45 protein-coding genes, 1 tRNA gene and 1 pseudogene (2 of these 47 only partly in view) are annotated in these 56064 nt (G+C 71.1%); 25 read left to right on the top strand and 22 right to left on the bottom strand.

Features of this window, described 5'->3' with window-relative positions; all coding sequences use genetic code 11:
• Positions 1-463, bottom strand: partial view of a response regulator transcription factor gene (locus NYO99_RS07730; RefSeq protein WP_268167360.1) — the 5' portion only. It extends 197 nt beyond the left edge of the window; the window shows 463 of its 660 coding nt (coding positions 1-463); its start codon is at positions 461-463; its stop codon lies beyond the left edge, outside the window.
• Positions 464-565: 102 nt separating this feature from the next.
• Here NYO99_RS07730 and NYO99_RS07735 point away from each other — a divergent pair, with 102 nt between their 5' ends.
• Together NYO99_RS07735 and NYO99_RS07740 are read left to right on the top strand one after the other, a co-directional pair.
• Positions 566-1273 (top strand): phosphatase PAP2 family protein, encoded by a 708-nt coding sequence (locus NYO99_RS07735; protein ID WP_268166582.1) that lies wholly within the window; start codon positions 566-568, stop codon positions 1271-1273.
• A gap of 44 nt (positions 1274-1317) precedes the next feature.
• Entirely contained in the window at positions 1318-2997 is a 1680-nt protein-coding gene (locus NYO99_RS07740) for a phosphoethanolamine transferase (protein ID WP_268166583.1), read from the top strand.
• 361 nt (positions 2998-3358) lie between these two features.
• On the opposite strand, the pseudogene NYO99_RS07745 reads toward NYO99_RS07740, so the two are convergent.
• Together NYO99_RS07745 and NYO99_RS07750 are read right to left on the bottom strand one after the other, a co-directional pair.
• Positions 3359-3764, bottom strand: a pseudogene (locus NYO99_RS07745) (type I restriction-modification system subunit M N-terminal domain-containing protein); the annotation flags it as partial.
• A gap of 17 nt (positions 3765-3781) precedes the next feature.
• Positions 3782-4555: an NYN domain-containing protein gene (locus tag NYO99_RS07750; protein ID WP_268166584.1), complete on the bottom strand. Its 774-nt coding sequence runs from the start codon at positions 4553-4555 to the stop codon at positions 3782-3784.
• Positions 4556-4772: 217 nt separating this feature from the next.
• Between NYO99_RS07750 and NYO99_RS07755 the strand changes: the two genes are divergently transcribed.
• Entirely contained in the window at positions 4773-5033 is a 261-nt protein-coding gene (locus NYO99_RS07755; RefSeq protein WP_268166585.1) for a helix-turn-helix transcriptional regulator, read from the top strand.
• A 295-nt stretch (positions 5034-5328) separates the two neighbouring features.
• On the opposite strand, the gene NYO99_RS07760 is transcribed toward NYO99_RS07755, so the two are convergent.
• Positions 5329-5404, bottom strand: a tRNA-Arg gene (locus NYO99_RS07760).
• A 139-nt stretch (positions 5405-5543) separates the two neighbouring features.
• Between NYO99_RS07760 and NYO99_RS07765 the strand changes: the two genes are divergently transcribed.
• The 4 genes from NYO99_RS07765 (at position 5544) to NYO99_RS07780 (ending at position 12107) form a co-directional block, all read left to right on the top strand.
• Positions 5544-6083: a c-type cytochrome gene (locus NYO99_RS07765; protein ID WP_268166586.1), complete on the top strand. Its 540-nt coding sequence runs from the start codon at positions 5544-5546 to the stop codon at positions 6081-6083.
• A gap of 167 nt (positions 6084-6250) precedes the next feature.
• Positions 6251-7399: an efflux RND transporter periplasmic adaptor subunit gene (locus NYO99_RS07770; RefSeq protein ID WP_268166587.1), complete on the top strand. Its 1149-nt coding sequence runs from the start codon at positions 6251-6253 to the stop codon at positions 7397-7399.
• Between the two features lie 18 nt (positions 7400-7417).
• On the top strand, positions 7418-10705 hold the full coding sequence (locus tag NYO99_RS07775) for an efflux RND transporter permease subunit (protein WP_268166588.1): 3288 nt from the start codon (positions 7418-7420) through the stop codon (positions 10703-10705).
• Position 10706: 1 nt separating this feature from the next.
• Positions 10707-12107: an efflux transporter outer membrane subunit gene (locus NYO99_RS07780; protein ID WP_268166589.1), complete on the top strand. Its 1401-nt coding sequence runs from the start codon at positions 10707-10709 to the stop codon at positions 12105-12107.
• Between the two features lie 44 nt (positions 12108-12151).
• Here NYO99_RS07780 and NYO99_RS07785 read toward each other — a convergent pair whose 3' ends face one another.
• Both NYO99_RS07785 and NYO99_RS07790 read right to left on the bottom strand, forming a co-directional pair.
• Entirely contained in the window at positions 12152-12694 is a 543-nt protein-coding gene (locus NYO99_RS07785; RefSeq protein ID WP_268166590.1) for a lipocalin family protein, read from the bottom strand.
• A 62-nt stretch (positions 12695-12756) separates the two neighbouring features.
• On the bottom strand, positions 12757-13917 hold the full coding sequence (locus tag NYO99_RS07790; protein WP_268167361.1) for a GGDEF domain-containing protein: 1161 nt from the start codon (positions 13915-13917) through the stop codon (positions 12757-12759).
• A 138-nt stretch (positions 13918-14055) separates the two neighbouring features.
• Here NYO99_RS07790 and NYO99_RS07795 point away from each other — a divergent pair, with 138 nt between their 5' ends.
• Genes NYO99_RS07795 through NYO99_RS07805 form a run of 3 tightly spaced genes read left to right on the top strand, consistent with a single transcriptional unit; the run spans position 14056 to position 17006 of the window.
• Entirely contained in the window at positions 14056-15102 is a 1047-nt protein-coding gene (locus NYO99_RS07795) for a sensor histidine kinase (protein ID WP_268166591.1), read from the top strand.
• Positions 15090-15782, top strand: coding sequence for a LytR/AlgR family response regulator transcription factor (locus NYO99_RS07800; RefSeq protein ID WP_268166592.1), 693 nt, complete (start codon positions 15090-15092; stop codon positions 15780-15782). Before NYO99_RS07795 ends, NYO99_RS07800 begins: the two co-directional genes overlap by 13 nt.
• Positions 15783-15842: 60 nt before the next feature.
• Positions 15843-17006: an acyltransferase family protein gene (locus NYO99_RS07805; protein ID WP_268166593.1), complete on the top strand. Its 1164-nt coding sequence runs from the start codon at positions 15843-15845 to the stop codon at positions 17004-17006.
• On the opposite strand, the gene NYO99_RS07810 is transcribed toward NYO99_RS07805, so the two are convergent.
• Complete coding sequence (locus NYO99_RS07810; protein WP_268166594.1) at positions 16984-18228, bottom strand: cyanophycinase; 1245 nt, start codon at positions 18226-18228, stop codon at positions 16984-16986. The genes NYO99_RS07805 and NYO99_RS07810 overlap by 23 nt on opposite strands.
• Positions 18229-18253: 25 nt before the next feature.
• Positions 18254-19054 carry a class II glutamine amidotransferase gene (locus NYO99_RS07815; RefSeq protein WP_268166595.1) on the bottom strand — a complete coding sequence of 267 codons (801 nt, stop codon included), beginning with the start codon at positions 19052-19054 and terminating at the stop codon, positions 18254-18256.
• Between the two features lie 292 nt (positions 19055-19346).
• Between NYO99_RS07815 and NYO99_RS07820 the strand changes: the two genes are divergently transcribed.
• The gene (locus NYO99_RS07820) at positions 19347-20015 is read left to right on the top strand and encodes a helix-turn-helix transcriptional regulator (RefSeq protein WP_268166596.1); all 669 of its coding nucleotides are present in this window, start codon (positions 19347-19349) and stop codon (positions 20013-20015) included.
• Between the two features lie 59 nt (positions 20016-20074).
• Positions 20075-20707 (top strand): Crp/Fnr family transcriptional regulator, encoded by a 633-nt coding sequence (locus NYO99_RS07825; RefSeq protein WP_268166597.1) that lies wholly within the window; start codon positions 20075-20077, stop codon positions 20705-20707.
• Positions 20708-20722: 15 nt separating this feature from the next.
• On the opposite strand, the gene NYO99_RS07830 is transcribed toward NYO99_RS07825, so the two are convergent.
• Positions 20723-21676, bottom strand: a complete 954-nt coding sequence (locus NYO99_RS07830) for a M48 family metallopeptidase (protein ID WP_268166598.1) — start codon at positions 21674-21676, stop codon at positions 20723-20725.
• 58 nt (positions 21677-21734) lie between these two features.
• Between NYO99_RS07830 and NYO99_RS07835 the strand changes: the two genes are divergently transcribed.
• Positions 21735-22211, top strand: coding sequence for a flavin reductase family protein (locus NYO99_RS07835; RefSeq protein WP_268166599.1), 477 nt, complete (start codon positions 21735-21737; stop codon positions 22209-22211).
• 5 nt (positions 22212-22216) lie between these two features.
• Here the strand turns inward: NYO99_RS07835 and NYO99_RS07840 are convergent, their stop codons facing one another.
• The 3 genes from NYO99_RS07840 to NYO99_RS07850 are packed head-to-tail and all read right to left on the bottom strand — an operon-like array spanning position 22217 to position 24941.
• The gene (locus tag NYO99_RS07840; protein ID WP_268166600.1) at positions 22217-23668 is read right to left on the bottom strand and encodes a hypothetical protein; all 1452 of its coding nucleotides are present in this window, start codon (positions 23666-23668) and stop codon (positions 22217-22219) included.
• Positions 23668-24549, bottom strand: coding sequence for an ABC transporter ATP-binding protein (locus NYO99_RS07845; protein ID WP_268166601.1), 882 nt, complete (start codon positions 24547-24549; stop codon positions 23668-23670). Before NYO99_RS07845 ends, NYO99_RS07840 begins: the two co-directional genes overlap by 1 nt.
• Complete coding sequence (locus NYO99_RS07850) at positions 24546-24941, bottom strand: GntR family transcriptional regulator (RefSeq protein ID WP_268166602.1); 396 nt, start codon at positions 24939-24941, stop codon at positions 24546-24548. The genes NYO99_RS07845 and NYO99_RS07850 overlap by 4 nt, the downstream gene beginning before the upstream one ends.
• A gap of 115 nt (positions 24942-25056) precedes the next feature.
• On the opposite strand from NYO99_RS07850, the gene NYO99_RS07855 reads away from it, so the two are divergent.
• The gene (locus tag NYO99_RS07855) at positions 25057-25470 is read left to right on the top strand and encodes a copper chaperone PCu(A)C (protein ID WP_268166603.1); all 414 of its coding nucleotides are present in this window, start codon (positions 25057-25059) and stop codon (positions 25468-25470) included.
• A 75-nt stretch (positions 25471-25545) separates the two neighbouring features.
• A complete protein-coding gene (locus NYO99_RS07860; RefSeq protein WP_268166604.1) occupies positions 25546-25887 on the top strand; it encodes a hypothetical protein in 342 nt (113 codons plus the stop codon).
• Positions 25888-25894: 7 nt separating this feature from the next.
• Here NYO99_RS07860 and NYO99_RS07865 read toward each other — a convergent pair whose 3' ends face one another.
• From NYO99_RS07865 to NYO99_RS07895, 7 genes are all read right to left on the bottom strand, one after another.
• Positions 25895-26791, bottom strand: a complete 897-nt coding sequence (locus NYO99_RS07865; protein WP_268166605.1) for an alpha/beta fold hydrolase — start codon at positions 26789-26791, stop codon at positions 25895-25897.
• Between the two features lie 13 nt (positions 26792-26804).
• Positions 26805-27404: an ATP-dependent Clp protease proteolytic subunit gene (locus tag NYO99_RS07870; protein WP_268166606.1), complete on the bottom strand. Its 600-nt coding sequence runs from the start codon at positions 27402-27404 to the stop codon at positions 26805-26807.
• Positions 27405-27464: 60 nt separating this feature from the next.
• Positions 27465-28286 carry an esterase/lipase family protein gene (locus NYO99_RS07875; protein ID WP_422395481.1) on the bottom strand — a complete coding sequence of 274 codons (822 nt, stop codon included), beginning with the start codon at positions 28284-28286 and terminating at the stop codon, positions 27465-27467.
• Between the two features lie 34 nt (positions 28287-28320).
• Complete coding sequence (locus NYO99_RS07880; RefSeq protein WP_268166607.1) at positions 28321-29949, bottom strand: wax ester/triacylglycerol synthase family O-acyltransferase; 1629 nt, start codon at positions 29947-29949, stop codon at positions 28321-28323.
• 109 nt (positions 29950-30058) lie between these two features.
• Positions 30059-30388 (bottom strand): PspC domain-containing protein, encoded by a 330-nt coding sequence (locus NYO99_RS07885; RefSeq protein WP_268166608.1) that lies wholly within the window; start codon positions 30386-30388, stop codon positions 30059-30061.
• A gap of 102 nt (positions 30389-30490) precedes the next feature.
• The gene (locus NYO99_RS07890) at positions 30491-32290 is read right to left on the bottom strand and encodes an ABC transporter substrate-binding protein (protein WP_268166609.1); all 1800 of its coding nucleotides are present in this window, start codon (positions 32288-32290) and stop codon (positions 30491-30493) included.
• 2 nt (positions 32291-32292) lie between these two features.
• Positions 32293-34107, bottom strand: a complete 1815-nt coding sequence (locus NYO99_RS07895; protein WP_268166610.1) for an ABC transporter substrate-binding protein — start codon at positions 34105-34107, stop codon at positions 32293-32295.
• A gap of 261 nt (positions 34108-34368) precedes the next feature.
• Between NYO99_RS07895 and NYO99_RS07900 the strand changes: the two genes are divergently transcribed.
• From NYO99_RS07900 to gshA, 8 genes are all read left to right on the top strand, one after another.
• Positions 34369-35307, top strand: a complete 939-nt coding sequence (locus tag NYO99_RS07900) for an ABC transporter permease (RefSeq protein ID WP_268166611.1) — start codon at positions 34369-34371, stop codon at positions 35305-35307.
• Positions 35308-35485: 178 nt separating this feature from the next.
• Positions 35486-36496 carry an ABC transporter permease gene (locus NYO99_RS07905; RefSeq protein WP_268166612.1) on the top strand — a complete coding sequence of 337 codons (1011 nt, stop codon included), beginning with the start codon at positions 35486-35488 and terminating at the stop codon, positions 36494-36496.
• Between the two features lie 4 nt (positions 36497-36500).
• On the top strand, positions 36501-38177 hold the full coding sequence (locus NYO99_RS07910) for an ABC transporter ATP-binding protein (protein ID WP_268166613.1): 1677 nt from the start codon (positions 36501-36503) through the stop codon (positions 38175-38177).
• Positions 38178-38307: 130 nt separating this feature from the next.
• Positions 38308-40374, top strand: coding sequence for a GGDEF domain-containing protein (locus tag NYO99_RS07915; protein ID WP_268166614.1), 2067 nt, complete (start codon positions 38308-38310; stop codon positions 40372-40374).
• Positions 40371-42386, top strand: coding sequence for a GGDEF domain-containing protein (locus NYO99_RS07920; RefSeq protein WP_268166615.1), 2016 nt, complete (start codon positions 40371-40373; stop codon positions 42384-42386). Before NYO99_RS07915 ends, NYO99_RS07920 begins: the two co-directional genes overlap by 4 nt.
• Positions 42383-43366, top strand: a complete 984-nt coding sequence (locus tag NYO99_RS07925; protein ID WP_268166617.1) for a tripartite tricarboxylate transporter substrate-binding protein — start codon at positions 42383-42385, stop codon at positions 43364-43366. The genes NYO99_RS07920 and NYO99_RS07925 overlap by 4 nt, the downstream gene beginning before the upstream one ends.
• Positions 43356-45032, top strand: a complete 1677-nt coding sequence (locus NYO99_RS07930; protein WP_268166618.1) for a SulP family inorganic anion transporter — start codon at positions 43356-43358, stop codon at positions 45030-45032. Before NYO99_RS07925 ends, NYO99_RS07930 begins: the two co-directional genes overlap by 11 nt.
• Before the next feature lie 44 nt (positions 45033-45076).
• Positions 45077-46570, top strand: coding sequence for a glutamate--cysteine ligase (gshA, locus tag NYO99_RS07935; protein WP_268166620.1), 1494 nt, complete (start codon positions 45077-45079; stop codon positions 46568-46570).
• Positions 46571-46584: 14 nt separating this feature from the next.
• Here gshA and NYO99_RS07940 read toward each other — a convergent pair whose 3' ends face one another.
• On the bottom strand, positions 46585-48756 hold the full coding sequence (locus NYO99_RS07940; protein WP_268166621.1) for a putative bifunctional diguanylate cyclase/phosphodiesterase: 2172 nt from the start codon (positions 48754-48756) through the stop codon (positions 46585-46587).
• Between the two features lie 221 nt (positions 48757-48977).
• On the opposite strand from NYO99_RS07940, the gene NYO99_RS07945 reads away from it, so the two are divergent.
• A complete protein-coding gene (locus NYO99_RS07945) occupies positions 48978-49634 on the top strand; it encodes a YecA/YgfB family protein (protein WP_268166622.1) in 657 nt (218 codons plus the stop codon).
• 30 nt (positions 49635-49664) lie between these two features.
• On the opposite strand, the gene NYO99_RS07950 is transcribed toward NYO99_RS07945, so the two are convergent.
• Both NYO99_RS07950 and NYO99_RS07955 read right to left on the bottom strand, forming a co-directional pair.
• Positions 49665-52064 carry a prolyl oligopeptidase family serine peptidase gene (locus NYO99_RS07950; RefSeq protein WP_268166623.1) on the bottom strand — a complete coding sequence of 800 codons (2400 nt, stop codon included), beginning with the start codon at positions 52062-52064 and terminating at the stop codon, positions 49665-49667.
• 63 nt (positions 52065-52127) lie between these two features.
• Positions 52128-53414, bottom strand: coding sequence for an Hsp70 family protein (locus NYO99_RS07955; RefSeq protein WP_268166625.1), 1287 nt, complete (start codon positions 53412-53414; stop codon positions 52128-52130).
• Positions 53415-53509: 95 nt separating this feature from the next.
• Between NYO99_RS07955 and prsT the strand changes: the two genes are divergently transcribed.
• Positions 53510-56064 carry the 5' portion of an XrtA/PEP-CTERM system TPR-repeat protein PrsT gene (gene prsT / locus NYO99_RS07960; protein ID WP_268166626.1) on the top strand. It continues 223 nt past the right edge of the window, so the window shows 2555 of its 2778 coding nt (coding positions 1-2555); it begins with the start codon at positions 53510-53512; its stop codon lies off the right edge, out of view.

Consider the following 56064-nt stretch of genomic DNA (forward strand, 5'->3'; position numbering starts at 1 on the left):
CCCATTCGCGCGCGGTGAGCTCCACGTCCACGCCGTCGCGCCGCGCCAGCCGGGCGGCGAGGTCGATCTCCACCGGGCCCAGCGCCAGCGTGGCGCTGGCCGCACCGGCGCGCCGCCGCGCGATGACGCGCAGCCGGGCCAGCAACTCCTCGGGCTCGAAGGGCTTGACGAGGTAGTCGTCCGCGCCGCTGTCCAGCCCTTCGATGCGGTCGCTCAGCAGGTCCCGCGCGGTCAGCACCACGACCGGCGTGGTGTTGCCCTGGCGGCGCAGTGCCCGCACCCAGGCGATGCCCGAGCCATCGGGCAGCTGCCAGTCCACCAGCAGCGCGTCGTAGGGGTCGGCCGCCAGCGCGCGGGCCGCGCCCAGCGTGCTCGCCCAGTCCACCGCGTGGCCCTCCGCCGCGAGGAAGTCTCGCAAGCCCTCGCCCAGCACGTCATCGTCTTCCAGCAGCAGCAGGCGCATCGTGGTCGGGTCGGGCATCAACAGGTCAGGGCTGCGAACGCTAGCACGCGGGGCGTGACGGCTTCAGCCTGTCTTCAGGTGGCGTGGGCTCAATGCGGGGCCATGTCGTTGTCAGCCCCGCCCCTGTGTCCGCTGTCGCTGCCGGCCGGCGCGCAAACGGCCCTGCCCGCCGGGCGTGTTGAACGGTGGGCCACGCTGCTGTCGCTGGGCCTGCTGCTGGCCTGGGACGCGTCGGGGCTGGACCTCGCCGCCGTGCGCGCCTGGGGCGGCGCGGGCGGCTTCGCGCTGCGCGAGCACTGGTTCACCAGCGGCGTGCTGCACCAGGGCGGCCGGGCGCTGGCCTGGCTGATGGCGGGCGTGCTGCTGCTCAACGTGGTGCGGCCGCTGCTGCCTGCGCAAACCCGCCGCGAGCGCGTCTGGTGGCTGGGCATGACGCTGCTGTGCGTGCTGCTGATTCCGCTGCTCAAGCGCGCCAGCACCACCAGCTGTCCGTGGGACCTGGCCGAGTTCGGCGGCCTGGCCCAGTACGTGTCGCACTGGCAGCCCGGCGTGCTGGACGGCGGCGCCGGCCACTGCTTTCCATCGGGCCACGCCAGTGCGGCCTTTGCGTTCTTCAGCGGCTACTTCGCGCTGCGGCGCGCCTACCCGCGCGCGGCCATCGCGTGGGTGTGGGCGGTGCTGCTGGTAGGCGCCGTGTTCGGCTGGGGGCAGATGGTGCGCGGCGCGCATTACCCCAGCCACACGCTGTGGACGGCCTGGATCTGCTGGGCCGTCACGCTGGCCGGCAGCCGGCTGCTGAAGCAATCCTGACCCCGGGCGGGCCCCGCCCGCCGCCCTTGACCCCCAAGCTCCCCGTGACCCTCCCCCTCAAGCGCTTGCTGGCCTGGTGCCGGCCCGATGTCTCTCGCCCGCTCACCCAGGCCTGGCTGGCCGCGCTGTGGATGGGCCTGCTGGCCAACTGGCCGCTGTGGCGCCAGCTGCAGGCGCTGCCCGAGGTGGCGGGGCTGCGCGGCCTGGGCTTCGGGCTGGCGATGGCGGGCATCGTCACGGCCGCCACCGGCGCGCTGCTGAGCCTGCTGGCCTGGCCGCGCGTGGGGCGGCCGCTGCTGGCGCTGCTGCTGCTGGCTGCGGCGGCGCTGGCGCACTTCATCGGCAGCTACGGCATCGTGTTCGACCCCAGCATGGTGGTGAACATGGCGCAGACCGATGCCCACGAAACCCGCGACTTGCTCAGCGGGCGCCTGCTGCTGAGCCTGGCGCTGCTGGGCGCGTTGCCGGCCTGGTGGCTGCTGCGCCGGCCCGCGGCCCCGGTGCAGCGGCTGGGCGCCCGGCTGGGTGGCAATGCCGCCGGCTTCGTGCTGGGGCTGCTGGCCGCGGCGCTGTTGGCCGTGGCCGTGTTCGCCGACCTGTCGTCCACCATGCGCAACCACAAGCGGCTGCGCTACATGATCACGCCGCTCAACGCCGTGTACTCGCTGGGCGCGGCCGCCTCGCGCGGCGGCGTGGTCCCGGCCGGGCCGCCGGCCGTCATCGGCGCCGACGCCCGGTTGCTGCCGCGGCCGCCGGGCAGCCGGCCGCCGCTGCTGCTCATCGTCGTCGGCGAAACGGCGCGCAGCATGAACTTCAGCCTCAACGGCTATGCGCGGCCCACCAACCCCGAGCTGGCCGCGCTGCCGGTGCTGAGCCTGCGCGACGTCACGTCCTGCGGCACGGCCACGGCAGCTTCGCTGCCCTGCATGTTCTCGCCGCTGGGCCGCGAGGCCTTCCTCGCGCTCAAGCAGCCGCAGGAGAACCTGCTGGACGTGCTGCAGCGTGCCGGCCTGGCCGTGCTGTGGCTGGACAACCAGAGCGGCTGCAAGGGCCTGTGTGACCGCGTGCCCCACAGCCCCACCACCGAGCTGCCCCGCGGCGCCGCGCCCTTGCCCGCCGGCCTGTGCGATGGCGACGAATGCCTGGACGACGCGTTGCTGCACGGCCTGGACGCGCGCCTCGCCGCGCTGGACGCCGAGCGCGCCAGCCGCGGCGTGGTGCTGGTGATGCACCAGATGGGCAGCCACGGCCCGGCCTACTTCAAGCGCTCGGCGCCTGACCAGAAGCTCTTCCAGCCCGAGTGCCGCAGCAACGCGCTGCAGCAGTGCCCGCGCGAGCAGGTCGTCAACGCCTACGACAACAGCCTGGTCGCCACCGACCGGCTGCTGGCGCGCAGCATCGCCTGGCTGCAGGCGCAGCAGCAGCGCTTCGACACCGGGTTGCTGTACGCGTCGGACCACGGCGAATCGCTGGGCGAGGGCGGGCTCTACCTGCACGGCATGCCCTATGCCTTCGCCCCGCGCGAGCAAACCCACGTGCCCATGATCCTGTGGATGCCCGCAGGCGGCGCGCTCGCGGCCTCGCTCAAGCCCGGCTGCCTGCCCGCGCTGCGTGACCGGCCGGTCTCGCACGACCACTTCTTCCACACCGCGTTGGGCTGGGTGGGCGTGCAGGCCAACGTCTACCGGCCCGACTGGGACCTGCTGGCCGGCTGCCGGCGCTGAGCGGCCCCCGGTGAGAATGCGCCCCGCTGTGGCCCGGGGCCGCAGGGGAGCCACACAGCGGGAGCGTCATGAACCACCGAGCCCTGTCGGCCTGCATCTGGCGGGTGGCCGACCTGCTGCGCGGCGACGACAGGCGGCGCGGCTGCAGCCGGGTCAGACGTGTGGGGGCGGGGCGTCATTCGCCGCAGCGCTTTGAACTCACGATCCAGGGCGCATTGCGTCCATTGAAGCTTCCAACGCAACGCACACAACGCAGTAAGCCAGTCCTCGAAGGTTTGGCGTTGGAATCAAGAACACGGCATCGCAGCCGGACCGCTCAGCCACGCGGGTCACTCGAGTTCGGCCAACGCCTTCACACAGCTAACTGCGCGCGGGCGTAGCGCTTGGCGAGGACGCCTGAGAGCTTGGGGTTCTCGGCCTCGATCAGGCCCAGGGCTTCGTCGATGAGCTTGTCGATCTCGGGCCGCTTGACCCGGCCACGTAGCGTTTACCAGCGGGCGTCTTCGGGTACCCAGAACACGTTGACGGCGGTGTAGCAGTCGCAGTCGTCGGCCTTGGCGGCCAGGTCTTCGGGGCTGGCTTCGCCGTAGAAGTATTCGTAGGCCGGGTCAGCCAGCCGTGCCACCACCGCGGCGCGCGGCGAAGGTGTCGGAGATGTACTTCAGGAAGATCAGGCCCAGCACCAGCTGCTCGTATTCGGCCGCGGCCATGTTGGCGCGCAGCTTGTCGGCCGTGCGCCAGAGTGTTTTCTTGATGTCGTCGAGGATGGATTCAGGAGGCTAATCTAGGGAGTTCCTTGCGGTGCGGCTGCAGGTGCGGTGGGCGCGTCCTTGGGCGCGGCAAGGGCAACCGTCCAGTGGCCGCCATCCTCTTGCCTGAGATGGAGCAGATCGTAGGTCTTCAGCATGTTGAGCAGGCCGGAGTGCCCATGGGTCTGCGGGGAGAAGGCGGGGTCGGTGCGCCGCAGGTAGGAGCCTAGCGCGCTGACGGTGACATGGCCGTCCGGCGTGTCTGCTGCTAGCAGCCGCACGGCATTGATGACCGTCTTGGGCCGCTGCTTGGGTTTGGCCGGGGCGGGCGCCTTGGCTGCGGCGGTTTCGCTTGGCACGGCAGGCTCGGGCGGCGTCCATTGGAAGAACTGGTCGCTGGCGTTGCGCAGCGCATCCGGCGTCTTGGCCTCGCCGACGATGTGCACCGTGGCGCCGCGCTCGCGCAGCTTGCGGCAGAGGTAGGCGAAGTCTGAGTCGCTGGTGACCAGGCAGAAGGTGTCGGCGCGTTGGTCGAAGAGCGCCTCAACGGCGTCCAGCGCCAGCGCGATGTCGGCGGTGTTCTTGCCGGCGGCGTATTGGTATTGCAGGCAGGGCGTGAATGCCAGGCGCACCAGCGCTTCCTGCCACTTGTTGGCCAGCGTGGCGTGGTTGCCATAGCCCCGGCGCAGCACCACACGGCCGAACTGGGCGACCACACGCAGCGCGTACTCCAGGATCTCGGGCGTGGTGTTGTCGCAGTCCACCAGCACGGCGACGCGCGAGTCCGCGCCCGTCTCTGTTGATGCCATTGGCTTCCTCCCTGATTTTTGGGAGCGATGTTATGCGGGCAGCTGACGGGCCAAGTCAGCGCAGGCGGCAAGCATGGCCTGCGTGCGGTGCTGGCGCGATGAATTCGGTGGTCAGCATGCGGTGCGCGGGTTTCGGGGGGTGATTTGGCGTGGAACCCGCTGCTCGATGGTCAGCCGTAGATCCAAGAATGGGCGCATCACTGGCCCCGAGGTGCTCATGAACCGTCACGCCTTGTCATCCCAGCTGCCGACCGAGTTCCTTGGCGGCGATGTGCTGCTGACGGTGCGCCAGGTGATGGCGATCACGGGTTTGAGCCGCAGTTCGATCTATTCGTTCATGGCAGCGGGGGCGTTCCCGCTGAGCGCCATCGTGGGTGGGCGGTCCGTCAGGTGGAGCTTGCTTGAGGTTCGGTGCTGGATGGCTGAGCGATTCGCGCTGCGCGACAAGTCCGGCCGAGCTAGGGGCGCGATGCGCTGATGCCGCCTACCAGCCCAGCACATGCTGGGCCTTCAAGCCTGCCGCACGGGAGTGGTCGGTAGGCGGGTACGGCTGGCCCGGTAGCGCCGGGCGGGTTCTCTTCTGTCCTGCGCGCCAGCGCCTGCTGCCTGCGCCGTGGCGCGGGCATCCCTGTTGTCAATGCAGCTCATGCAGGTGGCAACAAGCGCTGGTGCGTCGCCTGGCTGCGCACCGTCGGTCAGGGGCTGTTTAGGCCACTTTTAGGACACCGATAAAGAAAAAGCACCTAGCCGCGAGGCTAAGTGCTTGTCATGTTTGGCGCGCCCGGTTGGGATCGAACCAACAACCCCTGCCTTCGGAGGGCAGTACTCTATCCATTGAGCTACGGGCGCGAAGCCGTGCATTCTAGCAGCGGGGTTCCCCGCAGCAGGAGACGGGTTGGGCGCTGCCATAATTCACCGGTTTCACGCGCCGCAGGCCGCCGCGATGGCCTGCAAGAAAAACACCGACGAGGACAGTCAAGAGGACTCCATGAGCGCCAGCCACGACCACGACCACGACGACGCCCACACCGGCCCGATCAAGACCCCCAAGCAACTGGCCTGGGCTGTGTTCTTCGCGTTCGTGGTGCCCATCATCCTCATCATCCTGCTCGCGAACTACGTGACGACGTCCAGCAAGCCGGCCGCCGGCACGGGCGCGCTGGAGGGCGAGGCGGTGGCCGCGCGCATCGCGCCGGTCGGTCATGTGGAAGTCAAGGACGCCAATGACACGGCCGCGATGAAGACCGGCGAGCAGGTCTACCAGGCCCAGTGCGCTGCCTGCCACGCCAGCGGCGCGGCCGGTGCGCCCAAGCTTGGCGACGCCGCAGCCTGGGGCCCGCGCATCAAGACGGGCGTGGACGCGCTGCTGACGTCGGCGCTGAAGGGCAAGGGCGCCATGGGCGCGCAGGGCGGTGGCGATTTCAGCGACTTTGAAATCAACCGCGCCGTGGTCTATCTGGCCAACCAGGGCGGTGCCAAGTTCGACGAGCCCAAGGCGCCGGCGCCGGCAGCGTCTGCGGCCAACTGAGTTGCCCACCTTCTTGCAGCATGAAGCCCGCCTCGAGCGGGCTTTTTGTTGTTCACACTTTCCGGCTGTTGACAAGGAATGTCAGCAGCATCACTCGGTTAAGCCTTCCACTCATTCGCAGGCAAGTCGATCTGGCTAGAGTCGCGCGCTTGCTTTCGGAGTACTCCATGACCAAGAACCGCCTGGCGCTTCCCTTCCTCGTCGTCCTGGCTGCCTGTGGGCAGCAGCAGGGCGGCCAAGCCGGCCATGCGGGCGGCCCGCCGCCCGTGTCTGTGGCGCCGGCCACGCAGCGTGAGATCCAGGAGTTCGAGGAGTTCACTGCCCGCCTGGAGGCGCCTGACACGGTGGACGTGCGTGCCCGCGTGGCCGGTACCGTGGAGGCTGTGCGCTTCAAGGAAGGGCAGTTCGTGCGCAAGGGCGAGCCGCTGTTCACCATCGATGCCCGCGCCTACCGCGCCGAAGTGGCGCGCGCCGAGGCGCAGGTGGTGGCGGCACGCACGCAGGCCGAGCTGGCCAAGGCCGACCTGGCGCGTGCGGAGAAGCTGGTCAGCGCCAACGCCGTCAGCCCGCAGGAGATTGACCAGCTGCGCGCGGCGCAGCGCGGCGCCGAGGCGAGCCTGAAGAGCGCCGAGGCAGCGCTGGTGCAGGCACGGCTGAATGTGGAGTACGCCAACGTCACGGCGCCGGTCAGCGGCCGCACCTCGCGCGCCAACGTGACGCCGGGCAACCTGGTGGGCGTGGGTGATGCGGTGCTGACGACGCTGGTGTCCAGCGACAAGGTCTATGCCTACTTCGACGCCAGCGAGGCGGCCTACCTGCGCTACATGCGCGCGGCCAAGCCGGGCACGGTGTCGGTGGCCATGGGCCTGTCCGACGAGCAGGGCCACCCGCATGTGGGCAAGCTCGACTTCATCGACAACCGCCTCAACCCCGCCACGGCGTCCATCCGCGCCCGTGCGGTGTTCGACAACAAGGGCGGCCAGTTCACGCCGGGCCTGTATGCGCGGCTGAAGATCGGCGGCGGTGGCAGCTACAGCGGCGTCGTCGTGCCGGAGCGTGCGATCACGACGGACCAGACCCGCAAGGTGGTGCTCATCGTGGGCGCCAACAACATCGTGCAGCCGCGCCCGGTGAAGCCCGGCGCGCTGCTCGACGGCATGCGTGTCGTGGAGGGCGTGAAGGCGGGTGAGCAGGTCATCGTGGACGGCGTGCTGCGCGCCATGCCCGGCGCGCCGGTCACGCCGCAGGTGCTGAAGGTGGACGACAAGGGCATGCCCATCCCGGCCGCGCCCGCCGCCCCGGCCGCAGCCAAGTAAGCGCGAGGTTCGCCCATCATGGACATCTCCCGCTTCTTCATCGACCGGCCGCGCTTCGCGACCGTGTTGTCCCTCTTCATCTTCCTGATTGGCGCGCTGGCCATTCCGCTGCTGCCGATCTCCGAGTACCCCGAGGTCGCGCCGCCGCAGGTGGTCGTGCGCGCCCAGTACCCCGGCGCCAACCCGCGCGTGATCTCCGAGACTGTGGCTGCGCCGCTGGAGGAGCAGATCAACGGCCTGGAGAACGTGCTGTATTTCGAGAGCCAGGCCACCGGTGACGGCGGCATGAGCCTGACGGTCACGTTCAAGATCGGCACTAACCCCGAGGCGGCCGAGACGGCGGTGCAGAACCGCATCAACCGCGCGCTGCCGCGTCTGCCCGACATCGTGCGCACCATCGGCGTGACGACCGAGAAGAGCAGCCCCAACCTGACCATGGTGGTCCACCTGGTCAGCCCGGACAACTCGCGCGACGCGCTCTACCTGCGCAACTACGGCTCGCTGAACGTGCGTGACGACCTGCTGCGCGTGCCCGGCATGGGCTCGGTGCAGACCTTCGGTGCGGGCGACTACGCGATGCGCATCTGGCTGGACCCGCAGAAGCTCGCCGCGCGCAGCCTGACGGCCTCCGAGGTGGTGGGCGCGATCCGCGAGCAGAACTCGCAGGTCGCGGCCGGCGTCGTCGGCGCGTCACCCGCGCCCAAGGGCACGGAGTTCCAGCTCGCCATCAACACGCAGGGGCGCCTTGCCAGTGAGGAGGAGTTCGCCAACATCATCGTGCGCGCCGACACCCGCAGTGGCGCCATGGTGCGCCTGCGCGACGTGGGGCGCGTCGAGATCAGCGCCAACACCTATGCGCTGCGCAGCCTGCTGAACAACAAGGAGGCCGCCGCCATCGCCATCTTCCAGGCGCCGGGCTCCAACGCGCTGGCGATCTCGGAGAACGTGCGCGCGACGATGGAGCGCCTCAAGCCCAACTTCCCGCCGGGCGTGGACTACGCCATCGTCTATGACCCGACGCGCTTCGTGCAGACCTCCATCGAGAAGGTGGTCAGCACGCTGTTCGAGGCCGTGGCGCTGGTGGTGCTGGTGGTCATCATCTTTCTGCAGACCTGGCGCGCGTCCATCATTCCGCTGGTGGCCGTGCCGGTGTCCATCGTCGGTACCTTCGCGGTGCTGCTGCTGCTGGGCTTCTCCATCAACACGCTGACGCTGTTCGGCATGGTGCTGGCCATCGGCATCGTCGTGGACGACGCCATCGTGGTGGTCGAGAACGTCGAGCGCAACATCCAGGACGGCCTCACGCCGCGCGCCGCGACGGTGAAAGCCATGCAGGAGGTCTCGGGCCCCATCATCGCCATCGCGCTGGTGCTGTGCGCGGTGTTCATTCCGCTGACGCTGGTGCCGGGCCTGTCGGGCCAGTTCTACAAGCAGTTCGCCGTCACCATCGCCATCTCGACGGTGATCTCGGCGTTCAACTCGCTGACGCTGTCGCCCGCGCTGGCCGCCATCCTGCTGCGCCCGCATGACGCGCCCAAGGACGCGCTGACGCGCGGCATGGACCGCGTGTTCGGTGGTTTCTTCCACTGGTTCAATCGCATGTTCCACCGTCGCTCCGAGAGCTACGGCCGCGGCGTGACCGGGCTGCTCAAGCGCAAGTCGGCGGCCCTGGTGGTCTACGCGCTGCTGCTGGGCGCCACGGCGCTGCTGTTCACGCGCCTGCCCAGCGGCTTCGTGCCCGCGCCGGACAAGCAGTACCTGATCGGCGTGGCCCAGCTGCCGGCCGGTGCCAGCCTGGACCGCACCGAGGAAGTGATCCGCAAGATGAGCGAGATCGCGCTGAAGGTGCCCGGCATCGTCGACTCGGTGGCCTTCCCCGGCCTGTCGGTGGCCGGCTTCTCGGCCGCGCCCAACGAGGGCATCGTGTTCTTCGGCCTGGAGGACTTCGACAAGCGCACCAGCCCCGACAAGAGCAAGGAAGCCATCCTCGGCGCGGTCAACGGCGCCATCCAGCAGATCCAGGGCGCGCGCATGTTCGTCGTGCCGCCGCCGCCGGTGGACGGCCTGGGCATTGCGGGCGGCTTCAAGGTGCAGGTGCAGGACCGCAGCAGCCAGGGCGAGCAGGCCCTGTACGGCGCCGTGTGGGGCACGCTGGGCCAGGTCTACGGCAACCCCAAGACCAGCATCGGCACGCCGTACTCCAACTACGACATCAACGTGCCGCAGCTGTTCGCCAACGTGGACCGCACCAAGGCCAAGCAGATGGGGGTGCCGCTGGCCAACATCTACGACACGCTGCAGATCAACCTCGGCTCGCTGTACGTCAACGACTTCACCAAGTTCGGCAAGACCTACCAGGTCATCGTGCAGGCCGACGCGCCCTACCGCGCACACGCCGACGACATCACCAAGCTCAAGACCCGCAACGAGGCCGGCGAGATGGTGCCGCTGGGCTCGCTGATGAGCGTGGAGCCCACCTTCGGCCCCACGCGCGTCACGCGCTACAACGGCTTCCCGGCCGCAGACATCAACGGCGCGCCCAACCCCGGCTTCTCGTCGGGCCAGGCCGAGGCCGAGATCGAACAGCTGCTCAAGGGCCTGCCGCGCGGCATGAGCTACGAGTTCACCGACCTCAGCTACCAGGACCGCCTGACCCGCGACGTCGCCGTGCCCGGCACCACGCTGAAGATCCCGACGCTCGCCGCCGTGCTGCTGTTCTCGGTCGTGCTGGTGGTGCTGGTGCTGGCCGCGCAGTACGAGAGCTGGAGCCTGCCGCTGGCCATCATCCTGATCGTGCCGATGTGCATCCTGTCGGCACTGTTCGGCGTGTGGATCTCGCACCTGCCGCCCTTCATGCAGGCGGGAGACCTGAACATCTTCACGCAGGTGGCGCTGGTCGTGCTGGTGGGCCTGGCGTGCAAGAACGCCATCCTCATCGTCGAGTTCGCCAAGGAGCTGGAGGAGAAGGGCCGCTCGGTGGCGGATGCCGTCATCGAGGCCTGCCGCCTGCGGCTGCGCCCCATCCTGATGACGTCCATCGCCTTCTGCGCTGGCGTGATCCCGCTGATCCTGGGCAGCGGCGCCGGCAGCGAGATGCGCCGCGCGATGGGCATCGCCGTGTTCAGCGGCATGCTGGGCGTGACCTTCTTCGGCATCTTCCTGACGCCGGTGTTCTACGCGCTGCTGCGCAAGGGCACCGAGAAGCGCCGCGCCCGCGCGGCCGCGCTGCGCGCCCAGGTCGAGGCCTCGGCCCACGCCTTCCACCCCGGTGTCGACGACGACGTGCCGACGAACAAGGGCCACTGACATGAAGACCCAACTCACCCTTCTCGCCGCGGCCGCGCTGTTGGCCGGCTGCGCCGCGCCCGGCCTGTCGCAAGGCCCGGCCAACCTGGCGCCTGCCGCGTTCACGCAGCTGCCGGCCATCGACGCGCGGGCCGGCAACAGCGCCGCGACGATGACCGCCGCCTTTGTCGATAGCGCGCAGTTGCAGCGCGTCGTTGATGACGTGCTGGCCCACAACCGTGACCTGCGCGCCGCCGCCGCACGCCTCAAGCAGGCCCAGGCGCTGGCCGACGCGGCCGGCGCCCAGCGCCTGCCCAGCGCCGGCGTGGGCGCCAACGCCAGCCGCCAGCGTGCCGCCAATGACCAGGGCCAGTACAACACCTTCAACAGCTACGGCGTCAACGCGACGGCCGGCTGGGAGGTCGACCTGTGGGGCCGCGCGTCGGCCACGGCGCAGGCCGCCGGCTACGACGCGCAGAGCGCCGCGCTGGACCGCGACGCGGCCCAGCTCAGCCTGGCCGGCACCGCGCTGAACCTGCAGACCCAGCTCATCGGCCTGGGCCATCGCCTCAAGCTGGCCCAGGAGACGCTGGTGGTGCAGAACCAGCTGCTGGACCTCGTGAAGGCCCGCGTTGGCGCCGGCCGCAACACCGCGCTGGACCAGGCCCGCGCCGAGGCGCTCGTCGCGCAGACCGCCGCCAGCGTGCCCGCGCTGCGCAACGCGGCGTGCCTCACGCGCCTGCAGCTGGACGTGCTGCGCGGCCAGCCGCCGGCCGACTGTGGCAAGGCCGACAGCGACCCGCTGCCCGCCATGCCCGAGCCGCGCCTCGTCAGCCTCGGCACGTTGCCCGACCCGGCCGACCTGCTGGCCGCGCGCCCCGACGTGAAGGCCGCCGCCACGCGCGCGCAGGCCGCTGCGTCGCGCGCCCAGGTGGCCTGGGCCGCGCGCTGGCCCAGCATCGGCCTGTCGGGCTCCATCGGCTGGAGCACCGGCCGTGCCGAGGACCTGTTCAAGAGCGCCACGCGCGTGCACAGCCTGGCCGCCGCGCTGAACTGGAACTTTCTCGACTTTGGCGCCCGCGCCGCCGAGGAGCGCGCTGCCCGCGCCGGCTTCGAAGGGGCCGTGGCGGCCGCAGAGCAGGCGCAGCTTGTCGCGCTGCAGGACGCGCAGGGCAGCCTGTCCACGCTGCGCGAGGCCGAGTTGCAGGCCGTGTCCCAGGCCCAGGCCGCCGAGGCCACCGTGCGTGCCCGCGACCTGGCCTTCAAGCGCTACGACGCCGGCGTGACCGACTTCTACGCGCTGCTGAGTGCCGAGCAGGAGCGCCTGGCCGCGGCCGACGCGCTGATCCAGGTGCAGACCCAGCGCGCCGCCGCGCTGCTGGCGGTGCACAAGGCGTTTGCGGCGCGCTTGACGGCACCCTGACGCCGACCGGGCGGGCGCCGCGCGCGCCCGCTGTTCGCCAGTGTTCAGTCCAGCGGCTGCGTCTGCGGCGTGCGCTGGAAGGCGGCCTTGTCGAAGCCCAGCGCGGCCGCGCGGTCCAGCAGCGCCTGCAGCGTGGCCTCGTCCAGCTGCGGCGTGCGTGACAGCACCCACGCGTACTTGCGGCTGGGCGCGCCCACCAGCACGTGGCGGTAGTCGGCGTCCAGCGCCAGCACCCAGTAGTCGCCATAGAACGGCCAGAAGAAGCTCACGCGCAGCTTGGCGTTGCCGCTGTCGGCGACGACCTTGGCATGGCCGGTGATGTCGTCCACGCGGCCATCGGCCATGCGGCAGCGGTTGATCACCTGCACGCGCGCGCCGTCCAGGCGGTAGCGCGCCTGCGTGTCGGCCACGCACTGCTTCTGGAAGCGGTTGGGCAGCAGCGCGATCTCGTACCAGGCGCCGGCGTAGCGGGCCAGGTCCACCTGCGCGACAGTGGGCAGCGGGGCCGGCTCGGCGGTGGCCGTGCCGATGCACGCGGCGCTGGCCAGGGCAGCGGCGAAGGCGCGTCGGGCGGTGTGAAGCAGCATGGCGTGAGGGGCTGGCAGTGGAGCCGCCATTGTCCGTGGCGGCGGGCCAAGCACGTGTCGCGTCAGTGCCGTCGCGGTGGCGGGCCGTCAGCCGCCGGCGCCTGCGCCACCCGGTTGCGACCCTGCGCCTTGGCCTCGTAAAGCCCGGCATCGGCGCGGTTGATGAGGGCGTCCAGCGTGTCCTGCGGCAGCGCAGTCGCCACGCCGATGCTGACGCTACAGGGGGGCAGGTGCGCGTCCACGCAGGCGCTGGTGCGCAGGCGTTCGGCCACGGCCAGCGCCTGGCCCATGTCGGTGTCCGGCAGCAGCGCGACGAACTCCTCGCCGCCATAGCGGCCCAGCACGGCCGGGCGGCGCAGCACCGCATGCGCGCGGGCCACAAAGTCCACCAGCACGCGGTCGCCCACGCGGTGGCCGTGCGCGTCGTTGATCTGCTTGAAGTGGTCCAGGTCCAGCATCAGCACCGCCAGCGGCCGGCCCTGCCGCCGTGCGCGCGCCAGCTCGGCCTCGCCGGTGGTGAACAGGGCGCGGCGCGTCAGCGCGCCGGTCAGGCTGTCGTGCGTGATGAGGCGCTCCAGCTCGCGGCGCAGGTGCTCGGCCGCCATCAGCACCGTGCCGATGCTGGTCAGCAGCGTGCCGAAGGCCAGGCCCAGCAGGTACATCATCTGCATGGGCGCGGGCGTGAACAGCCCCTCCTGCGGCGGCGCGAACGGCGCGCTGACCGCGCGGGCCAGGGTGATGGTGCTGCTGATGGCCAGCACGGTGCCGGTGAAGCGCGTCGCAAAGCTGTGCACCGGCTGGCGCCAGACGACGGCCGCATGCCAGGCGCCCACGCCGCTCAGCAGCAGGCCCATGAACAGCACGCGCCAGCCGTAGTGGCCGCTGAACAGGCTCATGAACACCAGCGTGGCCGCGCCGGCGAGCCACAGCAGCGCCGTGGCTCGGGCCGGCAGCGGCTGACCGAAGAAGCGGCAGCTGCCCGCCAGGAAGGTGGCAGCCGCCGCGAACAGCAGCGCGTTGGCCAGCCCGGCCGACAGCAGCGCGGGCACCACGCCGCGCAGCGTGAACAGCACGGCCGACGCGAACGCCAGCAACGGCGCGGCCGTCCAGTGGCCCAGCCCGTGGATGGTGGGCGGATAGCTGCGGCGCTGGAAGAACATCACCAGCGCCATCAGGCAGCCCATCACCCCGGTGACGCCGCTGATGGTGCGCAACTCCAGCATGTCCAGCACGGTCGGCCCTCCTGCCGCCGCAGCCGCGCCGGCATGCGCAGTCTAGGAGCCCGCAGCCGCCGGGGCGAATGGCAGGGCCGGTGGGGCGAACGGCGCGGGTGGTGCCGTGGCGGCGGGGCACACTGCGGCATGCCCATCCTGCCGCGCCGCTGGCGCCTGCCCTACGTCGCGCTGCTGACCGTCGTCGGCGGGCTGCTGAGCGCGTCGGCGCTGCAGGCCTACCGGCTGGGCGGCGGCACGCAGCCGTGGGAGCCCTTGCTGTGGGAGTTCAGCTCGGTCTTCGTCATCGGCGCGCTGGCGCTGGGTGTGCACGCCCTCGTCGGCCGGCTGCAGGGACAGCCCTGGCCGCGGCAGCTGCTGGCGCATGCGGTGGCGCTGCCGGTCTTCAGCGTGCTGCACATCGCCGGCATGTTCGGCTTGCGCCTGCTGGTCTATGCGCTTGTCGGCGCGAGCTACCGCCCCGATGACATCCCCACGCTGCTCGTCTACGAGGGCGGCAAGGATGCGGTCAGCTACCTCAGCTTCTGCCTGATCTCGCGCGGCGTCTGGATGGCGCAGGCGGCCGAGCGCGCGCGCCGCGAGCTGGCCGAGCTGCGCCTGGCGCGCCTGGCCGACCAGGTGCAGCCGCACTTCCTGTTCAACACGCTGAACCTGATCTCCTCGGTCATGTACGAGGACGTGCCTCGCGCCGACCGGCTGCTGTGCCAGCTGGCCGATCTGCTGCGCCAGACGCTGGCCGCGCAGCAGCGCGCCGAGCACACGCTGCGCGAGGAACTGGCGCTGGTGCAGCCCTTCCTCGCGCTGATGCAGGCGCGCTTCGGGCCCGAGCGGCTGGTGGTGCGCCTCGACGCCGACGACGCGGCGCTGGCCTGCCGGCTGCCAGCGCTGCTGCTGCTCGCGCCGGTGGAGAACGCCGTCAAGCACGACGTGGCGCGGCACCGCGGCCGTGTCGAGGTCATCGTGGCGGCGGCGCGCGACGGCGAGCGCCTGACGCTGCGCGTCAGCAACCACGGCGACACGCCCGTGCCCGCGTCGCTGCCCGACCCCGACGGCGGCCTGGGCCTGCGCAACCTGCGCGAGCGGCTGGCGGCACGCTACGGCGGCGCGGCCAGCGTGCGGCTCGGGCCCGATGGCCGCGGCATGAGCCTGGTTGTGGAGTTGCCGTGCGCGTGTTGATCGTCGACGACGAACCCGCCGCGCGCGCCCGGCTGCGCCGGTTGCTGGCCGCCCAGCCCGACGTGGCCGAGCTGCTGGAGGCGCCCGACGCGCCGGCCGCGCTGGCCCTGGTGCAGACGCTCGCCGCGCCGCCCGACCTCGCGCTGCTGGACATCGAGATGCCCGGCGGCAACGGTGTGCAGCTGGCCGCCGCGCTGCGCGAGCGGGGCGTGCGCAGCGTCATCTTCTCGACCGCGCACGCCGAGCACGCGCTGCAGGCCTTCGAGCTCGCGGCGCTGGACTACCTGCTCAAGCCCTACACGCCCGAGCGCCTGGCCGCTGCGCTGGCCCGCGTGCGCGAGCGCCTGGCGCAGCCGCCCGCGCCGGTGGGCGAGTGGTGGGTGGGCGGCGAGCGCGTGAAGCTGGCTGACGTGCCGTGGATCTCGGCGGCCGACAACTACATCGAGCTGCACCTGCCGCCGCGCAGCCTGCTGGAGCGCGCCACGCTGGCCGACGCGCTGGCACGCCCCGGCTGGGCCGCGCGCTTCCTGCGCGTGCACCGCAGCCACGCCGTCAACCCGGCGCATGTGCAGCGCATCGAACGCCTGGCCAGTGGCGAGGCGCTGCTGACGCTGGCGGGCGGCGAAGTGCTGCGCGTGTCGCGCGGCTACCGCGACGTGCTGGACGCGTTCACCCCCTAGCGCCCGCCACTCGCCCCGCCGCCATCGCGCCGCACGGCCGGGCCGGCGACGCTGCGGGCCATGAACACACCACGCCTGCCCTTCCTCGACGGCCTGCGCGTCGCCGCCTTTGCGCTGTTGATCCCGTACCACGTCGGCATGTACTACGTGACCTGGGACTGGCACGTGAAGAGCGCCGCCACCAGCAGCACGCTGGAGCCCTTCATGCAGCTCAGCTCGCCGTGGCGGCTGTCGTTGCTGTTCCTCATCGCCGGCGCGGCCTGCCACGGCCTGTTCGCGAAGCACGGCGTGCTCGGCACGCTGAAGGACCGCTCGCGGCGCTTGCTGCTGCCGCTGTTGTTCGGCATGGTCGTCATCGTCACGCCGCAGGCCTACTTCGAGGTGCTGACGCAGGCGCCCGAGCTGCTGCCGGGCGACGGCGGCTATCTGGATTTCTGGGCGCGCTACGTGAAGGGCGGTGCGCTGTGCCGCGGCGACGACTGCTTGGACGTGCCGACCTGGAACCACCTGTGGTTCCTGCCCTACCTGTGGGTCTACGCGGTCGTGGGCGCCGCGCTCGCGTCGCTGAAGCTGAAGCCGCGGGCCATAGCGCTGCCCACCTGGGGCTGGCTGCTGGCGCCCGCAGTGCCGCTGGCGCTGCTGCGCGTGACCGTCATGTCGCACTGGCCCACCACGCACGACCTCGTGCACGACCTCTACAACCACCTGCAGTACGGCTTCGTGTTCGCCGTCGGCTGGGCCAGCCGTACGCCGCTGGCGCAAGGCCTGTGGCCGGCGGCGCTGCGGCTGCGCTGGGTGTCGCTCGCGACCTGGGCCGCGCTGCTGGCCTTCAATGCCCGCTATGCAGACGCGGCGCCGCCCGACGCCGTGCTGGTGGCCGCCCGCACGCTGCGCGGCGCGCTGACGTGGTGGGCCATCGTGGCCTGCTGTGGCTGGGCGCAGCGCGCCTTCCCGCGCGAGACGCCCTGGCTGCGCCAGGCCGCCGCGGCGGTGTTCTGCCTCTACATCCTGCACCAGAGCGTCATCGTGCTGCTGACGCAGGCCCTGAAGCCGCTGGCACTGCCCTGGGGCCTGGAGGCGCTGCTGCTGATCGTGCTGACCTTCGCGGTCTGCGCGCTGGCCTACCTGGGCGCGCGCCGCGTGCCGGGGCTGGCGTTGCTGCTGGGCATCCAGCGCCGGCCGCGGGTGGCCGGCCCGGTCGTCAGTTCGGCAGCAGCGGCGTGAACAGCGGCGCGGCCATGCGCACCGGCGTCACGTCCAGCCGCACCTTCAGCACCGTGTAGTCGTCGCCGCCCAGCGCGTTGCTGAACCAGCCGACCGTGCCCGGCCCCTTGTAGAGCCGGAACTCGAAGCCCAGCTCCGGCGCCAGGTCGCCCGGCCGCGGCCGCACGCGGTAGGCCAGGCCGCGCACCTCGGGCGAGCGCGTGTCCAGCAGGTGCGCCATGGCGGTGACGAGGGTGTTGTCGGCCAGGATGTCGAGGAAGTAGTGGTCGAACTGCAGCGCCGGCCGGTAGTCGGCGGCGGCGGGGTCGATCTTCTGGTCGCGCAGCTTGTGGGCGGCCGGCGTCGTGAGGCCGGTGGCGAGGTCGTGGCGGTCGCCGCGGTCCAGGTAGCTGAGCTGCGCGCCGCGCAGGTTGAAGGCCGGCAGGCGCGGGTCGCTCGTGGCCTCGGACAGATCCACCAGCACCGCACCGCGCGCGCCGATGATCTCGACCTGCCGGCCCTTGATGACGGCCGCGCTGTTCTCCTCGATGCCCAGCGCCAGCGTGTAGCCCAGCGCCCGCATCGCCGGCAGCAGGCGCCCGATGCGGCCGCGCTTGAGGAAATGCTGGTCGACGAAGAGGCCCGCGTCCACGAAGCCCAGGCCCTGGTCGTACTCGCGCTTCTCGCGCCACAGGCCCTTGAGGATCTGCAGGTTGTCCGGCGCATCGCGGAACATCACGCGGCTCATGATGGCTGCCCCCGCGCTGGTGCCGGCCACGACGCCGCCCTTGTCCACCACCTGGCGGATGGCCTTGAGCATCGCCGTCGGCTCGCCGCCGGGCTGCAGCGTGTCGACGATGTACTCCTGCGCGCCGCCGGAGAAGAACACGCCGGTGGACGCCGCCACCTTGGCGATCAGCGCCGGGTCGTTGAGGTGGGCCTGCCAGTCCACGTCCTTCTGCCGGGGTGTCACGGGAATGGCCTCGGCCTGCGCACCGCGGCGGTTCAGTGACGCGACGATCAGCCCCGCCGCGCGCTCGGGGTTGGCGGCGGCCGTGGCGAACACCGCGATGCGTGCGCCCGGGCCGCCCGCCTCGTCGACGACACGCTGCCAAACGGCGTCGTTGTCGCTCTTGGTGGCGCCGCCGATGACGATGGCCGTGCCGGCCTGCGCGGCGAGGTGGAGAAACAGGGCCGCCACGGCGGCCATTCGCAAAGAGATCAACGGGAGCAAGCGCGTCATGCCGCCATATTGGCAGCAGAACGGTTCAGGCCGCTGCCGGCGTGCGGATGCCCTCGCTCATGAAAACGCAGTCGCCCTGCGCAAACACCCGCACCTCGCCCGGCCGAAACGCCTGCCAGTCCTCGTCGTGCGTCAGCGGCTCGGTGGCCACGAGCGTCATGCGGTCGCGCGGGCCGTTCAGCAGCGCGAGGTCGAGGCTCAGGCCGCCGTCGCGCAGCTGCACCTGGCGGAACGGCGCCTGGCGTCGCAGCCAGTGCAGCCGGGTGGAGGCATGGGCCAGCATGGCGCGTCCGTCCGTCAGCAGCAGGTTGAAGCGCCCGTGCTCGGCCACTTCATGCAGCCAGGGCGCCAGCGTGGCGGCCAGCTCGGGCCAATCAGGCAGCCGGTGGCCGAAGCGCTGTTGCAGGCGCTGCATCAGCCAGCAGAAGGCGCGCTCGCTGTCGGTCTGGCCGGCGGGCGTGAAGCTGCCGTCCAGGTCGGGGTGGAAGTCCTGCAGGTCGCCGTTGTGGGCAAACACCCAGCTGCGGCCGGCCCAGTCGCGGCGGAAGGGGTGGCAGTTCTCCAGCGCACGCACGCCCTGCGTGGCCTTGCGGATGTGGGCCACGATATTGCGGGCCGGCACCGGATGGCGGCCGTAGTGCGAAGCCAGGGCCGATTCGGCGGCCGGCTGGTCCTCCACGATCACCTCGCAGTGCTCACCGGCATGGAAGGCCACGCCCCAGCCGTCGACATGGTCTGCCGTGCGGCCACCGCGCGCCGCAAAGCCGCTCAGCGAGAAGTGGGCGGCGGCGGCCAGGCGGCTGTTGAGGGCGAAGAGCTCACACATCGGCGGCGTCGGGGCAGTGCAGATGACAGATCAACGCAGCCAGTCTGATGCCGGATGACCGTTCTGCCCAGCCAACTTTCCGCATGAGCTCATGCGGCCGTGTTTTATTGCACGCACCGCGTTGCGCAGGGCCCGCAATCCCTAGTTCTGTGTGACGTTTGCTGCAGCCGACGCTGGTCGGTGATTCCTTCACAAACACATTCCGCAACATTTACGACAGCCGGCGAACCTGCTCTCCTACGCTTTATGGAAGTCCGCTGAGGGAAGGCGGGCAAGGAGTGCAGCCGTGTGGATGAGTGAGTTTGTGCAGCCGGGCCAGGCCCCGGGTCGTCGCGAGGAGCGCCGCCAGGCCGCCTCGCTCTCCAGCCAGTGGCTGGGCTTGGTGCTGGAGGAGCTGGACCACGGCGTCGTGCTGCTGAACGGCGCGGGCCGTGTGCTGCATGCCAACCTGGCCGCGCGGTCCACGCTGGACGACAACCACCCGCTGGAACTGGTCGGCCCGCATCTGCGCGCGCGGTTGCTGACCGACGCCGTGCCCTTCGCCGAGGCGTTGGAAGGTGCCGAGGCCGGCGGGCGCCGCTGCCTGCTGCGCTTGGGCGACGAGCGCGCCGAATGCGGGCGCGCCAACGTCGTGGTGGTGCCGCTGAATCGCGACGTCAGCCAGGCAGCCGTGCTGCTGATCCTGGAGCGCCGCCAGTTGTGCGGCGACCTGGCCGCGCAGTGGTTCGCGCTGCGCTACCAGCTGACGCCGGCAGAGACCGAGGTGCTCAAGGCGTTGTCCAACGGCGTCAAGCCCACCGAGGTGGCGCAGCGCCAGGGCGTGGCCATCTCCACGGTGCGCAGCCAGATCCAGAGCATCCGCGCCAAGAGCGGTGCTGACAGCATTGGCGACCTGATGCGCCAGCTGGCGCTGCTGCCGCCGCTGGTGTCGTCGCTACGGCCGCAAAAGCAGGTCAACTGATCTGGTGAACTAACATCCGCCGCGTCGCAGCGAGGCCTCTTGCCCGCTGCCACGCCCGGATGGCTGACCAACCTCTCGACAACGAACTCCTGTCCCTGCCCACCTCGCTGCGCCTGCTGGCGGCACGGGGCATCGCGCGCAGCTACCGCAAGGGTGTGGTGCTGATCGAGGAAGGCTCGGTGGGCGACAACCTCTACCTGATCCTGTCCGGCTCGCTGCGGGCCTACAGCAGCGATGCGCGCGGACGCGAGATCACCTACGGCATCTACGGCCCCGGCGAGTACGTCGGCGAGATGAGCCTGGACGGCGGGCCGCGCTCGGCCAGCGTCATCACCGAGGCTGGCAGCCGGCTGGTGATGGTCACGCGCGCCAGCCTGCTGACGCACATCAGCGAGCACCCCGAGTTTGCGTTCGAGCTGCTCACCAAGGTCATCCGCCGTGCGCGCGCGGCGACGCTGTCGACCAAGCAGCTGGCGCTCAACGACGTCTACGGCCGCCTGCGCGCGCTGGTGGACGAGATGACGCAGGACGGCCGCCATCTGGAGCTCACGCACCAGGGCATGGCGCAGCGCCTGGGCTGCTCGCGCGAGATGGTGTCCAAGCTCGTCAAGGACCTGGAGCTGGGCGGCTACCTGCGCCGCGTGGCGGCCGGCCAGTACGAGCGGCTGAAAAACCTGCCAGCGCGCTGGTGACGCCGCGCGGCCCTGTCAGCCCGCCTTGAGTGGCGGCGCGACGGGGAAGCGCTTGTCGGGCCGTGGCGCGCGCTCGTACAGGCCCGCCACCTTGGGCAGGTTGGCCTGGATGTCGCGGATGCGCGTTGCGTTGGCCGGGTGGGTGGACAGCCACTGCGGCGGCGCACCCTTGCTGGCGGCCATCATCTTTTCCCACAGCCGCACGGCCGCCGCCGGGTCATAGCCCGCGCGGGCAGACAGCTCGATGCCCACCAGGTCGGCCTCGCTCTCGTCCTCGCGGCCGAAGCGCAGGCTCAGCAACTGGCCGCCCAGACCGGCGGCGTAGCGGCCCAGGTCACCCAGGCCCAGCAGCGCCGAGCCCAGCTCGACGATGCCGTTGGTGACGACCGACTTGCCCACGCGTTCCCGCGCATGCTCGCGCAGCGCGTGCGCCACCTCGTGGCCCATGATGGCGGCGACCTCGTCGTCCTCCAGCTTGAGCTTTTCGAGGATGCCGTAATAGAACGCGATCTTGCCGCCCGGCATGCAGAAGGCGTTGAGTTGCGCGTCGCCCAGCAGGTTGACCTCCCACTTCCACTGACGCGCGCGCTCGTTCCATTCGTAGCTGTGCGGAATGATGCGCTGGGCGATGTAGCGCAGCCGCTGCACCTGCGGGTGGTTCATGGGTGCCAGGCCGCGCTGCTGGTTGGCCTGGGTCATCATCTGCGCGTACTGCTGGCCGCCGGCCTTCTCCAACTGCTCGGCCGAGACGAGGCCGGTGAACTTGCTCTTCTCGCCGACCTCCACGCCTTCGCGTGCCCAGGCCGGTGTGAGGGCGGCCGCACCCAGCAAACCAGTGAACAGCCGCCGCCCGCGTTGGCGGGGCGGCGCGCAGCGGCCGGCGGCGCAGTCGGCGCAGGCGCCGAACTGGCGTTGCGGCAGGTGGGGCAGTCGCAGGTCGTCGTGGACGATGAAGTCGTTGGCGTGCATGGCCGTCATTGTGCGGTGGCTGTATGGCAGCTGCCGTAGGACTGGCGACAATCCCGCCATGGATAGCCAGCATTTCCGCGCCGCCCTCGGCATGTTCGCCACCGGCGTGACCGTCATCACCGTGCGCTCGGCGGACGGCGGCCTCGTGGGGCTGACGGCCAATTCCTTCAACTCCGTGTCACTGGACCCGCCGCTGGTGCTGTGGAGCCTGGCGCGCCGCGCCGGCTCGCTGCCGACCTTCACGCACGGTTCGCACTACGCGATCAACATCCTCGCGGCCGACCAGAAGGAGCTGGCCCAGCGCTTCGCCACGCGCGACATCGACCGTTTCGCCGGTGTGGCCTGGCGCGAGGGCGCCGGCGGCGCGCCGGTGCTGGACGGCGCCGTGGCCACCTTTGAGTGCGCCAACCGCAGCCGTTACGAGGAGGGCGACCACGTCATCTTCGTCGGCGAGGTGGAGCGCTGCACCTCGCGGCCGGGGGCGCAGCCGCTGATCTTCCACGGCGGGCGCTACTTCACCGAGCTGCCGATCTGAGTCTGTCAGGCCACCAGCCGCCCGGCCGGCAAGGCCGAGGGCGCAGCGGCCAGCCGGGGCCAGCGCCAGGCCAGCAGTGCGGCCGTCAGGCCGGTCAGCGCCAGCCCCTGCATCCACAAGGGCACGATCTGCTCGGCCGCCAGGGTGTGGCAGATGCCGGCCAGCGTGAGAAAGGCGAAGCTGGGGGCCACGGCCGTCATGCTGGTGGGCGCGCGCAGCAGCGCCGGGCGTCGCGTCAGCATGAAGGCGGCCACCGGCAGCGCAGCGAGTGGCAGGCTCAGCAGCAGCTGGTTGCCGGCGGCCAAGCCCAGCGCGAACAGCAAGGCCGTGGTCAGCAGCCCGGCGACGACGAAGTCCCGCCATTGCAGCCGCGCGATCGCGATGTTGACCGCCCGGCCCTGCGGCATGCCCGGCAGCAGGCGCAGCAAGGCCTGCTCGCGGCGGCTGCCCCATAGCGTGTACGACAGCGTGAACGCCGTGCTGAAACCCGCGCTGGCGATGCCGATGCCCATGCCGAAGCTGCCATGTTTGAGCACCACACCCAGCTGGGCGCCCGTGCTTGCGAGCACCAGCGTGAACGCGATCAGCACCAGGGCCAGGATGGTGCCCATCGCCAGCGCGACCCGCAGCCAGTGCTGCTGGCCATGCAACACGATCTCGGCGCGCGCCATGACGCTGCGCAGGCAGGTGTTGTCGGCACGGGCCAGCACATGCTGCAACCAGGCCGACAGGATGCGCACATAGGGCCTGCCCAGCCACTCGAACGGGGCCCAGGAGTGGATGGCCGGCGCCTTGCCCTCCATCTGCATCTGCATGACGCGGCGCATCAGCATCAGCCTGGCATAGCGGGCCTGGTGCTTGGCGCTGCCGTCGGCGAAGGCCCGCATCACCAGCCAGGCCTGAAAGAGCAGGCACAGCGTCAGCACGCCGAAGGTCTGGGTCTCCCACAGCGTGGCGATCAGTTGCCGCAGCGGCGCCAGGTGTTGGCCGAAGGCCACGCTCAGCGGCGAGATCAGCATCATCATCAACCACAGCCACACCAGCCGGGTCGTCCACAGCAAAAAGGTCGCGAGGAAGCCGCTGCACAGCAGCAGGGGCAGCATCTGATGAATCGGTGCCAGCGCCCAGCCCAGCAGCGTGAACAGCAGGGTGCTGGTGGCCCAGCCAGCCAGCGCGGCACGCCTGAGCGTGCGCACATGGCCGGGCACCGTGCGCGCCGCCGTGGGCTGGTTCTGTTCCTGCAGGCTCATGGCCATCGCCATCCAGGTGCTCAGCACGATGACGACCAGGCAGCCCAGTGGCACGCGCCACGCCAGTGCGGTCGGCAGCCAGAGTGCGCCCCCCACGCAGATCAGCAGCATCAGCGCGGCGACCACGATGCGCCCCCAGCGCGACAGGAACTGCCCCTGGCGCCAAAAGGCCAGCAGCACTTGGGAATAGCGGGCCGTGGCGTTCATCAGGTCAGCTCCGCAAACAGGTCGTCCAGGTTCACAGGGTCCACCGCCACGCCGCCGGGCACGGCCTCGCCGGCCGGCAGCCGCGCCAGCACGCGCTCGCGGCCGGCCTCCAGCGGTGTGCGCTTGAGTGGCTGTGCGTTCAGGCGTGCCATCAGCGCGGCCATCTCGGTGACGCTGCCGGTGAAGGCGCACACCTGGTCCAGCAGCTCGTCCAGCGGCGCCTGCAGCGCGATGCGGCCCTGCGTGAGGAAGGCGACGTTGAAGGCCACGCGCTCCAGGTCGGACAGGATGTGGGTGGAGAACACGACGGTGGCGCCGCGGTCCAGCACCTCGCCCACCAGCTCGCGCAGGAAGTCGCGCCGGCCGGCGGGGTCCAGGCTGGCGACGGGCTCGTCCAGCACCAGCAGGTCGGGCTCGTGGGCCAGCGCGCGGATGATGGACAGGCGCTGCTTCTGGCCGCCGGAGAGCTTGCGAATGGGCTGTTCGGCGCGGATGTCCCAGCGCGACATCAGGCCTTCGACCTTGGCGTCGTTCCAGCGCGGGTAGAAGCTCTTGAAATAGGCCAGCAGCTGGGCCGGCGTGAAGCCCTCGAACAGGTCGCTGTGCTGCGGCACATAGCCGATGCGGGCGCGGGTGGCGTCGTCCAGATGCTGCACATCCTGGCCGAGGAGATGCACGCGCCCGGCATCGGGCTCGCGCAGACCCAGCAGGGTTTCCAGCAGCGTGGTCTTGCCGGCGCCGTTGCGGCCCAGCAGGCCCACCACCTGGCCGGGCAGCAGCTGCCAGTCCAGGCCGTTCAGCACGGCGGGGCCCTTGGGGTAGGCGAGCTGGATGCCCTTCAGCTCGGCGCTCGGGGAGTCGGTATGCGGGAAATGCGTCATGGGGCGCTTTCGTCGAGGATGGTCTTGAACAGCTGCAGGGCCTGGGCCTTGGACAGCTCCAGTTGCCGCGCCTCCGCGGCGGCCTTCTCCAGCGTCGGGCGCAGCAGCTCGACGCGGTCGGCGGTGGGTTGGGCCTTTTGATGCTGGGCGGCCACCACCATGGACAGGCCGCGGCGGCGCTCCAGCACGCCGTCGCTCTCCAGCAGCGAATAGGCCTTGGAGATGGTCATGGGGTGCACGGCCAGCGCCTGGGCCAGCTCGCGCACCGACGGGATCTCGTCGCCCGCCTTCAGCTGCCCGGCCGCCACGCGGCGCTTCACCTGCTCGATGAGCTGGCGGTAGATGGGCTCGGGCGAGCCGGTGTTGATGTGGACGAAGTGGGTGGGATCCATGTGTACTGCCAACGTGTACTAGTACGATAGTACACGTGGACACTGGGCGTCAAGCGCGCACACTCAGCGGAGTTGCGCAAAATGGCGCTTCCTCATTGCTACCGAAGCCACTGCCATGCGCCGCCTGCTGCTTGCCGCCCTCCTGTCCACCGCTGCTGCCGCCCAGGCCCAGGTGAAGGTCGACGACCCCTGGGTGCGCGCCACCGTGGCGCCGCAGAAGGCCACCGGCGCCTTCATGCAGCTGACCGCCGACAAGCCGATGAAGCTGGTGGCCGTCAGCTCGCCGCTGACCGGCATGGTCGAGATCCACGAGATGAAGATGGACGCTGGCGTCATGAAGATGCGCCAGGTCGAGGCCCTCGCACTGCCGGCCGGCCAGGCCGTGGCGCTGAAGCCGGGCAGCTACCACGTCATGCTGATGGGCCTGACGGCGCCGGTGAAGGCCGGCGACACCGTGCCGCTGACGCTGACGGTCGAGGGGGCGGACGGCAAGCGCACGGCCGTGGACGTCCAGGCCAAGGCGCGCTGAGGCAGCCCCGCCAGAAAACGCTCAAGTTCGCGGCACGCGGGTCGATCTGCACTGATCCTGTCGTCGGAAACCGCTGTGCTGCCTCCCGTCAACGCCACCGCCAGCGCCGCCCCAGCCGGGGTGGCTGCGTCGCCCGCGCCGGCACGCCTGGCCGAGCCGGACGCCGCCTCCGCTGTGGTAAACGTGTCGGCTGCCGGCACGCGGGCGGCGGCGTCGCAGGACACGGCCAAGGTCGCCACCGGCACCGTCCGCGTCAGCGCGGACGTGAACCGCGATGGCACGGTGTCGGACCAGGAGCACCAAACCGAGACCGCCCAGCTGGCGCTCAAGCGGGCCCAGATGGAAGGCGGCCCCAACCTGGAGCGGGCGCTGGAGGCCTACCAGGCGGTGGCGTCGCTGGCCGACGTGCAGCGCTGAGCCGGGCTCAGGCGCGTGCCGCGTTGGCGGCGATGCCGGCCGCCAGCGCCGGCCACAGCGGTTCGGGCAGGTCGTGGCCCCAGCCGGCAATGATGTCCAGCTGCGCACCGGCGATGCGCCGGGCCAGGTCGTGCGCGGCGGCCACCGGGATCAGCGGGTCATGCTTGCCATGCTGGATGAGCGTGGGCGTGGCGATGCGTCCCAGCCGGGCGGCGCGGTGACGGTCGGCCGCGATGGCCACCAGCTGGCGCACCACCGCCTGCGGCCGGAACGAGCGGCGCACGCTGTGCGCGATGCGCTCGCGCAGCGCCTGCGGCTCGGTCGGGTAGCCGGGGCTGCCGATCAGCCGGTACAGCGCGACGAAGTGATCCAGCACATGCTCAAGGCGCTGCTCCGGCGTGGCCGCAGGGCGCGGGCGTGACAGCAGCGCCCGGCGCACGCGCAGGCTCTCGGTGGGCAGGGCGCGGTCGCCGCTGGTGGTCATCATCAGCGTCAGGCTCTTGAGCCGCTCGCCATGCGAGAAGCCCAGGTGCTGCGCCACCATGCCGCCCATGGAGGCGCCGCACACATGGGCGCGGGTGATGCCCAGTGCGTCCAGCACGCCGACGGCGTCACGCGCGAGATCGGCCAGCTGGTAGGGCGCCTTGACCGGCAGGTGCAGCGTGTGCAGCAGCGCGGTCAGCGGCAGGTTGGGCGTGCCCAGCGCGTCGAAGGGCTGGGACAGGCCCACGTCGCGGTTGTCGAAGCGGATGACGCGAAAGCCGTGGCTCACCAGCGCGTCCACGAAGCCCTCGGGCCAAGCCACGAGCTGCATGCCCAGCCCCATGATGAGCAGCAGCGGCTCGCCGTCCGCCGGGCCGCGGAGGTCGACTTCGAGCCGGACGCCGTTGGCGCTGACCTGCATCAGTCGGGCGTCGTCAGCCCAGGTCGGCCTGGCGCTCGATGACGCGCGACACCAGGCCGTAGGCGATGGCTTCGTCGGTGCCCATCCAGAAGTCGCGCTCGATGTCCACGCGCACGCGCTCCAGCGGCTGGCCGGTTGCCGTGGCGATGGTGGCCGCGATGCGCTCGCGGGTGCGGATGATCTCCTTGGCCTGGATGGCGATGTCGCTGGCCTGGCCGCCGGCGCCGCCGGCCGGCTGGTGGATCATGAAGCGCGTGTTGGGCAGCGCCAGGCGGCGCTCCTTGGGCACGGCCAGGTAGATGTGCGTGCCGGCGCTGGCAACCCAGCCCGTGCCCACCACCGTGACCGGGGCGCGCACGAAGCGGATCATGTCGTGGATGGCATCGCCGCTCTCCACGTGGCCGCCGGGGCTGGAGATCAGCAGCGTGATGGGCGCGTCGGACTCCTGGCTCAGCGCCAGCAGGCGGCGGCAGGTGGCGTGGGCCATCTTGTCGTCGATCTCGCCAAAGATCATCACGTAGCGGCCCTTGAAGAGCAGCTGCTCTTCCATCTTCTCGGGGGCGGCGTCTTTCTTGGCAGCCTTGTCGTCGGCGGCGAGGGTGTGGTGGTGCATGGCAGTCCTTGTGTCAGGCCGCAACCATACAGGCTGTTGCGGCGGGGAAGCGATGTGGGGTCAGTCGGTGGCGTGCGGGGTCTTGTAGAACCACCGTCGCGCGCCCTTGGGTTCGAAGTGCTGCCACTGGCCTTCGGGCTGGGCCAGCCGGTCAGCCAGCGCGTACAGCGCCATCGGGTTGAAGCCCAGGCCGATGTGGCTGGCCTGCACCTCGATGTTCTCGGCCAGCGGCGAGGGCTCCATGACGCTGCAGCGCCAGGCGACAACGCCGTCGGTCTTGGAGTAGATGGATGTCGTGGGCACCGGCGGCGCCTCGCGGATGGCGTCCAGCAGCGTCGCGTCGTGGGCGGTGTGGCCGCTGACCATCTCGAAAAAGCGCCAGGCGTTCGTCGCCCGCGGGTGGCCGGTGAAGGGCGTGCCCAGCGTGACGACGCAGCGGGCCTGCGCCGGGCATTCCTTGGCCAGCTCGCGCGCATAGATGCCGCCCAGGCTCCAGCCCACCAGGCTGACCTTGCGGTGGTGGCGGCGCTGCAGGTCCTGCAGCCGGGCCTTGCACTGCTCCAGCACGCCGGTGCGCGGGCCGAAGTTGAAGCCCTGGCCCCAGGGCTGGGTGGCGTAGCCCAGCGCATCCAGCAGCGCGCGCAGCGGCGCGGTGCTGAGGTCGTTGGCGCCCAGGCCCGGGAACACCAGCACCGGGTGGCCGTCACCGCGCGGCAGCTTGCGCATCCAGGGCAGCGCGGCCAGCAGCGCGGCGTACTCCCAGGGCGCGCGGCCCTCCAGCATCAGCAGCCAGGCGTTGGGCGCGCGCAGGTCGTCGTGGTCGGCGGTGTCGGGCGTCGAGGAAGGCCGGCGCGGAATGCGCGGCGGGCGGGAGGCGGGCATGCGGAACGGGGAAACGGGCGAAGCCCCCGCATTGTCAGCCGGCGGCGGCCTTCTTGCGGGGCGTGCTTGCCCGGGCGCGCGGTGTCGCCGGGGTGACGCCGGGCTGACGGCGGGCCGGCTTGGCCGGCGCCTTGGCTGCAGGCTTGCGCGCCGTCGTCTTGCGGGCCGGTTTGTCCTCGGCCGCGGGCAGGGCCTGGAACTCCAGAAAGGCCGTCTCCACGTAGGCGGCCAGTTCGGCGGTCTCGGGGCAGGCGTGGCCGCAGGCCATCAGGCCCATGTCCAGCGACTGGTCGTAGGTCTGCACCGTCACGTTCAGCGCCAGGCCGTGCACGGCGATGGAGGCCGGGTAGTTGCTCAGCATGCGGGCGCCGGCCAGGTACAGCGGCACCTGCGGCCCCGGCACGTTGGAGAGCACGAGGTTGGCCACCACAGGCAGCTTTTCGGCCACGCGGGCGCGGCCGTAGAGCTGGGCGCCGGCCTGCATCAGCCACGGAATGCCCAGCGCCGGGAAGTCGGTGGGCATGAGCTGCTTGAGCGGCCCCAGCTGCGCCTTGGTGGCGTGGCTGGAGGCCAGCACATGGGCCAGCCGGTCCGCCGGGCGGGCGAGGTGGGTGCCCAGGCTCATGAGGCTCATGGTGGCCTGGGTGTTGGCGGTGGTGTCGCCCGCCGCACGCATGGACACCGGCACGGCGGCGATCAGCGGCTTGCGCGGCAGCGGGCCGTGCTTGGTCAGGAAGCGCCGCAGCGCGCCGCCGACGATGAACAGCACCGCGTCGTTGAGGCTGGCGCCATGCCGGCGGCGCGTGCGGTTCAGCTCGGCCAGCGGCAGCGACACCGTGGCGAAGGCCCGCGTGTCGGACAGGCTGACGTTGAAGCGCGTGCGGGGCGCCGAGCCCAGCTGCGCCAGGTCGGCGCGGCCGCGCAGCAGGGCGGCGGCCTGGCCGGTGGCGTCGGTCAGGCTGCGGCGCAGCGTGGTCAGCGTCGTGCCGGCCAGCGCGCTGCCGACGGCGCCGGCTGCCATCTGCCCCAGCACGCCGGCCGCGCCGGGCAGCTGGCGCACCAGCTTCAGGCTCTGGCTGAACTGCTGGCCGACGGCGGTGCGCAGCAGGCCCAGCTTGCCGGGGGCGTGGCGCTTGCGGCCGCGTGCGGCGAGCGCGCCGGGCGCGCGTGGTTCGGGGCTGGTGTCGAGCAGCACCTGCGCCAGCGCGACGGCGGCCTGGCCGTCCACCGCCGCATGGTGCAGCTGGGTGTAGAGGCCCACGCGCACCTCGCCGTCGTGGCCGGGCTCCAGCCCGGTGAACACATGGAACTTCCACAGCGGGCGGGCCCGGTCCAGCAGCTGCGTGTGCAGCTCGCCGACCTGCGCCTCCAGCTCGGCCAGGCCGCTGTGCGCGGGCAGCGCGATCTCGACGACGTGCATGTCCAGATCGGGCTCGGTCTCCACCCAGCCGGGGTTGGACAGGCCCAGCGGCATGGGCAGCAACTGGCGGCGCAGTGCGGGCAGCTGAGGCAGGCGGGCGCGCAGGTGGTCGCGCAGGTCCTGGGCGTAGTCGCCGTCGTAGCCGGCCGGCAGTTCCAGCAGGTGCAGCGCGCCCACGTGCATGGGCATCTGCGGCGTTTCCAGGTGCAGAAAGCTGGCATCAAGGCCGGCGAGCAGTTGCATGAGACCACCCCCTACGGCCTGACGGCCGCCCCCTCAAGGGGGCACTGCCGACGGCCCGGCAAAGCCGGTTCCGTGGCAGTCGCTTGAGGGGTCGGCCTGGCGGCCTCCGTTATTCCTCCGGTACGAAGATCCAGAGGAGGATGTAGAGCAGGATACCGCTGCCGGCGGCCAGGAACAGCGCGACGAAGATCAGGCGCCAGATCCACGACTCCACGCCCGTGGCGCGGGCGATGCCGCCGCAGATGCCGCCCAGCCAGCGGTCCATGCGGCTGCGGCGCAGCGCATTCATGGCCTGCACGGCCGGCGTGGGGGCGGTGCCGGTGCCGGGCTGGGCGTGGCCGCTCAGCACGCGGGCCTTGGCCTGGGCGAACTCGGCGTCGCTGAGCACGCCACGGGCGTGCAGGTCAGCCAGCTTGTTGAGTTCGTCGGCGTCGTTCATGGTGGGCTCCTTGGTGTTGATGGGGCGAAGCCTACCGGCTTGCCGCGCACGGGCCAGCGGCGTGCGACAGGCCGTCGAAACGGCGGCATGCACCCGGCGATTTCAGTGGATGGGCGGTGTGGTGGGCGTGATGTCCACGTACTCCCACCAGTTCTGGATGAACATCGGCCGGCGGTAGCCGCGCAGCTGCGGCTGCTCGATGTCGAGCAGGAAACGGTGGCCCTTGATCTTGTAGGGCATGTAGGCCACGCCGATGCTGCGCAGGCGCTGCAGCTTGGCCAGGCGCTCGGGGCCGTCGGGCATGCTGGCGATCTCGTCCACCAGCCGGTCGGCCTCGGGCAGGCTGAAGCGGGCGATGTTGTTGCCGCCCGCGTGCGTGCTGGAGAAGCGCGTGGCGGCGCTGTACGCGTCGGGCTGGGCCGACGAGTACGCCACCATCCACATCTGCAGCTTGCCGGCGCGGGCCGCCTTCAGCTGCTCGGGCCATTTGGCGGTGCGGAACGGGATGCACAGCCCGATGCGGCGCATGTCCTTGTCGAACAGCTCATCGATCTGGCGCTGGATGCCCTCGGGCGTGGTGCCCATCTCCAGCTTCAGCGGGCCGCCGTCGGGCGCGTCGCGGCAGCCGTCGCCGTCGCGGTCGCGGTAGCCGTAGAGGTCCAGCAGCGCCTTGGCGCGCGGCGGGTCGAAGTCGCCGTTCTCGCTCTTGAAGGCCGGGTCGTAGCCCAGCGTGTGCGGCGGGAAGTTGCCCTGCGCAGGAATGGCCTGGCCGCCGCGCACGAGGCGGATCTCGCGTTGCACGTCCATGCCCAGCGCGATGGCGCGGCGCAGCGCGATCTGCTGCGGCGCCAGGCCGCCGACGACCGGGTCTTCCATGTTGAAGAAGGCCAGGAAGACGTCGGAGCCCAGCGTGCGGTGCAGCTTCATGCCCTGCTTGGCGAGGTTGGGGGCGAGCTGGTTGTTGGGGGCCGCGATGCCGATGAAGGGCTCAGGCACGCGCTCCAGGAAGTCGTGCTCGCCGCGCACAAAGCTCAGCCAGCGCGGCTGGTCTTCCGTCAGGATGCTGATCTCCACGCGGTCGATCATGGGGATGCGCCGGCCCTTGAACCTGGTCAGCAAGGCCTGGCCCTCGGCGTCGTCCGGCGCGGGGTTGGCCTCGTAGACGCGCTCGCGGTAGGCGGGGCTCTTCTCCAGCACGATGAGGCTGCCGCGCCGCCATTGCTTGAGCACGAAGGGGCCGGTGCCCACGGGGCGGGCCATGGTCTGGTCGCCCGCGGCCTCGATGACCTCGCGGGCCACGGCGCCAAACAGGTCGGCGTTCGCGAGCTCCTGCAGGAAGCGCGGGTTGGGCTTGTCGAGCTGGAAGCGCAGCGTGTAGCGGTCCAGCTGCTGCAGGCCGGCGATGGGGGCGTCGTAGTCGAAGTCGCGCTTGCTCTTCAGCGCCGCATCGCGGGCGGCCTTCAGGCCGGTCACGCGCCAGCCTTCCACGGTGCTCCAGGCTGGCGAAGCGACCTTGGGGTCGGCGAAGCGCTTGTAGGTGTAGACGTAGTCGGCTGCGGTCAGCTCGCGCTTTTTGCCGCCGAAGGCCGGGTCGTCCTGGAAGTAGATGCCGGGCTGCACGCGCGCTGTCCACTGCGTGAAGTCGGCGTTGGAGGTTGGCAGCTCGGCAGCCGTCAGGGGCTTGAGCTGCACCGGCCGCGCCAGGTAGTCGTAGGTGACCAGCGACTCGAAGATGTGCGGCGTGACGGTGCGCGAGTACAGGTCCAGGATCTTGGCGGGGTCGAAGCCCGTCTCGGCCACGCGGAAGGCGTAGCGCAGCGTCTTGGGGCCGGTGGCGGACGGCGGCTCTGCCGCTTGTGCGCTACCGATCACCAGGCCCAGGGTCAGCAGCAGCGCACGCATGGTCAGCGCCCCGCTGCGGCCTTGGCGGCCGTGTCGATGTCGACGTACTGCCAGAAGTCGCGCCGGAAGACGTTGCGCTCCGCGCCGATGACCCAGGGCTGGCTCAGGTCGGTCCAGATGCGGTGGCCGCTGATTTTGTAGGGCATGTAGGCCACGACGAGCTTGTTGGCCTGGTCCATGACCTGCTGGCGCTCGGGGCCGTTGGGCAGCACGGCCTGCTGTTCGTACAGGCGGTTGAACGCCGGCAGGTCGAAGCGGCTGTGGTTGGCCTGGCCGCCGTTGGGGCCGTAGGCGATGGCCAGGTGGTAGCCGGCATCGGGCGTGGTGGCCACCCAGGCGAGGTTCCACATCTGCAGCTTGCCGGCGCGGCTGGCCTTGATGTTCTCCGGGAACTTGCCCTGCTTGAAGCCGATGCGGATGCCGATGGCGCGCATGGCCTTCTCCATCAGCTCGTCCAGCACGCGGTAGTCGGCCGTGGGCTGGGTGGCGCGCTGCAGGCGCAGCTCGCTGCCGTCGGGGCGCTCGCGCCAGCCGTCGCCGTCCACGTCCTTGAAGCCGTGCAGGTCCAGCAGCGCCTTGGCCTTGGCGATGTTGTGCTCGCTCATCTCGGTCTTCAGGTCTGGCCGGTAGCCCCAGGTGCCGGGCGGCATCAGGCCCTGCGCGGGCACCATCTGGCCCTTGCGCGCCAGGCGGATCTCGCGGTCCACGTCATAGGCCAGGCCGATGGCGCGGCGCAGCGCCACCTGGGCCGGCTCGTAGCCGCCGACGACCGGGTCCTTCATGTTGAAGAAGGTGAAGTTGATGTCCGCCTGCGGGTAGCGGTTCATCTTGATGTTGCGCTTGGCGAGGTTGGGCGCGAGCTGGCCGTTGGGCGCGGCCACGCTGATGAACTCGGCCGGCAGCTCCTGGAGGAAGTCCGCCTCGTCGTTCAGGAAGGCCAGCCAGCGCGGCTGCGGCTCCTCGATGATGGCCACCTCCAGCCGGTCGATCATGGGCAGTTTGCGGCCCTTGAGGCGCTCGGCCATGGCCTGCAGGTCGGGGCGGTCGGCGGGGGCCTGCTCGTTGTAGAACTCGTCGCGGTAGGCCGGGTTCTTCACCAGCACGATGCGGCTGGAGCGCCGCCACTCGTCGCGCTTGAGCATGAAGGCCGCCGTGCCCACCGGGTGTTCGCCGATGCGGTCGCCATAGGCCTCCACCACCTCGCGCGCCAGCGCCGCCGCCAGCGGGTTGGCCAGGTTGTTGACGAAGCGCGGGTCGGGCTTGGCGAGCTTGATCTGCCAGGTGTACTTGTCCAGCGCCTTCAGGCCCTCGACGGGCGTGTCGTAGTCGAACGGCGTCTTGTCCTTGAGCGCCTTCTTGCGCAGCTCGCTCAGGCCCAGCACGCCCGCGCCCTCCAGGATGTAGAGGTTGGGGCTCTTGGTCTGCGGGTCGTAGTGGCGCTTGAGCGAGTAGACGTAGTCGGCCGCAACCAGCTCGCGCTTCTTGCCCTTGAAGGCCGGGTCGTCATGGAAGAACAGGCCCGGGCGCACCTTGAAGGTGAGGGTCTTGTAGTCGGCCGACACCTCGGGCAGCTCGCAGCCCGAGGGCTCCAGCTTGAAGGGGCGGGCCAGGTAGGCCCAGCGCACCGGCGCGTCGAACATGCCGGTGATCAGCGTGTTGGAGTAGGTGTCGGAGACCTTGGCGGGGTCGAAGCTGGTGATGTCGCTGCGGAAGGCATAGCGCAGCACCTTGGGCTCGGCCGGCGCCTGGGCACCCACCCGCAGCGGCGCCGCCGCCAGCACACCTGCGGCAAGCGCCGCCAACAAGACGTTTCTCATCCCCACTCCAACGACCTCTTGAGCACGCCCCGGCCCAGGGCCGGCGGCGCAGTGGGCGCGAGTGTAGGCAATGGGCGGAAGGCTTCGCCTGGGGCGGAGCCCAAGTGCCTGGTTTGCGCATTGACAACGGCAGCGCCCGATCGCTGGCTAACCCCATCCAGGGGGCTTCAGATGTCGCCTAGACTCCGGGCCCTCGTCCTCGAAACCCGCCCCGGCGGGTTTCGTCTTGTTGTAGGTGTTGTCTGAAGAAGGGGCCGCCCGATGACGGCTTATCTGATCCGGCGCTTGTGGCAAATGATCCCCACGCTGCTGGGGGTCGTGCTGCTGGTGTTCTTCCTGTTCAAGTTCTTCGGCGGCGATCCCGCCGAGATCCTCGGCGGCATGTCCGCCACCGAAGAGCAGATCAATGCGATCCGCGAACAGCTGGGGCTGAACCAGCCCTGGTGGGTGCAGCTGGGGATCTTCCTCAAGCAGATCGTCACCTTCGACTGGGGCAACAGCTGGGCCACGAATGAGAAGGTCAGCCAGCTGTTCTTGAGCCGCATGCCGGCCACGCTGACGGTGATGGTGCCCATCCTGCTGCTGGAAGTGCTGCTGGCCATTCCGCTGGCCATGGGCGTGGCCTATGTGCGCGGCAGCCTGACGGACCGCGTGGTCATGATCACCACCACCATCGCCGTGTCGGTGTCGCTGCTGGTCTACGTCATCGTGTTCCAGTACTTCTTCGCCTTCCGCCTCGGCTGGTTCCCGGTGCAGGGCTGGAGCGACTCGTTCTGGACCAACCTCAGCACCTACACGCCGCTGCCGGTCATCGTCGTGTCGCTGGTGGCGCTGGCGCCGCAGACGCGGCTGTACCGCAGCTTCTTCCTCGATGAGCTGGGCCACGACTACGTGCGCACCGCGCGCGCCAAGGGCCTGACCGAGAAGACCGTGCTGATGAAGCATGTGCTGCGCAACGCGCTCATCCCCATCATGACCAATGTGTCGGTGCTGCTGCCGGGCGTGTTCGTCGGCAGCTTCCTGATCGAGGTGTTCTTCTCAATCCCGGGCCTGGGCCGCGAGATCCTGCTGGCCGTCAACCGCAGCGACTACCCCGTCATCCAGGCCTTCGCCATCTACCTCGCCGCCATCACGATGCTGGTGAACCTCATCACCGACCTGCTGTACAGCCTGGTCGATCCGCGAGTGGTGCTGAAGTGAGGCCCCTCGCCCATCCTCGCGTCGCTGGACGCGAGCGAGTCTGGTCGGTCCCCCGAGGGGACGGCGATGCTTGCGGCATCAAGCCGCAAGCACATCGCCAGAGCGGGCCGGCTTGGGAGCGGCCCGGCGCTCGGCCCGCCACAACGCGTTGCGGAGAACAGAAGTGAGTGCGGTAGCAATGAAATCCCAGGGCGTGTGGTCCCTGGCCTGGAAGCGCCTGAAGGCCGACCGTGTCGGCATGGTGTGCTTGTGGATCGTGGCCGCCTTCATGGTGCTGGTGGTGCTGGCCGCCGCCGACGTGGTGGCCGGCAACTGGCAGAAGGAGATTGCGGTGCCCAACGCGCCGCCGCACCTCGTCGGTGCCCGGGCTGCCGAGGCCCTGGGCGCCATCGAGTCGCCCAAGGGCCCGAACGTCGACCTGTCCGATGTGGACCCGCTGGCGCCGCGCTACGCCGAGTGGGCCGAGGCCGCGAAGAAGTACCAGACCGAGGACATCCAGCGCGCCGAGACGCTGCCGCTGGGGGCCGACCGCTTCGGCCGCGACATCCTGCAGAAGGTGCTCAAGGGCGCCGAGGTGTCCATCGTCGTGGGCCTGCTGGCCGCGCTGGTGGCCACCGTCATCGGCACGCTGCTCGGGGCCGTGTCGGGCTTCTTCGGCGGCAAGATCGGCGATGCGCTGGAGTGGGTCTACAACGTCTTCACGGCCATCCCGTCCATCCTGCTGATCTTTGCGTTCGCGGTGATCTTCGGCCGTGGCGTGCTGTCGGTGGTGCTCATCCTGGGCCTGACCGGCTGGACCGGCATCTACCGCCTCGTGCGCGCCGAGTTCATGAAGCACCGCCAGCGCGAGTATGTGCGCTCGGCCGAGGCCATTGGCGCGAGCAGTGCGTCGCGCATGTTCAAGCACATCCTGCCCAACGTGTCGCACGTGGCGCTGGTGCAGCTGAGCCTGCACGTGGTGAGCTTCATCAAGAGCGAGGTCATCCTGAGCTACCTGGGCCTTGGCGTCAGCGTGGACCAGGTGAGCTGGGGCACCATGTTGTCGGAGGCGCAGAGCGAGTTGATCCTCGGCTACTGGTGGCAGCTGGCCGCCGTGACCTTCACGATGGCGCTGTTCGTGACGGCGTTCGCGCTGTTCACCGATGCGCTGCGTGATGCGCTGGATCCGAAGTTGAGAGGCCTGGAGTAACACCATGCTGTTGAGCATCCAAGACCTCAAGGTCGCCTTCCGCCTCGGCAAGGAGAACGGCGAGCAAAAGCGCGCGCTGGCCGTCAAGGGCGTCAGCTTCGACATCCCCGAGAACAGCACGGTCGCGCTGGTGGGCGAGTCGGGCTCGGGCAAGTCGGTCACGGCGATGTCCATCCTGAACCTGCTGCCCAGCAACGCCGAGCGCAGCGGGCAGATCCTGTTCCAGGGCCGCGACCTGCTGAAGGCCTCGCTGCGTGAGCTGCAGGCCATGCGCGGCAAGGAGATCGCCTGCGTCTTCCAGGACCCGATGAGCTCGCTGAACCCGGTGTTCACCGTGGCCCAGCAGCTGATGGAGCCGCTGATCACGCACCTGGGTCTGTCGCCGCGTCAGGCCCTGACCCGCGCCGAGGAATTGCTGCACGAGGTGGGCATCCCCGAGCCCAAGCGGCGCCTGTCGGCCTATCCGCACGAGATGAGCGGCGGCCAGCAGCAGCGCGTGATGATCGCGATGGCGCTGGCCTGCGAGCCCAAGCTGCTGATCGCCGACGAGCCCACCACGGCGCTGGACGTCACCATCCAGCGCCAGGTCATGGAGCTGATGGGCCGGCTCAAGGACAAGCACCGCATGTCCATGCTCTTCATCAGCCACGACCTGGGCGTGGTGGGCGAGATCTCGGACCATGTGGTCGTCATGCGCCACGGCGAGATCCGCGAGGCCGCGCCGGTGGCCGACATCTTCAACGCGCCGCGCGACGCCTACACCAAGGCCCTGCTGGCCTGCCGCCCCTCGCTGACCGAGAACCCGGCGCGGCTGATGGTCATCGACGACCACATCGCCGGCAAGGCCGCCAACATGGACCACAAGGCCAAGGACCCCGACGCCCCCGTGGTGCTGGAGGTCACCGGCCTGCAGAAGAGCTTCTGGCTCAAGCAGGGCGTGTTCGGCAAGCGCGAGTTCAAGGCCGTCAAGGGCGTGAACTTCAAGCTGCGCAAGGGCTACACGCTGGGCGTGGTGGGCGAGTCCGGCTCGGGCAAGACCACCATGGGCCTGACGCTGCTGCGCCTGCACGAGCCGACCGGCGGCCAGGTGATGTTCGACGGCCGTGACCTGCTGAAGATGAGCGGTGCCGACTGGCAGCAGATGCGCCGCCGCATCCAGGTCGTGTTCCAGAACCCCTATGCCTCGCTGAACCCGCGCTTCACCATCGCCCAGACCCTGCGCGAGCCGATGGAGATCCACGGCATCGGTACCGACAGCGCCGACCGCGAGGCGCGCGCGGTGGCGCTGCTGAAGAAGGTGGGCCTGGACGAGAGCGCCATGGCCAAGTACCCGCACGAGTTCTCCGGCGGCCAGCGCCAGCGCATTGCCATTGCGCGCTGCCTGACGCTGCAGCCCGAGGTGCTGGTGCTGGACGAGTCGGTGTCGGCGCTGGACGTGTCGGTGCAGGCCCAGGTGCTGAACCTGCTGAAGGACCTGCAGGACGAGTTCGGCCTCAGCTACATCTTCATCAGCCACGACCTGGCCGTCGTCAAGTTCATCTCCGACGAGGTGCTGGTGATGCAGAACGGCGACGTTGTCGAACAGGCCGCCACGCAGGCGCTGGTGTCGGCGCCGCGTGAGGAGTACACGCGCCGCCTGCTGGGTGCGGTACCACGCGGCTACCAGGGCCCCAGCGCCTGAACGAGATGCGGCAGGGCGTGTGCAATCCGAACGCTCTGCTGTTTTGCCCGGATGACGGGCTGCCCGCTGGCGCGCTGAAATGCGAGCCTCGGGGCGTTGCCGCTCCGGCTCTGCTGCCTTGATGCCTTTGATGCTGGCCCGCCTCTTCCCCGTCGGCGCCGCGCTTGCCGCGGGGCTGCTGCTGGCTGCCTGTTCGCCCGGCAGTCAGGCGCCCGGGGCGGGTTCTGTGTCGGCCGTGGCGCCGGCCGACGACCGCCTGGCCGGTGAACTGACCCGCATTGAACGCGCCGCGCGCGCCAAGCCCGCGCAGTATGAGTTGGCCTTGCGCCAGGCGGCCGACGCGGTGCCCGGCGGTGCGGCGCGGCTGGATGTCGTCGTGATGCGCGGCCAGCTGGCGGCGATGGCCCGCGACCGGGCCTTGACCCAGCAACTGGTGCGCCGGCTGCGCGCCTGGCCGGTGGCCGAGCAGCGCGCCGAGGCGAAGGTGGCGGCAGCCACGGTGGATGCCGAGTACCTGCGCTCGCAAGCCGACCTGCGTGGCGCGCGCAAGCGCCTGGCCGATGTGGACACCGCGGCGCTGGCCGCCACGGGCCCGCTGCAGCGCTGGCGCTATCACCGCCTGCTGGCCCACATCTGTGGCGACATCGGCGAGCTGGACGCCGCCATGACCGAGGGCCATCAGACCTTGCGCTTGGCCCAGCAGATCGGCCAGCCTTGGCGGGTGGCGCTGTCGCTGGCCGATCTGGCGTACACGACGATGCGCGCCGACACGCCGGCCCGGGCGCGCCAGCTGGTCGCGCAGGCCTTGACCGAGGCCCAGAAAGACCCCGACCCGATGACGCTGAACAGCGTCTACACCATGCGCGGCATCATCCACACCGACGACGCGGACGCCAGCATCACGCTGCAGTCCTATGCCGACGCGCTGGAGCAGGCGGCGGTGGCCGGCGCCGACTCGGTGCGCGCGCTGGGCCTGGGCAACTTCGCGGATTACCACCTGCGCCAGGGCCGCTACGCCCGTGCGCTGGAGCTCGCCGAACAGGCGCTGCCGCTGGCGCTGGCCACGGGCAGCCTGGGCGCCGAGGGCGTGGCCCGTTCCAACATCGGGCTGGCCAAGATCGCGCTGGGCCGCGTGGCCGAGGGCGCCAGCGAGGCGCGTGCCGCTATCGCGCTGGACGAGCAGCAGGGTTCCATCGCCTACGCGTCGGATGGCTGGCAGGAGTTGGCCATCTTCCTGGAGCGTGCGGGCGACCTGGCCGGCGCCGTGAACGCCTGGCGCGAGTACCGCCGGCTGTCCGAGCGCGTGCTGCGCGACGAGACTCGGCAGCTGCTGCTGGAGGCCCAAGAGCGGCAGGACGCCGAGCAGCGCGCGCGCGACATCGAACTGCTGAACCGCGACAACGCCCTCAAGACCGAGCAGGTGCAGCAGCGCAACCTGGGCCTGATGCTGTGGGCGGCGCTGGGGGGCTGCGTGGTCGTGTCGCTGGGCCTGATGTGGCAGGCCTTCCGGCGCGTGCGCCGCACCAACGAGGCGCTGGCCACGAGCAATGCGTCACTGAAGCACCAGAGCGAGACCGACCCGCTGACCGGGTTGGCCAACCGGCGCCACTTCCAGGCGGCCATCCGCAGCCTGTCCGGCCCGGACGGGCTGTCGGCCAGTGTCTTCCTCATCGATGTCGACCATTTCAAGCGCCTCAACGACAGCTTCGGTCATGCCGCAGGCGACGCCGTGCTGGCCGAGATCGCCGCGCGGCTGCGCCAGGCGGTGCGGGATGACGACCTGGTCGTGCGCTGGGGCGGCGAGGAGTTCCTCATCGTCGCGGCCTCCCGCGAGGGCCTGTTCGCGCCGCAGCTGGCCCAGCGCCTGCTGGACCTCATCGGCAGCCAGCCCGTGGCCTACCAGTCGCGCAGCATTGCCGTCACGGCCTCCATCGGCTTCGTCAGCCTGCCGGTGCCGCCGCACGGCCTGCGCCTGCCCTGGGAGCGCGCCATCGACCTCATCGACACGGCGCTCTACCTGGCCAAGGCCCATGGCCGCAACAAGGCCTATGGCGTGGAGCGCATCCATGCGAGCGACGTGGCTGCCGTGGAGCAGCTCACGGCGCGGTTGGAGGCTGCGTGGAGCGAGGGCCAGGTCGGCCTGATTGCGCTCAGTGGGCCGGGTGGTGGCGTCGCGTTGCCAGGAGGGCGGGCGTGAGGGCCGTCATGCTGACGCTGGCGCTGCTGCTGGCCCTGCCGGCCGCCGCCGTGCCCGACCTGGCGGCTGAGCGCGAGCAGCTGGCCCAGCTCACCCGACGCGCCTTCGACGAGCCGGCCGCCATGCTGGCCGAGCTGGAGCGTCGCTGGCCGCAGGGGGCCGAGCCGGCGCGTGAGATCGCCTGGCTCTACGCCCGTGGGCGCGTGCTGCTGGCTGGCAGCCAGTTCGAGGCTGCCGATGCCGTGGCGCTGAAGCTGGCCGGGCTGGAGGGCGGGGCCGACCACGGCTGGCTGCTGCGCGCACTGACGCAGGAGCGCGCCGGCAAGCCGGCCGGCATGCTCGCCGCGCGGGCGCTGGAAGGCCTGGGCCGGCGCTGCCCGGCCGGTGACGAGGCGCACGCAGTGCGCGCTCCGGGCTGCGACTTCCGCGCCGCCGCCGATGCGCTGCGCCTGTTGCAGCGCGAGCAGGCCGGCCAGGGCGCATTGGTGGAGGCCGAGGGCAGCGTGCGGCGCGGATTGGCGCTGGCTCGTGCGGGGGGAGACCGGCACCTGGCGGCGCTGTTCATGGCGCAGCTGGCCGTGCTGCTGCAGGCGCAGGACGACCTGGACGCTGCGCGTGCCGAGATCCGTGCTGCGCTGGCCGAGGCCCAGGGCGACGCGCTGGCCAGCGCGCGGGTGCGCAATGCCGAGGCCGTCGTCGAGCGGCGGGCCGGCGAACGCCAGGCGGCGCGTGCGGCACTGGAGTCCGGGTTGGCGCTGGCCGAGCAGGCCCGGTCGCCCCATCTCGCGGCGCAGCTGCGCGCCAACCTGGTGGATGCCTACATGTACCTGGGCCAGTACCGCGAGGCGCTGGCCGCCGGGCGGCTGGCGCTGCCGGTGCTGCAGCGCTTCCGCGACCGCACCTACGAGCGCGCGCTGCATCACAACCTGGCGGTCACCCACATCAAGCTGCGCCAGTTCGATGCGGCGCGCCAGGAGCTGGCGCGAGTGGCCGAGTTCCAGCTGGACCCGTCCGAGCTTGTGTCGCGTGCGGGCGAGTTGCGCGAGCTGGGTGACACCTGGGCCGACGCCGGCCAGCACAAGGAGGCGCTGGCCGCCTACCGCAGCGAGCGCGAGTTGAGCGCCCGCATCAACGAGCGCAACCGCGCCAGTGCGCTGGAGGAGCTGCGCCGCAAGTACGACACCGCCGCCAAGCAGCGCGACCTGGCGCTGCTGGCGCGTGACGGTCAGCTCAAAGACCAGCAACTCGCCAACCGCCGGCTGCTGCAGCAGCTGGGCCTGGCCGTGGGCGTGCTGTTGCTGCTGTCCATCGTGCTGGTGGGCGCCACGCTGCTGCGCATGCGCCGCGCGCAGGCCCGCCTGACGGCCAACCAGCAGCTGCTGCGTGCGCAAAGCGAGCGCGACCCGCTGACCGACCTGTCCAACCGCCGCCACTTCCTGGCCGTCATGGACGCGCGCAGCCATGAGCTCGGCGCGGACGGCTTCCGCGGCGCGCTGATGATGATCGACATCGACCACTTCAAGCACGTCAACGACCGCCATGGCCATGCGGCGGGCGATGCGGTGCTCGTCGAGGTGGGCCGGCGCATCCGCGCCGCCGTGCGCGACACCGACCTGGTCGCGCGCTGGGGCGGCGAGGAGTTCCTGGTGTTCGCCCCCGAGTTGCCTGGCGAGGACCTGGCGCAGATGGCCGCGCGCGTGCTCAACGGCATCGGCGGCACGCCCGTGGCCACGCCCGAGGGGCCGCTGCGCGTGACGGCGTCGCTGGGCTTTGCGAGCTTCCCGCTGGGCGGGCGCGGTGGTGCCCAGCTGCGCCTGCACTGGGAACAGGCCGTGAACTGGGCCGACATGGTGCTCTACCAGGCCAAGGCCGAGGGTCGCAACCGCGCCATTGGCATTGCGGGCGTGCAGGCGCCGGATGCTGACACGCTGGCCGCCATCCTGCAGGACTTCGACGCCGCCTGCCAGCAGGGCCAGGTGCAGCTGGTGGTGCTGACGGGGCCGTCCGCGTGAGCCCGGGCCGACGTGCGCTGCTGCTGTGGCTGGCCGCAGCCCCGGGCATGGCGGCGGGCGCCCAGCCGGCGCCGCCGCTGCGCATCGTGGTGCCCTATGCGGCCGGCGGCGCGGCCGACCAGGCGGCGCGGCTGCTGGCGCCGGAGCTGCAGAAGCGGCTGGGGCAGCCGGTCGTCGTCGAGAACCGCCCGGGCGCTGACGGCAACATCGGCACCGCCGAAGTCGCCAGCGTGGGCGACGGCCGCACCTTGCTGATGGGCAGCCTGGGCACGCATGCCGTGAACCCGCTGCTGTCGCGCCGCCTGCCCTACGACCCGGTGCATGACTTCGCGCCCGTGTGTCTGGTGGCCACCGTGCCGCTGGTGCTGGTGATGAACCCGGCCACCGCGCAGGCACACGGCGTGCGCCGGCTGGCCGACCTGCTGCGGGTGGCAGCGGCGCAGCCGGGCCGCTTGCACATCGCCTCCAGCGGCAACGGCAATCCCACGCATCTGGCTGGTGAGCTGTTCAAGCGGCTGACGCGCATCGACCTGCTGCACTTTCCCTACCGCAGCGCGGCGTCGGCGCAGGAGGACGTCATCGCCGGCAACATGGACCTGATGTTCGACACGCTGCCCGCCGCGCTGCCGCAGATTCAAGCCGGACGGCTGGTGGCGCTGGCCGTGACCAGTGCGCGCCGCAGCCCCAGCCTGCCGGCACTGCCCACGGTCGAGGAGGCCGGTGGGCTGGCGCTGCAGGGCTACGAGGCCAGCGCATGGCTGGGGTTGTTTGCGCCCAGCAGCCTGCCCATCGAGCCGCTGACGCGCCTGCAGCAAGACAGCGTCGCTGCGCTCGCCGGCCCGGCGCTGCGTGCGCGGCTGACGGCGCGCGGCATGCTGGTGCACGGCAGCGGTGCGGCGGAGCTGTCGGCGCTGATCTCGGCCGAGATGACGAAGTGGGCGCGTGTGATCCAGCTGTCGGGAGTTCAGGTTGACCGCTGACATCGCCTCGGGGCGCTGGCGGGCTGACCTGATGGCCGGCGCCGTTGTGGCCGTGCTGCTGATCCCGCAGAGCCTGGCCTACGCGATGCTGGCCGGCCTGCCAGCCCAGGTGGGGCTGTACGCCAGCCTGTTGCCGCTGCTGGCCTATGCGGCGTGGGGCTCCAGCCCCGTGCTCGGCCTGGGGCCAGTGGCGGTGCTCGCGTTGATGATTGCGCAGGCGCTCGCCGGGCTGCCGGCCGGCGTCAGCCCCGAGGCCGGTGCCTTGGTGCTCGCGGCCGAGGTGGGCCTGCTGCTGGCGTTGGCCGCGCTGCTGCGCCTGGATGCGCTGGCCAGCCTGCTGTCGGTGCCGGCGCTGCGCGGCTTCGAGACCGGCGCCACGCTGATGATCGCGGCCAGCCAGCTGCCCGTGCTGCTGGGCAGCGCGGCCACCGGCGCCACGCTGCCGGGCCTGGCGCTGGCGATGGTGCAGGCGGGCCTGCAGCCGCTGAGCCTGGCCTGGGGGAGCGTGGCCGTGGTGCTGCTGCTGGCGTCGCGCCGGGCCGGCTCGCGCACGCTGGCGCGGCTTGCACCGCTGCTGCTGCTGCTGGGGGCCATGGCCGTGGCCGCGCTGACGCCGGCCGCGCAGGGCGTGGCCCAGGTGGGGGCACTGCCGCAGCTGTCGCTGCCGCTGGGCCTGCCGCTGCTGGATGGTGCGCTGTGGCTGCACCTGCTGCCGTCGGCGGCGCTGGTGGCGCTGATGACCTTCGTGTCCAGCCTCGCGGTGGCCGAGTCGCTGGCGCAGCGGCGCGGCGAAAAGCTGCTGCCTGCGGCCGAGATGCGCGGGCTGGCCGCAGCCAACCTGGTCGCCGCCGTGACGGGCGGCATGCCGGTGGCGGGCAGCTTCTCGCGCTCCATCCTGCTGCATGAGGCGGGCTCGCGCAGCCGCTGGGCGCTGGTGTTCGTGGCCGGCTTCATGGCACTGGCCATGCTGCTGCTGGCCGGGCCGCTGGCCTACCTGCCCAAGCCGGTGTTGGCGGCCACCATCGTCGTCGCGGTGCTGAGTGGCTTCTCGCTGCGCCCCTACCGCGAGGCCTGGCGCTATGCGCGTGCCGAGGGCCTGCTGATGGCGGCCGTCACGGCCGCCGTGCTGCTGTGGAGCGTGGGTGCGGCGCTGGCGCTGGGCGTGGTGGGCTCCATCGCGCTGCTGATCCAGCGCACGGCGCAGCCGCATGTGGCGCGCATCGGCCGCGTGCCGGGCACGCAGCACTACCGCAACCTGGAACGCTATGCCGTCGAGTGCCGGCCCGAGGTGGTGGGCCTGCGCATCGACGAGAGCCTGGTGTTCACCAATGCCCGTGGCCTGGCCGACGTGGTGCTGGCCCATGTGCGCGCGCACCGGGCCAGCGTCGGCGAGCCCCGGCGTGTGCTGATGCTGATGGCGCCGGTCAACCACATCGACGTCTCCGGGCTGACGGCGCTGGAGGAGCTGCACACCGCACTGCGCGCCGAGGGGCTGCGGCTGGAGTTCTCCGAGGTCAAGGGCCCGGTGCTGGACCGGCTGAAGGCCGTGGGCTGGCTGGAGCGCCACGACGTGTCGCTCTACCTCAGCCACCACGAGGGCATCCAGGCCGGTGAACATGACCTGAGGCCCAGTCTGGCCGACATGGACGCGCCAGGGCAGCTGTAACGCCGTTCTGATACCGTCTCGGCCCAATCAGCGCGTGAGACGCCATGAATGACAACGAGACCCTGCTCGGCATCCGCCGTGGCATCGAGAAGGAAAGCCTGCGCGCCCTGCCCGGGGGCGGCCTGGCGCTGACGCCGCATCCGCAAGCGCTTGGTTCTGCGCTGACGCACCCGCACATCACCACCGACTACAGCGAGTCGCAGCTGGAGCTCATCACCGGCGTGCATGCCGGCGTCGATGACGTGCTGACCGAGCTGACCGAGGTTCACCAGGCCGTCTACCGCGCGCTGGGCGACGAGCGGCTGTGGGTCAGCTCCATGCCCTGCGGGCTGCCGGCCGACGAGACCATCCCCATTGGCCGCTACGGCAGCAGCAATGTGGGCCGTGCCAAGAGCGTTTACCGCATGGGCCTGGGCCAGCGCTACGGCCGACGCATGCAGACCATCTCGGGCATCCACTACAACTGGTCGCTGCCGGGTGTGGGCACCGAGGGCTACTTCGGCGCCATCCGCAACTTCCGCCGCGAGGGCTGGCTGCTGCTGTACCTGTTCGGCGCCAGCCCGGCGCTGTGCGACAGCTTCGTGCAGGGCCGCGACCACGGCCTGCAGCGCCTGTCCGAGCACAGCCTGTACCTGCCGCACGCCACCTCGCTGCGCATGGGCCGCCTGGGCTACCAGAGCGACGCGCAGTCGAGCATCTCGGTCAGCTACAACTGCCTGGAGAGCTATGCGGCCTCGCTGCAGGGCGCGTTGACGACGCCGTACCCGGCCTACGAGGCCATCGGCGTGCAGACGCCGGGCGGCGACTACAACCAGCTCTCCACCAGCCTGCTGCAGATCGAGAACGAGTTCTACAGCACCATCCGCGCCAAGCGCGTGATCCGCTCCGGCGAGCGGCCGCTGCATGCGCTGCGCGAGCGCGGCGTCGAGTACATCGAGGTGCGGCTGATGGACCTGGACCCGTTCGAGCCCGTGGGCATCGGCGCCGACGCCGTGCGCGTGCTGGACGCCTTCCTGCTGCACTGCCTGCGCAGCCCCAGCCCCAACGACACGCCGGACGAAATCGCCGCCAACGCGCGCAACCAACACCGCGTCGCCGCGCGCGGCCGTGAGCCCGGCCTGATGCTGGAGCACTGGCAGGGCGGCGAGCGGTCGCTGCAGGACTGGGCCGGCGCCATCCTGGCCGGCTGTGCCACGCAGGCTGCGGCGCTGGACGCCGCCCACGGCGGCAACGCCTATCGCGATGCGCTGGCCCGCGTGGCCGAGCGGCTGGCGCGGCCCGAGCTGTGCCCGTCGGCACGCGTGCTGGCCGTCATGGCGCAGGACTTCGGCAACAGCCATGTGGGCTTCATCCGCCACCAGAGCGATGCGACGCGCGCGGCCCTGCTGGCACTGCCCTTCCCGGCCGCCTTGCAGCAACGCTTTGAGGCGATGGCGGCCGAGTCGCTGGCCGAGCAGGCGCGCATCGAGCGCGCCGACACGCTGGACTTCGAAACCTTCCGGCGCTTCTACGTGGCGCCGGAGCGCATGGCCGTCTGAGCCGCCGCGGCGCGCTACTGGGAGATCTTGGGCAGGCCGTCGACGTCGGTGAACACCGAGTCGCTGAAGCCCAGCCGCGCGTCGTCGCCCTGTGACTGCTTCGCCCAACGGGCCAGCTCCTGCGCGGGCATGGGCCGCGCGAACAGGAAACCCTGCAGCTTGTCGCAGCGCTTGGCGCGCAGCACCTCGGCCTGGCCCTCGGTCTCCACGCCCTCGGCCACCACCTCCAGGCTCAGCGCATGGGCCAATTCGATGACGGCGTTGACGATGGCGCGCGCGTCGGCGCTGGTTTCCAGGTCCTGGACGAAGCTGCGGTCGATCTTCAGTTGCGACACCGGCAGCCGGCGCAGGTAGGCCAGGCTGGAATAGCCGGTGCCGAAGTCGTCGATGGACAGGCTCACGCCCAGCTCCCCCAGTCGCTGCAGCACGCGCTCGGTGGCGGCGGCGTCCGCCATCGCGACGGACTCGGTGATCTCGCAGCTCAGTTGCGCCGCGTCCAGGTGGTGGCGCGCGAGCGCCTGCTCCAGCCGCAGCAGCAGCGCCTCGGGCTGGCGCAGCTGCTGCACCGACAGGTTGATGGCCACGCGCAGCTTGAGGCCCTGGTCGCGCCAGTCGGCAATCTGCCGGCAGGCCTCGTCGATGACCCAGTCGCCCAGCTGGATGATGAGCCCGAAGCGCTCCGCCACCGGAATGAAGGTGCCGGGGCTGATGGGGCCACGGCGCGGGTGCTGCCAGCGCAGCAGCGCCTCCACGCCGCGCACGCGGGTGGTGTCGCCGGCCACCTTGGGCTGGTAGTGCAACGCCAGGCCCGCGCCGCCGGCCTCCAGCGCCGCGCGCAGGTCGCGGGCCAGTTCCAGCTGGTCGCGCACGCCGTCCTGCATGTGGGCCTCGAAGAATGCGAAGCCGTTGCCGCCACTGCGCTTGACGGCCTGCGCGGCCGAGTCGGCCTGTCCGATGAGCATGCGGGTGGCGATGTCGCTGCCGCCGTGCGCGGCGATGCCGATGGACGCGGACAGCCGCAGGGGCTGGCTGGCCTCGCCAGTTCCGATGCGCATGGGCTGGGCCACCGCATCCAGCAGACGCTGGGCGATCTGGGCCAGCGTGGCCTCGTCGGCCTCGCCCTCCAGCAGCACGACGAACTCGTCGGCGCCCAGCCGGGCCACTGTGTCGTGGCCACGCGCCTGCGCCTGCAGCCGGGTGGCCACTTCGCGCAGCACGGCATCGCCGGCCGCGTGGCCGAAGGCCTCATTGACGGGCTTGAAGCCGTCCAGGTTCAGCATCAGCAGCGCCACGCCGGTGCGGTCGCGGCGGCCGCGCGCGATGGCGTGGTTGATGCGGTCGTCCAGCAGTTGGCGGTTGGACAGGCCGGTCAGCGGGTCGCGCAGCGCCTGCTCGGCCAGCTCCGTCGTGGCCTCGCGCAGGGACTGCTGCAAGCCCGCAGCGCGTTGCTGCAGCCGCGCATCCAGCAGCGAGGTGAACAGCGTCAGCAGCAGCAGCGCCAGCGTGGCGCCGGCCACCAGTGTGCCGAGGTTGTCACCGCGCAGCCCGTTGGTGCTGAGGCACAGGCTGCCTTCGGCAATGCCAGCGGCGGCCATGCCGGTGTAGTGCATGCCGGCCACGGCCGCGCCCATGACCAGCGCCGCCGCCAGCTGCCCCCAGCGGGCCTGCGCAGCGGACAGCCGGCGCAGCCAGAAAAAGATCATCAGCGCCGCCGCGGCGGCTCCGGTGGCCACGCCCGCCGATGCGGCCACCAGGCCCCAGTGCCAGCGGATGCCCGGCGCCAGCACCAGCGCGGCCATGCCGGTGTAGTGCATGCCGCAGATGCCCACGCCCATGCTGACGGCGCCCAGCGTGAGCCGTTTCACCGTCAACTGGTCGAGCGCCGCCACGCGCAGCGCGATGGCGGACACGGCCACGGCGGCCAGCCAGCTCAGCGCGGTGATGGCCGTGTCGTAGCCCGTCTCGAACGGCAGTTGCAGCGCCAGCATGCCGATGAAATGCATGGCCCAGATGCCGCTGCCCATGGACAGCGAGCCGGCAAGCCACCAGGCCATCGCGCTCTGCGGGTCCGGCGTGCGTACGCGTTGTGCCAGGTCCAGTGCCACGTAAGAGGCGAAGGCGGCAGTGAGATAGGACAGCACCACGACGCCGGGGTCGAAGCGCAGCGCGAGGTCGGCGATGGGCATCGAATCCAGTATGCAAGCGGAGCGCCTGCGTGGCGCGCCGGTGCGATGGCGGGGGTGCGGCAGGCTTCACGGTCTGCGGCGCTGCGAAAAAAAGACCCGGTCAGCCATGCTGCCGGGTCTGCAAGCCCTCGAGGGGAGGGCGTCGTTGGGAAGATCCACTGTAGGGGGCGGCCCGGTGTGTGGGGAGGCACTATTCACGCCTTGCTGTCGATAATTCGACGATGAAACCCATCGCCGACACCCTCTCAGAAGCTGACCTGGACCGCCTGCAGGCGCTGCTGGACGCGCTGCCTGCGCCGCTGGAGCCGCTGGACGTGGGCATGGTCGACGGCTACCTGTGCGGCGTGCTGCTGCAGCCCGAGGCCGTGCCCTTGTCGGCCTGGCTGCCGCCCATCCTCGACAGCGAGGGCCGGCCCACGCCTACCCGCGTGAACGACGAGTTGCTGGCCTTGCTGCGCCGTCGCCACAAGGAACTGAACGTGGCGATTGCCGGCCGGCAGTGGTTCGACCCGTGGATCTTCGAGCTCGACGAGACCGACGACCCCAGTGAAACCGTGCTGCCCTGGGTGGCCGGCTTTGCGCATGCGCTGGATGCGCACCCGGCGCTGATGCAGTTGCCCGAGGAGCCGCTGCTGGAGCCGTTGGCAGCCATCTACCTGCATCTGGACCCGGATGATCTGGAAGACGCCGACGCGCTGCTGGAGGAGATTGAGTCCCTGGAGCCGCCGGCTGACCTGGAGGAGGCCGTGGAAGGCCTGGTCAGCGCGGTGCTGATGCTGGCGGACGTGTCGCGGCCGCAGAAGCCCACGGCACGCCCAGGGGCGCGGCCCGCGCCGCATCCGGCGCAACGGCGCCGGACCGCGCCACCCCGCCGGTAAGCCCGCGGGGCTGACGCGAGGCGCCTGCGGTCAGCGGGGCGCCTTGGGGTCGGCCGTCTGCCGCTTCATCCAGGTGCTCATCTCCCACAGCGTGTGGCCGATGGACTCGCGCGCCGAGTAGCCGTGCGACTCGTGCGGCAGCACCACGTAGCGCACCTGGCCGCCGGTGCCGGCCAGCGCCTGGTAGAAGCGCGCCGACTGGATGGGGAAGGTGCCCGGGTTGTCGTCGCTCTCGCCGTGGATGAGCAGCAGCGGCGTCTTGAGCTTGTGCGCGTAGTTGAAGGGTGAGAGCTTCAGGTACACGTCCTGGGCTTCCCAGTAGGTGCGGCGTTCGCTCTGGAAGCCGAAGGGCGTCAGCGTGCGGTTGTAGGCGCCGCTGCGGGCGATGCCGGCCTTGAAGATCTGCGTGTGGGCCAGCAGGTTGGCGGTCATGAAGGCGCCGTAGCTGTGGCCGGCCACCACCATCTGCTGCGGGTCGCTGACGCCGAGTTCAGCGGCCTTGTCGACGATGGCGCGCGCATTGGCCGTGATCTGTTCGACGAAGCTGTCGTTGACCGTCTTGGGGTCGCCGACGACGGGCATGGTCGCGTCCATCAGCACCACATAGCCGTCCAGCAGCAGCATCAGCGGGCTGGAGCCGGCGAAGCTGGTGAAGCGGCTGCTGGAGCCGCTGACCTGGCCGGCCGTGGAGGCGTCGGTGAACTCCAGCGGATAGGCCCACACCAGCGTCGGGCGGCGCTGGCCGGGCTGGTGGTCCGGCGGCAGGTACATCCAGAAGGACAGCTCCACGCCGTCGGCCCGCTTGAACTTCACCAGCTCGCGCTTGATGGCGCGCAGCTGCGGCGTGGGGTCGCTCACGCGGGTCAGCGGCTGCAGCTGGGCGAAGCCCTCGCCGCTGCGCAGCATCAGGTTGGGCGGCTCGGCGGCGCTCTCGCGGCTGGTCAGCAGGCGGCCGTCGGCCAGCAGCGTGATGGGGCGCTCGTAGTGGGTGGTGCCGGAGCGGAACAGGCGCGTGGCCTTGCCGTCCTGCAGGCTCACGGTGTCGATGAAGGGCAGGTCGCCCTCCTTGCTGGCGCCGGCCCCGGCGAACAGCAGCCGGTCGCCGTCCACGCGGGCGGCGGCGCGGCCATTTGGCTGCACGCGCGTGGTGGCCTGGCCGGGGTCGTTGTAGCGATCGCGCCAGGAGCGGTCCTGCAGGCGCAGCGGCTTGGCGCTGCCGTCCAGCGCGATGAGGTCGGTCGTGACCCACAGGCGGTCGCGGTCGAAGTCGGTCACCAGCGCGCGGGGCTTGCCTTCGGTGAACACCAGGCCGGCCAGGCGGCCTGCGGTGCGGTGCACTTCCTGCGGTTCGCCCTGGTAGGGCGGCGTCAGGCGCATGAGCTTGTCACGCTGGGGCACCTTGTTGCGCTGGTCCCCGCCGTCCAGGGCCTCGACCCAGTAGACCGCGCCATCGGCCAGCGGCGAGCTGCTGAAGTTGCGCGGGCCGGTGATGACGCCCTCGACCGGCACGCCCTCCTTAAGCTTGACGGTGCCCAGGTCGCGCAGCCGCTGGCCCTTGGCGTCGTGCAGCTCCACCTGGCGGGCGAAGTCCTGCCAGGTGACCTGGTAGCTGAACGGCGGCACCAGGCGTTCGGTGAGCAGCACGCCCTGGGTGCCAACGGCTTCCAGGTCGGCGTACAGGCCCGGTTGGCCGATCTCGCGCGACGCGCCGGTGCCGAGGTGGATGCGCCGCAGCGCCGAGCTGGCGTGGTGGCTGAACAGCGCCTCGTCCTGGCTGTTCTTCAGCAAATCCTGCAGCGTGCGCTCGGGCGAGGCCCGGCCCATGGATTCCTGGATGCTCGGGCCGCTGGGTGCCTCGAACACGGGCGCCGGGCCGCGCCGCTCGGGCACGGTCAGCGCAACGATTTCGTCAGGCGCGACCCAGGCGATCGCGCTGCTCAGGATGGTGTTGAGCTTCACGCCCTTGAGCTGGCGCAGCTGGCCGCTGGCGGCGTCGCCCACCCACAGCTCGGTGGCGCTGGTGGTGCGGCGCTGCAGCAGGAAGCGCCGGCTGTCCGGCGACCAGCGCAGCGCCGAGAAGCTGCCGCCGGCCGGCAGCTGCACCACACGTTCCGGCGCTGCCGGGTGTGTCAGTTCGCGCAGCGTGAGGGATTCGATGGCGACGGTCAGCTGCGGGCTGCTGGCCCCGGCGTCGATGCGTGCGCCGGCCAGGCGCAGCACCGGCCGGGCCAGTTCGGCCACGCTGCGGTAGCGGCGCATGCCGATGCTCGCCAGCGTGCGCTGGTCGGGCGACAGCATGTGGCCGGGCAGGGGCGGGGCGTCCAGCACCGCGCGGATCTCGGCGGAGGGTTGCTGGTAGGTCTGGGGCTCGGCGGCCGGGGCCGCGGTGGCGGCCAGGGCGAGCGAGGCCCAGGCGAGGGCTTTGATCATGGGGCGCGTCCTCGTGATGCGAAGCCGGCCAGCGTAGCAGCGCCGGTGGGGCGATGCCGGAGGTCAGGCCGTGGCGAACAGCCGCCGCGCGTGCAGGCCCAGGCCGGTCGCCACCGAGGCAAAGCGGTCGCCCGTGACGCGCGCCGCGCCGGGGAAGCCGGCCGCCATGCCCTCCACCAGCAGCCGCAGGCCGGTGGAGCCGCCGGTGAAGTACAGCGCGTCAACCTGCTCAGGCCGCAGGCCGGCCATTGCTACGGTCTCGTGGGCGGTGGCGATGATGCGGTCCAGGTCGGCGCGCAGCGCGTCCACGGCCGTCTTCTCGCTGAGCGGCAGCACCAGGCCGCGCTCCACCAGGCCCAGGTCCACCGTGGTGTCGGCGCCGCCGGAGATGGCAATCTTGGCGCCCTCGGCGCGCGCGGCCAGCTCATGGCCCAGGCGCTCCTCCAGCACGGTCATCAGCCGGGCGTGCTGGCGCACATCGTTGAACCAGCTCTTCATGCCGCGCCACTCGGCCACGCGCAGCGGCGCGTAGCAGGTGTTGATGAGGTGCCAGGTGGCCAGGTCGAAGTAGATGCCGCTGGGGACTTCGCGCCCGCTGGGGCCGGTGGCGCGGTAGCCGAACTCGGGCAGCAGGCCGGCCAGCTCGATGTGGCGGTCGAAGTCGGTGCCGGCGATGTGCACGCCGTGGCTGGCCAGGATGTCGTCGCGCCGCGCCAGCCGCTGCACGCGCTCGGGGCCCACGCGCACGAGGGAGAAGTCGCTGGTGCCGCCGCCGATGTCGGCCACCAGCACGATCTGCTCGCCGCGGCCTTCGCGGATGGCCTGCTGCTCGAAGTCGAACGCGGCGGCGATGGGCTCGTACTGGAAGTGCACATCGGTGAAGCCCACGGCGCGCGCGCAGGCCTCCAGCTGCGCCTGCGCGGTGGCGTCGCGCTCGGGCTCGCCGTCGACAAAGAACACCGGCCGGCCCAGCACCACGCGCTCGGGTTCGCCTGCCAGGCGGCGCAGGCGCTTCAGGTAGCCGGCCACGATGTCCGAATACTTGGCGCCGCGGCCGCCGCCGACGTCGGTGGTCTGCTCGATCAGCGCCGAGCCGAGGATGCTCTTCATCGAGCGCATGAGGCGCCCGTCGTGGCCGTCCACATAGGCGGCGACGGCGGCGCGGCCGAAGGCGCGCGGCGGGCCGTCGGCGTCGTGCGCGCCCTCGGCAAAGTAGAAGACGGCCGTGGGCATGGTGCGCTGACCCGGCTCCAGCTCGATGAGGCGCATGGCGCCATCAGCGCCGGGGATGGCCACCGCGGAGTTGGACGTGCCGAAGTCGATGGCGCAAAAAGGGGGGGCGGCACTCATGGCGTATTACCGGCCTTGGGGCCAGTCCTGACAGGGGGCGCGGATTCTAGGAACACAATCGCGCGCCCGTTGCCGGAGAACCGATGAAGACTCGTTTGCTTGCCCCTCTCCTGCTGGCTGCCGTGCTGGCCGCCTGCTCCCAACAGCGCTCCGAGCAGGAGCTGCTGAGTTCCGCGCAGAAGCTCATGGCGCAGAAGGACACTGCCGGCGCCATCATCGAGCTGAAGAACCTGCTGCAGAAGAACGCCGAGAACGCCAGCGGCCGCCTGCTGCTGGGCCAGGCCCTGCTGGAGGCTGGCGACATGGCCGGGGCCGAGATCGAGCTACGCCGCGCCGAGGAACGGGGCGCGCCGCGCGACCAGGTGCTGCCGCTGCTGGCGCAGACGCTGTTGCAGTCGGGCCAGTCGCGCAAGCTCGTTGCTGATTACGGCGACCAGAGCCTGGCCGACCCCAAGGCCATGTCGGTGCTGCTGCAGCAGCTGTCCATGGCCTACCTGGCGCAGGGCAATCTGACCGAGGCCAAGGCCACCGCCGTGCGCGCGCTGCAGGCCACCCCGGAGGACGAGGGGGCGGTCGTCGTCGGCGCCCGCACCAAGCTGGCGGGCGGGCTTGTGGACGAGGCGCTGGCGGCGCTGGACGAGCTGTTGTTCCGCGCGCCCAAGTCGGTCAAGGCCTTGCAGCTCAAGGCCGAGGTGCTGCTGGTGCGCGGCAAGATCGACGAGGCCCAGCCGCTGCTCGCCCGCGTGCTAGAGCTGGACGCCAACAACTACGACGCCCGCGCGCTGCTGGTGCGCCTGGCCTTCAACCAGCAGAAGCTGGACGACGCGGCCAAGCTCATCGACGGCATGCCCGCTGCGATCGCCAAGAAGCCGCAGGGCCGCTTCCTGCAGGCGCAGCTGGCGCTGGCCAAGAACGACGCCGCCAAGGCGCGTGAGCTGGCGCTGCCGCTGCTCAAGCTGATGCCCAACTACCTGCCGCTGCTGCGGCTGGCGGCGGGCGCGCATCAGCAGCTGGGCGAGCTGGCGGATGCCGAGAACCTGCTGAACCAGTCGCTCAAGCTGGCGCCGGAAGACGCCGGTCTGCGCCGCCAGTACGCCAGCCTGCAGCTGCAGCGCCGCGCACCGGCCAAGACGCTGGAGACACTGCGCCCCGTGCTGGAGACGGGCAAGGCCGACGCGGAGACCCTGTTGCTGGCCGGCAAGGCGCAGCTGATGCAGGGCAACTTCGACGGCGCTGACCAGGCCTTCGGCGCCGCGGTGCGCCTGCGCCCGGACGACGCCAAGACCCAGGCTGCGCTCGCGCTGACGGCCATCGTGCGCGACTCCGCCTCGCCCGGCGGCGCCGGCCGCGCCAAGGCCGATGCGGCCCTGGCCCAGCTGCGCGAACTGGCCGCCAAGGACAGCGGCAGCAACTACGACCTGATGGTGGTCAACGCGCTGATGCGCCGCCAGGACCTGGCCGGCGCGCTGACGGCGCTGGACAAGCTTGCGCCCAAGATGAAGGACAGCCCGGTGCCCGACGCGCTGCGCGGCCGCATCCAGCTGGTGCGCAAGGACATGGCCGCCGCGCAGACTGCGTTTGAGGCCGCGCTGAAGGCTGATGCGAGCTACCTGCCGGCGGCGCTGGGCCTGGTGGCCATCGACCTGCATGCCAAGCGCAATGACGCGGCCGTCAAGCGCATGGAGGCCTTTGTCGCCAGCCAGCCGCGCGTGCCGCAGGGCCGCCTGGCACTGGCCGAGCTGCTGCTGCAGACGGGTGCGGCGCCCGAGCGTGTCACCGAGGTGCTCAAGGTGGCGGTGCGCGACGAGCCCAACGAGGCGGCGCTGCGCTTGGCGCTGATCGACCACCAGCTGCGTGTGGGCAACGTGGCGGCCGCTGCGCAGGCTGCGCAGGAAGCCTCGGCCGCCCAGCCGCTGAACCCTGACCTGCTGGAGCGGCTGGCCCGCACGCAGCTGGCCACGGGTGACCGGGTGCAGGCGGCCAAGACCTACGCGCGCCTCACCTCGCTGGCACCCGCACGCGCCTACGGCTGGCTGGGCCTGGCGCAACTGCGCTTTGTCGACAAGGACTACGCCGGTGCCGAGCGCGAGGTCAAGCGCGCGCTGGAGGCCCAGCCGGGCTCCGTCATGGCGCAGCGTCTGCTGATCCAGCTGGCGATGCGCCAGGGCCGCACGGACGAGGCCCTGGCTGCACTGCGCGAGCGCCAGAAGCGCCTGCCGCAGGAGGCGTTTGCGCTGGTGCTGGAGGCTGATATCGAGGTCGCCCGCAAGCGGCCGGATGCAGCCATCGCGTTGCTGCGCAAGGCCACCGCGCTGCCCGACCCGGCCGATGCCGCGCCGCGCCTGTTCGCCGTGCTGCTGACCAGCGGCAAGCGCGACGAGGCGCTGGCCTTCGAGAAGCAGTGGCAGGCCAGCCACCCGCAGGACAACGCCTTCGCCACGGCGGCGGCCGATGTGACGCTGGCGCGCGGCGACTTCGACGGCGCGCTGACGCGCTACGAAGCGCTGCTGGCGCGCTACCCGGACGTGGTGCCGCTGATCAACAACGTGGCCTGGCTGCGCAGCAAGGCCGGCAAGCCCGGTGCGCTGGAGCTGGCCGAGCGCGGCCTGAAGCTGCGCCCCGACGATGGCGCGCTGCGTGACACCTACGC

The sequence above is a fragment of the Roseateles hydrophilus genome, from assembly GCF_026712245.1.
Classification (GTDB): Bacteria; Pseudomonadota; Gammaproteobacteria; order Burkholderiales; family Burkholderiaceae_C; genus Pelomonas; species Pelomonas hydrophilus.

Bases quoted from the DNA above. Each gene is read 5' to 3' on its own strand.
- NYO99_RS07735 (WP_268166582.1), top strand. From the start codon at position 566: ATGTCGTTGTCAGCCCCGCCCCTGTGTCCGCTGTCGCTGCCGGCCGGC.
- NYO99_RS07750 (WP_268166584.1), bottom strand. From the start codon at position 4,555: ATGGCATCAACAGAGACGGGCGCGGACTCGCGCGTCGCCGTGCTGGTG.
- NYO99_RS07755 (WP_268166585.1), top strand. From the start codon at position 4,773: ATGAACCGTCACGCCTTGTCATCCCAGCTGCCGACCGAGTTCCTTGGC.
- NYO99_RS07765 (WP_268166586.1), top strand. From the start codon at position 5,544: ATGAGCGCCAGCCACGACCACGACCACGACGACGCCCACACCGGCCCG.
- NYO99_RS07770 (WP_268166587.1), top strand. From the start codon at position 6,251: ATGACCAAGAACCGCCTGGCGCTTCCCTTCCTCGTCGTCCTGGCTGCC.
- NYO99_RS07775 (WP_268166588.1), top strand. From the start codon at position 7,418: ATGGACATCTCCCGCTTCTTCATCGACCGGCCGCGCTTCGCGACCGTG.
- NYO99_RS07780 (WP_268166589.1), top strand. From the start codon at position 10,707: ATGAAGACCCAACTCACCCTTCTCGCCGCGGCCGCGCTGTTGGCCGGC.
- NYO99_RS07785 (WP_268166590.1), bottom strand. From the start codon at position 12,694: ATGCTGCTTCACACCGCCCGACGCGCCTTCGCCGCTGCCCTGGCCAGC.
- NYO99_RS07790 (WP_268167361.1), bottom strand. From the start codon at position 13,917: ATGCTGGAGTTGCGCACCATCAGCGGCGTCACCGGGGTGATGGGCTGC.
- NYO99_RS07795 (WP_268166591.1), top strand. From the start codon at position 14,056: ATGCCCATCCTGCCGCGCCGCTGGCGCCTGCCCTACGTCGCGCTGCTG.
- NYO99_RS07805 (WP_268166593.1), top strand. From the start codon at position 15,843: ATGAACACACCACGCCTGCCCTTCCTCGACGGCCTGCGCGTCGCCGCC.
- NYO99_RS07810 (WP_268166594.1), bottom strand. From the start codon at position 18,228: ATGACGCGCTTGCTCCCGTTGATCTCTTTGCGAATGGCCGCCGTGGCG.
- NYO99_RS07815 (WP_268166595.1), bottom strand. From the start codon at position 19,054: ATGTGTGAGCTCTTCGCCCTCAACAGCCGCCTGGCCGCCGCCGCCCAC.
- NYO99_RS07820 (WP_268166596.1), top strand. From the start codon at position 19,347: ATGAGTGAGTTTGTGCAGCCGGGCCAGGCCCCGGGTCGTCGCGAGGAG.
- NYO99_RS07825 (WP_268166597.1), top strand. From the start codon at position 20,075: ATGGCTGACCAACCTCTCGACAACGAACTCCTGTCCCTGCCCACCTCG.
- NYO99_RS07830 (WP_268166598.1), bottom strand. From the start codon at position 21,676: ATGCACGCCAACGACTTCATCGTCCACGACGACCTGCGACTGCCCCAC.
- NYO99_RS07835 (WP_268166599.1), top strand. From the start codon at position 21,735: ATGGATAGCCAGCATTTCCGCGCCGCCCTCGGCATGTTCGCCACCGGC.
- NYO99_RS07840 (WP_268166600.1), bottom strand. From the start codon at position 23,668: ATGAACGCCACGGCCCGCTATTCCCAAGTGCTGCTGGCCTTTTGGCGC.
- NYO99_RS07845 (WP_268166601.1), bottom strand. From the start codon at position 24,549: ATGACGCATTTCCCGCATACCGACTCCCCGAGCGCCGAGCTGAAGGGC.
- NYO99_RS07850 (WP_268166602.1), bottom strand. From the start codon at position 24,941: ATGGATCCCACCCACTTCGTCCACATCAACACCGGCTCGCCCGAGCCC.
- NYO99_RS07855 (WP_268166603.1), top strand. From the start codon at position 25,057: ATGCGCCGCCTGCTGCTTGCCGCCCTCCTGTCCACCGCTGCTGCCGCC.
- NYO99_RS07865 (WP_268166605.1), bottom strand. From the start codon at position 26,791: ATGCAGGTCAGCGCCAACGGCGTCCGGCTCGAAGTCGACCTCCGCGGC.
- NYO99_RS07870 (WP_268166606.1), bottom strand. From the start codon at position 27,404: ATGCACCACCACACCCTCGCCGCCGACGACAAGGCTGCCAAGAAAGAC.
- NYO99_RS07875 (WP_422395481.1), bottom strand. From the start codon at position 28,286: ATGCCCGCCTCCCGCCCGCCGCGCATTCCGCGCCGGCCTTCCTCGACG.
- NYO99_RS07880 (WP_268166607.1), bottom strand. From the start codon at position 29,949: ATGCAACTGCTCGCCGGCCTTGATGCCAGCTTTCTGCACCTGGAAACG.
- NYO99_RS07885 (WP_268166608.1), bottom strand. From the start codon at position 30,388: ATGAACGACGCCGACGAACTCAACAAGCTGGCTGACCTGCACGCCCGT.
- NYO99_RS07890 (WP_268166609.1), bottom strand. From the start codon at position 32,290: ATGCGTGCGCTGCTGCTGACCCTGGGCCTGGTGATCGGTAGCGCACAA.
- NYO99_RS07895 (WP_268166610.1), bottom strand. From the start codon at position 34,107: ATGAGAAACGTCTTGTTGGCGGCGCTTGCCGCAGGTGTGCTGGCGGCG.
- NYO99_RS07900 (WP_268166611.1), top strand. From the start codon at position 34,369: ATGACGGCTTATCTGATCCGGCGCTTGTGGCAAATGATCCCCACGCTG.
- NYO99_RS07905 (WP_268166612.1), top strand. From the start codon at position 35,486: ATGAAATCCCAGGGCGTGTGGTCCCTGGCCTGGAAGCGCCTGAAGGCC.
- NYO99_RS07910 (WP_268166613.1), top strand. From the start codon at position 36,501: ATGCTGTTGAGCATCCAAGACCTCAAGGTCGCCTTCCGCCTCGGCAAG.
- NYO99_RS07915 (WP_268166614.1), top strand. From the start codon at position 38,308: ATGCTGGCCCGCCTCTTCCCCGTCGGCGCCGCGCTTGCCGCGGGGCTG.
- gshA (WP_268166620.1), top strand. From the start codon at position 45,077: ATGAATGACAACGAGACCCTGCTCGGCATCCGCCGTGGCATCGAGAAG.
- NYO99_RS07940 (WP_268166621.1), bottom strand. From the start codon at position 48,756: ATGCCCATCGCCGACCTCGCGCTGCGCTTCGACCCCGGCGTCGTGGTG.
- NYO99_RS07945 (WP_268166622.1), top strand. From the start codon at position 48,978: ATGAAACCCATCGCCGACACCCTCTCAGAAGCTGACCTGGACCGCCTG.
- NYO99_RS07950 (WP_268166623.1), bottom strand. From the start codon at position 52,064: ATGATCAAAGCCCTCGCCTGGGCCTCGCTCGCCCTGGCCGCCACCGCG.
- NYO99_RS07955 (WP_268166625.1), bottom strand. From the start codon at position 53,414: ATGAGTGCCGCCCCCCCTTTTTGCGCCATCGACTTCGGCACGTCCAAC.